The sequence below is a fragment of the Jiella sonneratiae genome (assembly GCF_017353515.1).
Classification (GTDB): domain Bacteria; phylum Pseudomonadota; class Alphaproteobacteria; order Rhizobiales; family Rhizobiaceae; genus Jiella; species Jiella sonneratiae.
In genome coordinates, this window is the sequence record NZ_JAFMPY010000030.1 from 1 (window position 1) to 57,336 (window position 57,336).

Annotated in this window: 50 protein-coding genes (1 of these 50 only partly in view); 35 read left to right on the top strand and 15 right to left on the bottom strand. The window is 68.4% G+C overall.

From position 1 onward, the window contains the following. Positions 1-377: 377 nt before the first annotated feature. Complete coding sequence (locus J1C47_RS20360) at positions 378-1,934, bottom strand: catalase (RefSeq protein WP_207352640.1); 1,557 nt, start codon at positions 1,932-1,934, stop codon at positions 378-380. Between the two features lie 138 nt (positions 1,935-2,072). Here J1C47_RS20360 and J1C47_RS20365 point away from each other — a divergent pair, with 138 nt between their 5' ends. From J1C47_RS20365 to J1C47_RS20380, 4 genes are all read left to right on the top strand, one after another. After that, positions 2,073-2,981 (top strand): hydrogen peroxide-inducible genes activator, encoded by a 909-nt coding sequence (locus tag J1C47_RS20365; RefSeq protein WP_207352641.1) that lies wholly within the window; start codon positions 2,073-2,075, stop codon positions 2,979-2,981. 109 nt (positions 2,982-3,090) lie between these two features. Then, complete coding sequence (locus J1C47_RS20370) at positions 3,091-4,875, top strand: adenylate/guanylate cyclase domain-containing protein (protein ID WP_207352642.1); 1,785 nt, start codon at positions 3,091-3,093, stop codon at positions 4,873-4,875. A 249-nt stretch (positions 4,876-5,124) separates the two neighbouring features. Further along, entirely contained in the window at positions 5,125-6,270 is a 1,146-nt protein-coding gene (locus J1C47_RS20375) for a PQQ-dependent sugar dehydrogenase (RefSeq protein ID WP_207352643.1), read from the top strand. Positions 6,271-6,474: 204 nt separating this feature from the next. Further along, positions 6,475-7,602 (top strand): Gfo/Idh/MocA family oxidoreductase, encoded by a 1,128-nt coding sequence (locus J1C47_RS20380; RefSeq protein WP_207352644.1) that lies wholly within the window; start codon positions 6,475-6,477, stop codon positions 7,600-7,602. Here the strand turns inward: J1C47_RS20380 and guaB are convergent. Then, on the bottom strand, positions 7,587-9,086 hold the full coding sequence (gene guaB, locus J1C47_RS20385) for an IMP dehydrogenase (protein WP_207352645.1): 1,500 nt from the start codon (positions 9,084-9,086) through the stop codon (positions 7,587-7,589). The genes J1C47_RS20380 and guaB overlap by 16 nt on opposite strands. Positions 9,087-9,342: 256 nt before the next feature. On the opposite strand from guaB, the gene purU reads away from it, so the two are divergent. Both purU and J1C47_RS20395 read left to right on the top strand, forming a co-directional pair. Further along, a complete protein-coding gene (gene purU, locus J1C47_RS20390; RefSeq protein ID WP_207352646.1) occupies positions 9,343-10,194 on the top strand; it encodes a formyltetrahydrofolate deformylase in 852 nt (283 codons plus the stop codon). Positions 10,195-10,524: 330 nt separating this feature from the next. Next, positions 10,525-10,878, top strand: coding sequence for a PilZ domain-containing protein (locus tag J1C47_RS20395; protein WP_207352647.1), 354 nt, complete (start codon positions 10,525-10,527; stop codon positions 10,876-10,878). Between the two features lie 161 nt (positions 10,879-11,039). Here J1C47_RS20395 and J1C47_RS20400 read toward each other — a convergent pair whose 3' ends face one another. After that, entirely contained in the window at positions 11,040-11,639 is a 600-nt protein-coding gene (locus J1C47_RS20400) for a Uma2 family endonuclease (protein WP_207352648.1), read from the bottom strand. Between the two features lie 146 nt (positions 11,640-11,785). On the opposite strand from J1C47_RS20400, the gene ruvC reads away from it, so the two are divergent. From ruvC to J1C47_RS20465, 13 genes are all read left to right on the top strand, one after another. After that, positions 11,786-12,304, top strand: a complete 519-nt coding sequence (gene ruvC, locus J1C47_RS20405; protein WP_207352649.1) for a crossover junction endodeoxyribonuclease RuvC — start codon at positions 11,786-11,788, stop codon at positions 12,302-12,304. 100 nt (positions 12,305-12,404) lie between these two features. Then, on the top strand, positions 12,405-14,216 hold the full coding sequence (gene lepA / locus J1C47_RS20410; RefSeq protein WP_207352685.1) for a translation elongation factor 4: 1,812 nt from the start codon (positions 12,405-12,407) through the stop codon (positions 14,214-14,216). A gap of 152 nt (positions 14,217-14,368) precedes the next feature. Next, positions 14,369-15,814, top strand: a complete 1,446-nt coding sequence (gene puuE / locus J1C47_RS20415) for an allantoinase PuuE (protein ID WP_207352650.1) — start codon at positions 14,369-14,371, stop codon at positions 15,812-15,814. Then, on the top strand, positions 15,811-16,830 hold the full coding sequence (gene alc, locus J1C47_RS20420) for an allantoicase (protein WP_207352651.1): 1,020 nt from the start codon (positions 15,811-15,813) through the stop codon (positions 16,828-16,830). The genes puuE and alc overlap by 4 nt, the downstream gene beginning before the upstream one ends. A 4-nt stretch (positions 16,831-16,834) precedes the next feature. After that, positions 16,835-17,320 carry an ureidoglycolate lyase gene (locus J1C47_RS20425; protein ID WP_207352652.1) on the top strand — a complete coding sequence of 162 codons (486 nt, stop codon included), beginning with the start codon at positions 16,835-16,837 and terminating at the stop codon, positions 17,318-17,320. A gap of 258 nt (positions 17,321-17,578) precedes the next feature. Then, complete coding sequence (locus tag J1C47_RS20430; RefSeq protein ID WP_207352653.1) at positions 17,579-17,818, top strand: hypothetical protein; 240 nt, start codon at positions 17,579-17,581, stop codon at positions 17,816-17,818. 352 nt (positions 17,819-18,170) lie between these two features. Continuing rightward, positions 18,171-18,404, top strand: coding sequence for a hypothetical protein (locus J1C47_RS20435; protein ID WP_207352654.1), 234 nt, complete (start codon positions 18,171-18,173; stop codon positions 18,402-18,404). 140 nt (positions 18,405-18,544) lie between these two features. Then, entirely contained in the window at positions 18,545-19,903 is a 1,359-nt protein-coding gene (locus tag J1C47_RS20440; RefSeq protein ID WP_207352655.1) for an NAD-dependent succinate-semialdehyde dehydrogenase, read from the top strand. 223 nt (positions 19,904-20,126) lie between these two features. After that, positions 20,127-21,785: a glucose-6-phosphate isomerase gene (gene pgi, locus J1C47_RS20445; protein ID WP_207352656.1), complete on the top strand. Its 1,659-nt coding sequence runs from the start codon at positions 20,127-20,129 to the stop codon at positions 21,783-21,785. Then, positions 21,785-24,268, top strand: a complete 2,484-nt coding sequence (locus J1C47_RS20450; RefSeq protein WP_207352657.1) for a glycogen/starch/alpha-glucan phosphorylase — start codon at positions 21,785-21,787, stop codon at positions 24,266-24,268. Before pgi ends, J1C47_RS20450 begins: the two co-directional genes overlap by 1 nt. Positions 24,269-24,591: 323 nt before the next feature. Continuing rightward, on the top strand, positions 24,592-25,863 hold the full coding sequence (gene glgC / locus J1C47_RS20455; protein ID WP_207352658.1) for a glucose-1-phosphate adenylyltransferase: 1,272 nt from the start codon (positions 24,592-24,594) through the stop codon (positions 25,861-25,863). 7 nt (positions 25,864-25,870) lie between these two features. Next, on the top strand, positions 25,871-27,316 hold the full coding sequence (glgA, locus tag J1C47_RS20460; RefSeq protein WP_207352659.1) for a glycogen synthase GlgA: 1,446 nt from the start codon (positions 25,871-25,873) through the stop codon (positions 27,314-27,316). A 3-nt stretch (positions 27,317-27,319) separates the two neighbouring features. Continuing rightward, positions 27,320-28,948, top strand: a complete 1,629-nt coding sequence (locus J1C47_RS20465; RefSeq protein WP_207352660.1) for an alpha-D-glucose phosphate-specific phosphoglucomutase — start codon at positions 27,320-27,322, stop codon at positions 28,946-28,948. Positions 28,949-29,064: 116 nt separating this feature from the next. Here J1C47_RS20465 and J1C47_RS20470 read toward each other — a convergent pair whose 3' ends face one another. After that, positions 29,065-29,709 (bottom strand): glycoside hydrolase family 25 protein, encoded by a 645-nt coding sequence (locus J1C47_RS20470; RefSeq protein ID WP_207352661.1) that lies wholly within the window; start codon positions 29,707-29,709, stop codon positions 29,065-29,067. Between the two features lie 256 nt (positions 29,710-29,965). Between J1C47_RS20470 and glgX the strand changes: the two genes are divergently transcribed. Beyond that, complete coding sequence (gene glgX / locus J1C47_RS20475; protein ID WP_207352662.1) at positions 29,966-32,017, top strand: glycogen debranching protein GlgX; 2,052 nt, start codon at positions 29,966-29,968, stop codon at positions 32,015-32,017. A 261-nt stretch (positions 32,018-32,278) separates the two neighbouring features. Further along, positions 32,279-33,244 carry an AEC family transporter gene (locus tag J1C47_RS20480; RefSeq protein WP_207352663.1) on the top strand — a complete coding sequence of 322 codons (966 nt, stop codon included), beginning with the start codon at positions 32,279-32,281 and terminating at the stop codon, positions 33,242-33,244. 84 nt (positions 33,245-33,328) lie between these two features. Here the strand turns inward: J1C47_RS20480 and gluQRS are convergent, their stop codons facing one another. Further along, complete coding sequence (gene gluQRS / locus J1C47_RS20485; RefSeq protein WP_207352664.1) at positions 33,329-34,255, bottom strand: tRNA glutamyl-Q(34) synthetase GluQRS; 927 nt, start codon at positions 34,253-34,255, stop codon at positions 33,329-33,331. Between the two features lie 185 nt (positions 34,256-34,440). On the opposite strand from gluQRS, the gene J1C47_RS20490 reads away from it, so the two are divergent. The 3 genes from J1C47_RS20490 to J1C47_RS20500 all read left to right on the top strand — a co-directional run bounded on the left by J1C47_RS20490 (position 34,441) and on the right by J1C47_RS20500 (position 36,917). Next, positions 34,441-35,172 carry a DNA-3-methyladenine glycosylase family protein gene (locus tag J1C47_RS20490; protein ID WP_245396707.1) on the top strand — a complete coding sequence of 244 codons (732 nt, stop codon included), beginning with the start codon at positions 34,441-34,443 and terminating at the stop codon, positions 35,170-35,172. A 93-nt stretch (positions 35,173-35,265) separates the two neighbouring features. After that, positions 35,266-35,826, top strand: coding sequence for an HNH endonuclease (locus tag J1C47_RS20495; protein ID WP_207352665.1), 561 nt, complete (start codon positions 35,266-35,268; stop codon positions 35,824-35,826). Between the two features lie 89 nt (positions 35,827-35,915). Further along, complete coding sequence (locus J1C47_RS20500; protein ID WP_207352666.1) at positions 35,916-36,917, top strand: heme-dependent oxidative N-demethylase family protein; 1,002 nt, start codon at positions 35,916-35,918, stop codon at positions 36,915-36,917. 12 nt (positions 36,918-36,929) lie between these two features. On the opposite strand, the gene J1C47_RS20505 is transcribed toward J1C47_RS20500, so the two are convergent. After that, the gene (locus tag J1C47_RS20505; RefSeq protein ID WP_207352667.1) at positions 36,930-37,622 is read right to left on the bottom strand and encodes a hypothetical protein; all 693 of its coding nucleotides are present in this window, start codon (positions 37,620-37,622) and stop codon (positions 36,930-36,932) included. A gap of 51 nt (positions 37,623-37,673) precedes the next feature. Further along, a complete protein-coding gene (locus J1C47_RS20510; RefSeq protein ID WP_207352668.1) occupies positions 37,674-38,624 on the bottom strand; it encodes a LysR family transcriptional regulator in 951 nt (316 codons plus the stop codon). A 114-nt stretch (positions 38,625-38,738) separates the two neighbouring features. On the opposite strand from J1C47_RS20510, the gene J1C47_RS20515 reads away from it, so the two are divergent. The 7 genes from J1C47_RS20515 to speB (J1C47_RS20545) are packed head-to-tail and all read left to right on the top strand — an operon-like array spanning position 38,739 to position 44,682. Next, positions 38,739-39,743: an ABC transporter substrate-binding protein gene (locus J1C47_RS20515; protein WP_207352669.1), complete on the top strand. Its 1,005-nt coding sequence runs from the start codon at positions 38,739-38,741 to the stop codon at positions 39,741-39,743. A gap of 46 nt (positions 39,744-39,789) precedes the next feature. Further along, on the top strand, positions 39,790-40,671 hold the full coding sequence (locus J1C47_RS20520) for an ABC transporter permease (protein WP_245396708.1): 882 nt from the start codon (positions 39,790-39,792) through the stop codon (positions 40,669-40,671). Positions 40,672-40,673: 2 nt separating this feature from the next. Next, entirely contained in the window at positions 40,674-41,453 is a 780-nt protein-coding gene (locus tag J1C47_RS20525) for an ABC transporter ATP-binding protein (protein ID WP_207352670.1), read from the top strand. Beyond that, positions 41,450-42,208, top strand: coding sequence for an SDR family NAD(P)-dependent oxidoreductase (locus J1C47_RS20530; protein WP_207352671.1), 759 nt, complete (start codon positions 41,450-41,452; stop codon positions 42,206-42,208). Before J1C47_RS20525 ends, J1C47_RS20530 begins: the two co-directional genes overlap by 4 nt. Further along, the gene (locus tag J1C47_RS20535; RefSeq protein WP_342592029.1) at positions 42,205-42,936 is read left to right on the top strand and encodes an SDR family NAD(P)-dependent oxidoreductase; all 732 of its coding nucleotides are present in this window, start codon (positions 42,205-42,207) and stop codon (positions 42,934-42,936) included. Before J1C47_RS20530 ends, J1C47_RS20535 begins: the two co-directional genes overlap by 4 nt. Positions 42,937-42,958: 22 nt before the next feature. After that, positions 42,959-43,732: a creatininase gene (locus J1C47_RS20540; protein ID WP_207352672.1), complete on the top strand. Its 774-nt coding sequence runs from the start codon at positions 42,959-42,961 to the stop codon at positions 43,730-43,732. Beyond that, the gene (gene speB / locus J1C47_RS20545; protein WP_342592030.1) at positions 43,729-44,682 is read left to right on the top strand and encodes an agmatinase; all 954 of its coding nucleotides are present in this window, start codon (positions 43,729-43,731) and stop codon (positions 44,680-44,682) included. Before J1C47_RS20540 ends, speB (J1C47_RS20545) begins: the two co-directional genes overlap by 4 nt. Before the next feature lie 43 nt (positions 44,683-44,725). Here the strand turns inward: speB (J1C47_RS20545) and speB (J1C47_RS20550) are convergent, their stop codons facing one another. The 6 genes from speB (J1C47_RS20550) to J1C47_RS20575 form a co-directional block, all read right to left on the bottom strand. After that, positions 44,726-45,685 carry an agmatinase gene (gene speB / locus J1C47_RS20550; RefSeq protein ID WP_207352673.1) on the bottom strand — a complete coding sequence of 320 codons (960 nt, stop codon included), beginning with the start codon at positions 45,683-45,685 and terminating at the stop codon, positions 44,726-44,728. Between the two features lie 221 nt (positions 45,686-45,906). Then, on the bottom strand, positions 45,907-47,214 hold the full coding sequence (locus tag J1C47_RS20555; RefSeq protein WP_207352674.1) for a TRAP transporter large permease: 1,308 nt from the start codon (positions 47,212-47,214) through the stop codon (positions 45,907-45,909). Continuing rightward, positions 47,211-47,717, bottom strand: a complete 507-nt coding sequence (locus J1C47_RS20560; protein WP_207352675.1) for a TRAP transporter small permease — start codon at positions 47,715-47,717, stop codon at positions 47,211-47,213. Before J1C47_RS20560 ends, J1C47_RS20555 begins: the two co-directional genes overlap by 4 nt. Before the next feature lie 4 nt (positions 47,718-47,721). After that, positions 47,722-48,711: a TRAP transporter substrate-binding protein gene (locus J1C47_RS20565; protein ID WP_207352676.1), complete on the bottom strand. Its 990-nt coding sequence runs from the start codon at positions 48,709-48,711 to the stop codon at positions 47,722-47,724. A 112-nt stretch (positions 48,712-48,823) separates the two neighbouring features. Next, the gene (locus J1C47_RS20570; RefSeq protein WP_207352677.1) at positions 48,824-49,990 is read right to left on the bottom strand and encodes a LysR family transcriptional regulator; all 1,167 of its coding nucleotides are present in this window, start codon (positions 49,988-49,990) and stop codon (positions 48,824-48,826) included. Then, entirely contained in the window at positions 49,990-50,886 is an 897-nt protein-coding gene (locus tag J1C47_RS20575; RefSeq protein ID WP_245396710.1) for an NAD(P)-dependent oxidoreductase, read from the bottom strand. The genes J1C47_RS20570 and J1C47_RS20575 overlap by 1 nt, the downstream gene beginning before the upstream one ends. Positions 50,887-51,101: 215 nt before the next feature. On the opposite strand from J1C47_RS20575, the gene J1C47_RS20580 reads away from it, so the two are divergent. The 4 genes from J1C47_RS20580 (at position 51,102) to J1C47_RS20595 (ending at position 54,770) form a co-directional block, all read left to right on the top strand. Further along, positions 51,102-51,836, top strand: a complete 735-nt coding sequence (locus J1C47_RS20580) for a PIG-L deacetylase family protein (protein WP_207352678.1) — start codon at positions 51,102-51,104, stop codon at positions 51,834-51,836. Positions 51,837-52,031: 195 nt separating this feature from the next. Further along, a complete protein-coding gene (locus J1C47_RS20585) occupies positions 52,032-52,973 on the top strand; it encodes a VOC family protein (protein WP_207352679.1) in 942 nt (313 codons plus the stop codon). 14 nt (positions 52,974-52,987) lie between these two features. After that, complete coding sequence (locus tag J1C47_RS20590; protein ID WP_207352680.1) at positions 52,988-53,695, top strand: 4-carboxy-4-hydroxy-2-oxoadipate aldolase/oxaloacetate decarboxylase; 708 nt, start codon at positions 52,988-52,990, stop codon at positions 53,693-53,695. Continuing rightward, positions 53,688-54,770, top strand: coding sequence for a 4-oxalomesaconate tautomerase (locus J1C47_RS20595; RefSeq protein WP_207352681.1), 1,083 nt, complete (start codon positions 53,688-53,690; stop codon positions 54,768-54,770). Before J1C47_RS20590 ends, J1C47_RS20595 begins: the two co-directional genes overlap by 8 nt. 131 nt (positions 54,771-54,901) lie before the next feature. On the opposite strand, the gene J1C47_RS20600 is transcribed toward J1C47_RS20595, so the two are convergent. Together J1C47_RS20600 and J1C47_RS20605 are read right to left on the bottom strand one after the other, a co-directional pair. After that, entirely contained in the window at positions 54,902-56,113 is a 1,212-nt protein-coding gene (locus J1C47_RS20600) for a DUF1501 domain-containing protein (protein WP_207352682.1), read from the bottom strand. A 4-nt stretch (positions 56,114-56,117) separates the two neighbouring features. Next, a protein-coding gene (locus tag J1C47_RS20605; protein WP_207352683.1) for a DUF1800 domain-containing protein crosses the window boundary here: on the bottom strand, positions 56,118-57,336 show its 3' portion. 221 nt of this gene lie beyond the right edge of the window; the window shows 1,219 of its 1,440 coding nt (coding positions 222-1,440); its start codon lies off the right edge, out of view; its stop codon occupies positions 56,118-56,120.

Below are 57,336 nucleotides of genomic sequence, written 5' to 3' on the forward strand. Positions count from 1 at the left end.
CATCGACCTGGACGATATCCGGAAACGCGTCGCCAAGCTCGCCCGCCGCCGAACCGTAGGCAAAGCAGCCTTCGCCAAGAGCCAGAATCGGATCAACTGATCGCCGCGGCCCAGGCCGGATGCTTACGCTGCGCCCGCGGCCGACACGAAGAAATGATCGCCCCGAAGGCCGGCTCGATCTGCGGCCGCAGGAAGACGGGAAAGTCGAAGACACGCCGGCGTCGCGCATCCGGGCGCCGAAGCCGGGCCGTCGCCGGGTCGTCGCGAACGAAAGGGGCCGGACGCGTGCCCGGCCCCTTCTGACATTTTTGGTTCGTCGTCCGATCCCCTCGTGGCACCCGCCCGGAAGCGGCGGGCGCGGTCGAGGGCTTGCCGTCCTACTCGGCAGCCTGGGCGCTGCCGTCCGCCGCGTCGCCGGAGGTCAGCTGCGGCGTGTCGTCGGTCACCGGATGCGAGTTCGGCATGTAGGCCGCCGTGGCGTTCGCCTCGTTCCAGGCGGCGCGCACGCCCGCCTCGTAATCCGGATGCACCTGCTTCAGATGGCCGAACCAGCGCTCGGCGATCGGCGCCGGAATGCCGGCCATGGCGCCGCCCATGTTCTTGTAGAGGCGCTGGCGCTGCGGCTCGTCCATCACCTTCATGACCAGCGCGCGCACCTGCGTGTAGTCGTCATAGATGCGATGGTCGTAGCGGTCGGCATTGCCGCTGATGCGCAGCGGCGGCTCCTGGGCCGAGCGGTCCTCGACCGCCGCCCCTTCCTCGGCAAAGGAGTTCGGCTCGTAATAGGCGTTCTCGTTGCCGGTGCGAACGCCGCCATAGACGTTCATCTCGCCGTCCTTGTGGTAGTTGTGCACCTCGACGCGCGGACGGTTGACCGGGATCGTCTCGTAATGGGTGCCGAGGCGGTAGCGATGCGCGTCGGCATAGGAGAAGACGCGGGCCTGCAGCATCTTGTCCGGCGACCAGGAAATCCCCGGAACGACGTTGGAGGGCGAGAAGGCGGCGTTCTCGATCTCGGCGAAGTAGTTGTCGGCGTTGCGGTTCAGCTGAAAATAGCCGACGTCGATCACCGGAAACTGGTCGTGCGGCCAGACCTTGGTGAGATCGAAGGGGTTGAAGTCGGTCTTGTCGGCGTCGAGCTCGGGCATCACCTGGATCTGGAACTTCCAGCGCGGGTACTGGCCGTCCTCGATCGCGTTGAACAGCCGCTCCTGGTAGCCCTCGCGGGTCTTGCCGATGATCTTCTCGGCCTCGTCGTTGGTGTAGAAGGCGTGGCCCTGCTCGGTCTTGAAGTGGAACTTCACCCAGTAGCGCTCGCCCGCGTCGTTCCACAGCGAGAAGGTGTGCGAGCCGTAGCCGTTCATCTGCATCGGCGACTGCGGCAGGCCGCGGTCCGACATCAGGATGGTGACCTGATGCAGGCTTTCCGGCGACAGGGACCAGAAGTCGAACATCGCCGTCGGCGAGCGCATGTTGGTCTTCGGATGGCGCTTCTGGGTGTGGATGAAGTCCGGGAACTTGTACGGATCGCGGACGAAGAAGACCGGCGTGTTGTTGCCGACCATGTCCCAGTTGCCGTCCTCGGTGTAGAATTTCAGCGCGAAGCCGCGCACGTCGCGCTCGTGGTCGGCCGCGCCCTGTTCGCCGGCGACGGTCGAGAAACGGGCGAGCATCGGCGTCTCTGCGCCCTTCATCAGGCACTTGGCCTTGGTGTAGCGCGAGATGTCCTCGGTGATCACCAGCTTGCCGTGGGCACCCCAGCCCTTGGCGTGCACGGTGCGCTCGGGAATGCGCTCGCGGTTCTGATGGGCGAGCTTCTCGATCAGCTGGTAGTCCTGCAGAAGCAGCGGCCCACGCTCGCCGGCCGAGAGCGAATCCTGGTTGTTCGGCCACGGCGCGCCGGCCGAGGTTCGAAGCGTGTTGCGATCAGCCATGAATGGCCTCCCTTTTCGATGCTGGTGGCGCCCGAATCCGTCGGGGCCTTGGAAACTTTCCAAGCTACTATGTAGACATCCTGCGATCGGCTCCAATCGTATTTACTCCGATCGGCGATCGGAATAACTTATCGGGCGATGTTCACGCTCCGCCAGATCCGCTATTTCCAGGCCCTCGCCGAGGTGCGTCATTTCGGGCGCGCGGCGAAACGGCTCAACATCAGCCAGCCGGCGCTTTCCGGCCAGATCGCCCAGATGGAGGCGGAAATGCGCAGCACGCTGTTCGAGCGCGGGCCGAACGGCGTGCAGCTGACCTCGGACGGCGAGCTCGTCGCCTCGCGCGTCCGCCGCATCCTCGCCGAGGTACGCGAACTCGAATGCCTCGCCGACCGCAGCGCCAGCCTCCTCGGCAGCCGGCTGCGGGTGGGCATGATCGCGACCGTCGCACCCTATATGCTGCCCGTCCTGCTTCCGGCGCTGGCCGAGGCGTTTCCGCGGCTCGAATGCCAGGTGCGGGAAAGCATCACCGGGCGGCTGATGGACGACCTGCGCAACGGCGAGATCGACTGCGCGGTGGTCGCCCTGCCCCTCGACCGGGACGACGTCGAGACGCTGCCGCTCTTCGAGGATCCGTTCCACCTCGCGGTGCCGGCACGCGAGGCGGCGACGCTGCCCGATCCGATCCCGGTGTCCGAACTTTCCCGACAGAAGATGATCCTGCTCGAGGAGGGCCACTGCCTGCGGGCGCAATCCCTCGACATCTGCCGCACCGCCGCCGACCCGGAACTGTCGAGCCTCGGCGCCACCAGCCTGACGACGGTCCTGCGCATGGTGGCCGGCGGCCTCGGCGCGACCCTCTTGCCGGAAATGGCCGTCGCCGACGAGGCGCGCAGCGACGACATCGCCGTCCTGGCGATCGGCGCGCCGGTGCCCTCGCGGCGGCTGGTCCTTGCCTTCAGGCCGAGTTCGGTCCGGCGGGCCGATTTCGAGGCGCTGGCCGCGATCATCTGCCAGTCGATGGACAAGTCATACGCCGCAAAGCCATAGAAGCGCCGCGACGATCAGGTCTTCGGCGCAGGATCCGCAGCCGCCCGAAGCGGCCCGGGCCCCGGCCGCATCGCCAACGGCCGGGGGCCGTCATCCCGAAAAGGTGCGCATGATGCAGTCTACGGGCGATCGCCTCTGGCGGAACGCCGGCACTCTCCGGCTGCTGCGGCGGAAGATTCCGCCGCGGCTGCGCGAACCGCTGCGCTGGCGCCAGGCGACCGGCATGGTGCTCTTCGCCTACGCGGCGACGCACCTCGCCAATCATGCGCTCGGCAATATCTCGAGCGAGGCGCTCGGCTTCGGCGCCTGGCTGAAGCGGCTGGTGTGGGACAATCCGGTCGGCACCCTGCTGCTCTACGGCGCGCTCGTCATCCACGTCGGCCTGGCGCTGCATTCGCTCGCCACGCGCCACAGCTGGCGGCTGCCGGCGACGCAGGTCGTCCAGATCGCCACCGGCCTGTCGATCCCGATCCTCCTCTTCCCGCACATCGTCAGCACGCGGGGAGCGGAGGTCCTGTTCGGCGAGACCGTCGGCTATTCCCGGCTGCTTCACGCGATCTGGCCGGCCGGCGCCCTGCTGCAGACCGTCTTCCTCTGCTTCGTCTGGGTTCACGGCTGCCTCGGCATGCGCCAGTGGCTGCAGAACCGATCCGATTACCAGCGGCTCGCGCCGACCTTCGCCATCCTCGCCACCGCCCTCCTCGTCTTCGCCTTCACCGGCTTCGTCACCGCCGGTCGGGTCGCCGCCCGCCGGACCGACATCGCCGCCATTCCGCCGGAGGTCGCCGCGGCGGCCCAGACCGTGCAGACGGTCGTGCTGGTCTCCCTCTCAGGCATCTTCGGCCTGATGCTGCTGTGGCCGTATCTCGGGGGCGGCCGGCGCATCGTCCTGCGCTATGACAACGGCGACGGGACGGCGCGGTCGGTGACGGCGCCGAAGGGCAGTTCGGTCCTCGAGGTCAGCCGCAGCGCCGACATCGCGCACGCCTCGGCCTGCAACGGCCGGGCACGCTGCTCGACATGCCGCGTCCTCGTCCTCAGGGGCCACGATCTTGTCGCCGACGCACCGAACGCGGCCGAGCGGCTTCTCCTGCAGAAGATCAAGGCGCCGCCCAACGTCCGGCTCGGCTGCCAGTACCGGCCGAGCCGCGACGTCACCCTGCGCCGCATGGTCGGCGCCGGCGAGATCTACGACGTCGCCGACCTCGCCGATCCCTACCGCTTCGGCGTCGAACGCGAGGTCGTCGCGCTGTTTGCGGATCTGCGCGGCTTCACCGGCATCTCCGAGCGGTGGCTGCCCTACGACGTCGTGCATCTTCTCAACGCCTATTTCGACCGGGTGGCGCGGCAGATCGAGGCCAATCGCGGCGAGATCGACAAGTTCATGGGCGACGGCGTGATGGCGCTGTTTCACCGCAAGAACGATCTCGCTTCCGCCGCCCGCGACGCGCTCACCGCGGCGCTGGAGATCCTGAGGACCGTCGAGGCGATGAACGAGGAGAACCGGGACAGCTGGCAGGTCCCGCTGCAGGTGGCGATCGGCATCCATGGCGGCTCGGCGATCCTCGGCCAGATCGGCGGCGGCGGCCAGGCGCGGCCCGCCCGGACCGCCCTCGGGCGGACGATCAACGCCGCCTCGCGGCTGCAGGACTTCGCCAAGACGCTCGATGTCGCGCTGGTGGTCTCCGACGACGTCGCGCGGCTGGCAGGGATCGGGGAAAGCGACGAGCTGATGCGGGTCGTCGCCGAACTGCGCGGATCGACGCGCTCGCTCGAAGTGACGGTGTTTTCCGACCTCGACGCGGTCGAGCGGGCGGTTTCGCAGGCCTGGGGCGAAGCCGACGACGTCCGGCCCGCCGCGCCGGGACTGGGCCGCCTCCTCACGCGAGGGTGAAACCGGAGTGACCGGCGGCGGGGATACCGAACCCGCAAGTGCCCCCATATCGGTCCGGACCGGGCCCGCGACATGCCGGCGAAGTGCTTGCCCCTGGAAGCGTTTTGCCGGCCAGCGAGGCGAGCCCTCGGAACGCCGGAAAGGCCGGGACAAAGGGCGCAAGCGGCTCCGCCGGCGCTCCGCCCCGCCTGGCGCCGCGCCTCGCTCGCCCGTCGCCACACCGGCCAAACACCAGTCGACGAGGAAACGATGTTCGCGACAAAAACACTGAAGCTCTTCGCCGGAGTGCCGCTCGCCGGCGCCCTCCTCCTCACCCAGCCCGCCATGGCGGCGACCACCGTGACCAGCGACCAGGGGACGAAGGTCGCCGTCGAGGCGGTTGCGAGCTTCGACGAGCCCTGGGCGATGACCTTCCTTCCGGACGGGTCGATGCTCGTGACCGAAAAGGCCGGAACCCTCCTCCACGTCTCGGCCGACGGCAAGGAGAAGACGCCGGTCGCCGGCGTTCCCGCCGTCGCCTATGGCGGCCAGGGCGGCCTCGCCGACGTGGTGCTGCATCCGAAATTCAGCGAGAACCACCTCGTCTACATCTCCTTCGCCGAAGAAGGCGACGGCGGCTATGGCGGGGCGCTCGCCCGCGGCAAGCTGGTCCTCGACGGCGACCGGCCGCGGCTCGAAGGGGTGAAGGTGATCTGGCGGCAGGAGCCGAAGGTTTCCGGCATGGGCCAATATGCGCTGCGGGTCGCCTTCGGCCCGGACGGCATGATGTTCGTCACCTCCGGCGAGCGCCAGAAAAAGACGCCGGCCGAGGAGATGGACACCAATCTCGGCAAGATCGTCCGCCTGCACGACGATGGCTCAGTGCCGAGCGACAATCCGTTCCAGGACAAGGGCGAGATCGCCAGGGAAATCTGGACGCTCGGCCACCGCAACCCCCTCGGCATCGCCTTCGACGCCGAGGGCCAGCTCTGGGAACACGAGATGGGACCGCGCGGCGGCGACGAGCTGAACCGTATCAGGGCCGGCGCGAACTACGGATGGCCGGTGGTCTCGAACGGCATCAACTACGACGGCAGCCCGATCCCGGACCATGACACCCGGCCCGAATTCCAGGCGCCGCAAATCTCCTGGACGCCGGTGATCGCCCCGGCAGGCTTCGTCATCTACGACGGCGAGGTGTTTCCCGACTGGCAGGGCGACGGCTTCATCGGCGGCCTGAGAAGCCAGGCGCTCGTCCACGTCTCGCTGGGCGCAAAGCCCAAGGAGATCGAGCGCTTCCCGATGGGCCACCGCATCCGCGAGGTCGAACAGGGGCCGGACGGCGCGCTCTTCCTGCTCGAGGACGGCTCCGGCGGCCGGCTGCTGAAGCTGACGCCGGCGGGCGCCGCGGGCTGAGCTTGCCCGCCGGGGCGGGCTTCCGGCACGGCGTCGACGCGGCTATCGTGGCCGAAGCATGATCCCGAGAAGTGGGAACCGCTTTCGGAACAGGTCATGCGCATAGGAGACGATGGAGCAGGATGACGGGCAATGCTCGTCTCGTGCTCCTCCCGAGGCGGAGGACCTTCCTCCGCCGTTCCGGCACGAAAGGGGGGCGAGAAGTTGACGCGCGCGCCGATCCGGTGGGGCGTGATCGGGACCGGCGGCATCGCCCGTCGCTTCGCCGGCGATCTCGCCTACTCCACCAGCGGCGTTCTCGCCGCCGTCGGCTCGCGGGACGGCACCCGCGCCTTCGCCTTCACCGCCGATTTCGGCGACGGCATCGTCGCCGACGAGACCGACCGGATTCTCGCCCGGCCGGACGTCGACGCGATCTATGTCGGGACGGTCAATCGCGCCCATGCCGGCATCGCCATCGCGGCGCTGGAGGCCGGCAAGCCGGTGCTCGTCGAAAAGCCGCTCGCCCCGACCTCGGTCGAGGCGGCGGAGATCCGCGACGTCGCGCGGCGGCGCGGCCTCCTCGCCATGGAAGCGATGTGGATGGTCTTCACGCCGGGGATCGTCCGGCTTCGGGCGCTGCTTGCGGCGGGCGCGATCGGCGAGGCGCGCAGCCTTTCGGCCAATCTCTCCTACGCCCGGGCCTATCGCCCTGACCAAGACATCTTCGATCCGCGGACCGGCGGCGCGCTGCTCGATCTCGGCGTCTATCCGATCGCCCTCGCCCACCACCTCTTCGGGGCCGCCGACGAGGTCGCCGCCGTCGTCGAGCGCAACGAGGCCGGCAGCCTGCGCCAGGCAGCGCTCGTTTCGCGGCACGGCAAGGTGCTGGCGAAACTCTCCTGCGGCTTCGAGACGGAAGGGCCGAACGGCGCGATGGTGTCGGGCGAACACGGCCGCATCGCCCTCGCCGGGCCGTTCTTCTGCCCGCCGGCGCTGACCCTGACCCGGCATCACGCCGGAACGGCGCTGGACCCGCGCGGCGGCGACATGCCGGCCGATGCCGCATCGGGAGCGGCGGTCGGGCACGGCAACGAAGGCGCCCCCTCCGAGACCGACGCCGCACTCGAAGCCTGGGCGCAGCGCCGGCCGGAGACGATCGCCACCCCTGTCGCCGGCAGCGGCCTGCAATATCAGGCCGACCACTTCGCCGACTGCCTCGCCAAGGGGCTGACCGAAAGCCCGCTGCACCCCTTGTCGGCGAGCCTTGCCGCAATCGCCGTCATCGAGCGCGCTACGACGCTTCGCCCGTCGAAGCGGGCGGGTCGCCGAGGCGGTCAGCTGCCGGGATAGTTCGGGCTTTCGCGGGTGATCGTCACGTCGTGCGGGTGGCTCTCGCGCAGGCCGGCATTGGAAATGCGGATGAAGCGCGCCTTCGTCCGCAGCTCCTCGAGATTGGCCGCGCCGACATAGCCCATCGCCGCCCTGAGGCCGCCGGCGAGCTGATGCAGCACCGTCGCCACCTGTCCCTTGTAGGCGACCTGGCCCTCGATGCCCTCCGGCACGAGTTTCAGCGTGTCGCGCACTTCCGCCTGGAAGTAGCGGTCGGCCGAACCGCGGGCCATCGCGCCGACCGATCCCATGCCGCGATAGGCTTTGTAGGAGCGGCCCTGGTGGAGATAGATCTCGCCCGGGCTCTCGTCGGTGCCGGCGAGCAGCGAACCGACCATCGCCGCCGCGGCGCCTGCCGCCAGCGCCTTGGCGACGTCGCCGGAAAACTTGATGCCGCCGTCGGCGATGATCGGGATGCCGGCCCGGTCCGCCGCCTCCGCGGCCGCCATGATCGCCGAGAGCTGCGGCATGCCGACGCCCGCGACGACGCGGGTGGTGCAGATCGAGCCGGGACCGATGCCGACCTTGACGCCGTCGGCGCCGGCGTCGATCAGCGCCCTGGTCCCCTCGGCGGTGGCGACGTTGCCGGCGATGATCTGGACGTTGTTGGAGATCCGGCGTGCCCGCGCGACGGCATCGAGGACGCGCTGGGAATGGCCGTGGGCGGTGTCGATGACGAGAAGGTCGACGCCGGCGTCGATCAGCCGTTCGGCCCGCTCGAAGCCGTCGTCGCCGACCGACGTCGCCGCCGCGGCGAGGAGGCGGCCCTGCACGTCCTTGGCGGCGTTGGGGTTGAGCTGGGACTTCTCGATGTCCTTGACGGTAATCAGGCCGATACAGTTTTCGTCGGCGTCGACGACGAGGAGCTTCTCGATCCGGTGCTGGTGGAGCAGGCGCTTGGCCTCTTCCTGATCGACCGATTCGCGCACGGTGACGAGGCCGCGCTTGGTCATCAGCTCGGCGATCGGCTGGGCGTCCTCGGTGGCGAAACGCACGTCGCGATTGGTCAGGACGCCGACGAGGCGCCCCCGCGTCTGGCCGCCCCTGCCGCCGTTCTGGACCACCGGGATGCCGGAGATGTTGTATTGCCGCATGAGCGCGCGGGCGTCGCCCAGCGTCGCCTCCGGCCCGATGGTCACCGGATTGACCACCATGCCGCTTTCGAACTTCTTGACCTGCTTGACTTCCTCGGCCTGCTCGGCCGGCGTCAGATTGCGGTGAATGACGCCGATGCCGCCCGCCTGCGCCATGGCGATCGCCAGCCGCGATTCGGTCACCGTGTCCATCGCCGCGGAAAGGATCGGCAGGTTCAGCTCGAGCGACCGGGTGATCCTGGTGCGGATGTTGGTCTGGCCCGGCATCACCTCGGAATGGCCGGGCTGCAGCAGCACGTCGTCGAAGGTCAGGGCCGTCGTGCCGGTGGGGGTCTCGATGATCTGGGCCATGCCATGCCTCCGCCAAAAGGCTCGCTCGCGCTGTTGCAGCGCGTCAATTGGGATGGCAAGGGCTGCTACCACGCGATCATGACAATGGGAAGCCGATCTCGCGCGATGGTCTCGGCCGCGACCGGTGGACGGTGCGTCGCGGACCCGCGTCCCGGCTGGCCTTCTGACGCGACTTTTGCCAATCACCGGCGCGAGCGGCGCCGGCGGCGGGATGCCTTCGCGGCCCCGGCGGCGGAAATGACGGAGACATCGACCGATGGCCACGCGCCACATCATCACCCTGTCCTGCGAGGACCGCCCCGGCATCGTCGCCGGACTGACCACGGAACTCTACGAGGCGGGCGGCAACATCGCCGAGAGCGCCCAGTTCTTCGACCGCCAATCGGGCCGGTTCTTCCTGCGCATCGCCGCCGATTTCGCCGACGGGGTCTCTTGCGAGAGCCTCGAACAGCGCCTGTCGCCGCTCGTCGAGCGCTTCGGCATGGGGCTGGCGGTGAGCGACGCCGCGCGGCGCCCGAAGATCGTCGTCATGGTCTCGGCCTTCGACCATGCGCTCCTCCACCTCCTCTACCAGATCAGGGTCGGCTGGCTGAACGCCGAGGTGGTCGCCATCGTCTCGAATCACGAGGCGAGCCGGCAGACGGCCGAGGCGGCGGGCGTCGCCTTCCATTACTGGCCGGTCACGAAGGCGACCAAGGCGGATCAGGAGCAGCGGCTGCTGGACCTCGTCGCCGAGACGGGCTGCGACCTCGTCGTCCTCGCCCGCTACATGCAGATCCTCTCCGACGACCTGTCGCGGAAGCTGTCGGGACGGGTGATCAACATCCACCATTCCTTCCTGCCGAGCTTCAAGGGTGCCAAGCCCTATCACCAGGCGCACCAGCGCGGCGTGAAGCTGATCGGCGCGACGGCGCATTACGTGACCGCCGATCTCGACGAAGGCCCGATCATCGAGCAGGAAACCGAGCGCGTGTCCCACGCCCTGTCGCCGGACGATCTCGTCGCCACCGGCCGCGACATCGAGGCGCGGGTGCTGGCGCGGGCGGTGAAGCTGCATCTCGAGGGCCGGGTGATGCTGAACGGCACGAGGACGGTGGTCTTCGGATAGTCCCGATGGCCTTGAGCATAGCCGGCTTGCGCCCGGGCATCGGCCGGCGCGGGCGTCGATCGGCTTTGCCTGTCCCAGTCCTCGACTGATGAAATCTGCGATTGTCGCCGCGGCGCAAGATCACGCCGGCGGCGATCCTTGCCGCCCGCCTCGCTCTCACGATGATCGGCGGCAAGGAGACCGGCGGTATTTTCGACAAATCTTTCGCAATTGCGAACTTCTCTTCGTTTATTTCTATAGCCTCCTAATGACGACGCAGCCGTTACATGTTCATTAAGGAGTGCAGACTGACTTTGGAGTTGACGGTCAGATTTGCGGAGGAACGATCGCATGAAGGACGAGGTGATTCCGGATCCGCAAAATCGGCGGCGCTGGCAGCGCCGCCGGACACGCCTGCGCCCGGCCAAGCTCCTGAACATCCAACTGGTCTTCCTGGAAGACGCGATGTGCGTCGACATTTCGGACGGCGGCATGCGCATCGCCCGGCCGTCGGAGCGCCAGCTTCCGAAGAGCCTCGTCGTCTTCGACGTCTCGGATCTCACCTTGCGGGCGGGCGCGGTTTGCTGGACGGCCGGCAAGCAGATCGGGCTGCGTTTCACCAGCCGCGCCGTCAAAGCCAATCCGGCACAGCTCAAGGCCCTGGGAATGCGCGACGTCTCGTCGAGCGTCTATATCCGCAAGTAGTTCCCGGCGCCCCCTGACCTGACCGGCGGCCTGCCGGCGGGGCGGCGCGGGACGGAGCGGCCGCGCTCCCGTTTCGTGCCAGTGTGTTTCCTGCGCGACTGTCGCGGGGGCTCTATTTTCCGGCCTGCCGCCTGGTCGGTCCCGCGCGCCGCGATCCGCCCCTAGCCGGCAGCCGGAGCGGCAGGCCCGACGAGGCCGGTGTCTTCATAGACTTCGGCAAGGGCGAGATCACAGCCGATTTCGGGAAGCGCGATCGTCGCATCGCGCCCCTCGACGATCTCCGAGCGCCAGACGCCCTCCCCGCCGCGACGCCAGACGATCACCTCGGCCGATTCCGAGGCGACGAGAAGGACCACGCGGACGCCGTCGTTGGTCTTGTATTCCTCGACCTTGCGAAAACGGTCGAAGGCCATGGTCGAGGGCGACAGTACCTCGACGAGGACGCGCGGCTCGCCGGTTTCCATGGACCGGTCCGGCCCGCCCCTGCAGTCGACGATGACGTCCGGCCGGCGGATGTTGCCGGCAGGGTTCTTCACCGTCATGTCGTCGGTATGCGGCCGGCAGGGCTTGCCGCGCAGCTGGTTGCCGAGAAGGAGAAGGATATTCACCGTGATGATATCATGCCGGCGGCTGGCCCCGGTCATCGCCTTCGCGGGCAGCACGGGAATGCCGTCTACAAGCTCGTAGTTCTGGTCCTGCTCCAGCTGCCAGGCGTAGAACTCTTCCGCCGTCATCCGCTTGATGGTCTTGGCCTCGCTCATCGCCACCGCCTCCGTTCGAGCCGAACATAGCGTGATGCTGGTCCCGGCGCGAGCGACGTTCTCCCCCCGGCCCGGCGCGTTTCATCTTTGTTCATGTTTCGTCTGTCCAATCGCCGGCGATTCGGATAGAGGAAGGTTTGAACAAAATGTTAACGGAGGCACCCATCCGCATCATCGGCATCGACCCGGGACTGCGGCGCACCGGCTGGGGCATCGTCGAGACGCTCGGCAACTCGCTGCGCTTCGTCGCCAGCGGCACCGTGACGTCCGATGCCAAATGCGATCTTGCCTCGCGGCTATGCCAGCTGCACGAGGGTCTTTCCGGCATCGTCCACGCCCACAGGCCGGACGAGGCGGCCGTCGAGCAGACCTTCGTCAACAAGGATGCCGTCGCCACCCTGAAGCTCGGCCAGGCCCGCGGCGTCGCGCTGCTGGTGCCGGCGCTCGCGGGCCTTCCCGTCGCCGAATACGCCCCGAACGCGGTGAAGAAGGCGGTGATCGGCGTCGGCCACGGCGAGAAGCGGCAGATCCACATGATGGTGAAGGTGCTGATGCCGAAGGCTTCCTTCGACACCGACGATGCGGCCGACGCGCTTGCCATCGCCATCTGCCACACCCACCACCGTCAGTCGGCGACGGCGCGGGCGGCGCTCGCCGGACGCTGAGGGCCAGAGCGGCGAAAGCTTCGGCAAATCTCTGCCGCAACGCGAAATCCGCCGCTTCCAAGACGCGTTAACTCTCTTTATATCGCGGGCAATGAGCACCATGCCCGCCGACACGCCGCTTTCGCGCATCCGCAACTTCTCGATCGTCGCCCATATCGACCACGGGAAGTCGACCCTCGCCGACCGCCTGATCCAGAACACCGGCGGGCTCGATACCCGCGAGATGAAGGAGCAGGTGCTCGATTCGATGGACATCGAGCGCGAGCGCGGCATCACCATCAAGGCGCAGACCGTGCGCCTGCACTATACGGCGAAGGACGGCGAGACCTACGTCCTCAACCTGATCGACACGCCGGGCCATGTCGACTTCGCCTACGAGGTGTCGCGCTCGCTGTCCGCCTGCGAGGGCGCGCTGCTCGTCGTCGACGCGGCGCAGGGCGTCGAGGCGCAGACCCTCGCCAACGTCTATCTCGCCCTCGACGCCGATCTCGATATCGTCCCCGTCCTCAACAAGATCGACCTGCCCGCCGCCGAGCCCGACAAGGTGAAGGAGCAGATCGAGGAAGTGATCGGCCTCGACGCCTCGGAGGCGGTTTTGATCTCGGCGAAGTCCGGCATCGGCATCGAGGACGTGCTGGAGGCGATCGTGCGGCGCCTGCCCGCCCCGAAGGAAGGCGACCGCAAGGCGCCCCTCAAGGCGCTTCTGGTCGATTCCTGGTACGACGCCTATCTCGGCGTCGTCGTCCTCGTCCGCATCATCGACGGCGAGCTGCGGAAGAACCAGACGATCCGCATGATGGGCACCGACGCCCGCTATTCGGTCGACCGAGTGGGCGTCTTCACCCCGAAGATGGTGCAGGTCGACGCGCTCGGGCCGGGCGAGCTCGGCTTCATCACCGCCTCGATCAAGGAAGTCGCCGACACCCGCGTCGGCGACACGATCACCGAGGACAAGCGGCCGACCGCGACGATGCTGCCGGGCTTCAAGCCGGCGCAGCCGGTGGTCTTCTGCGGCCTGTTTCCGGTCGACGCCGCCGATTTCGACGATCTCAGAGCCGCGATGGGCAAGCTCAGGCTCAACGACGCCAGCTTCTCCTTCGAGATGGAATCCTCGGCTGCCCTGGGTTTCGGCTTCCGCTGCGGCTTTCTCGGCCTGCTGCACCTCGAGATCATCCAGGAGCGGCTGTCGCGAGAATTCGATCTCGACCTGATCGCAACCGCCCCCTCGGTGGTCTACGACATCCAGATGACCGACGGGTCGACGCTGCAGCTCCACAACCCGGCCGACATGCCGGACGTCGTGCGGATCGACCACATCGAGGAGCCGTGGATCAAGGCGACGATCCTGACCCCCGACGACTATCTCGGCAACATCCTGCAGCTCTGCCAGGAGCGCCGCGGCGTCCAGACCGACCTCTCCTATGTCGGCAAGCGGGCGCTCGTCGCCTATGAGCTGCCGTTGAACGAGGTGGTGTTCGACTTCTACGATCGCCTGAAGTCGATCTCCAAGGGCTATGCCAGCTTCGACTACCAGATGACCGATTACCGCGAAGGCGACCTCGTGAAGATGTCGATCCTCGTCAATGCCGAGCCGGTCGACGCCCTGTCGATGCTGGTCCACCGCTCCCAGGCCGACCGGCGTGGCAGAGCCATGTGCGAGAAGCTGAAGGAGCTGATCCCGCAGCATCTCTTCAAGATCCCGATCCAGGCGGCGATCGGCGGCAAGGTGATCGCGCGCGAGACGATCTCGGCCCTCAGGAAGGACGTCACCGCCAAGTGCTACGGCGGCGACGCGACCCGCAAGCGCAAGCTCCTCGAAAAGCAGAAGGAGGGCAAGAAGCGCATGCGCCAGTTCGGCAAGGTCGAGATCCCGCAGGAAGCCTTCATCGCCGCGCTGAAGATGGACAGCTGAGCCGCAATCCGAACGCGCGTCGCCGCTTCGCGCCGGATCTGCCGGGCCTTCGCCGGCCTCGCGCCGGCTTCGCCGCGGGGCATGACGATTGATCCCCCGCCCGTCTGCGGCTACCGATGGGCGGGTCGACCACCGTCCTCGCAAGGCGACCCATGTCAGAGCGCTACCCCCGCGATCTCCTCGGCTACGGCCGCACGCCGCCCGATCCGAAATGGCCGAACCCGGCGGGCAGCGGCAATGCCCGGATCTGCGTCCAGTTCGTCATCAACTACGAGGAAGGCGGCGAGAACGCCGTCATCCACGGCGATGCGGCCTCCGAGGCGTTCCTGTCGGAGATCGTCGGCGCCGCGGCCTGGCCCGGCCAGCGCCACATGAACATGGAATCGATCTACGAATACGGCGCCCGCGCCGGGTTCTGGCGGCTGTGGCGGATGTTCACCGAGCGCTCCATGCCGGTGACCGTCTACGGCGTCGCGACCGCGCTCGAACGCAATCCGGAAGCCGTGGCGGCGATGCAGGAGGCCGAGTGGGAAATCGCCTCGCACGGGCTGAAGTGGATCGAATACAAGGATTTTTCCGCCGAGGACGAACGCGCCCACATGCGCGAGGCGATGGCGATCCACAAAGCGGTGACGGGCGAGCGCCCGCTCGGCTGGTATACCGGCCGCTCGTCGAGGCACACGCTGGAACTCGTCGCCGAGGAAGGCGGCTTTCTCTACGCCTCCGACGCCTATGCCGACGACCTGCCCTACTGGCAGGAGACGCGCACGAACCCGCTGCTCGTCATCCCCTATACGCTCGACACCAACGACATGCGCTTTGCGACCCCGCAGGGCTTCAATTCCGGCGAGCAGTTCTTCGCCTTCCTGAAGGACGCCTTCGACACGCTCTATGCCGAGGGCGAGGCGGGCCATGCGAAGATGCTGAATGTCGGGCTGCACTGCCGCCTCGTCGGACGCCCGGCGAGAGCCGCCGCCCTCGCCCGCTTCCTCGACTACGTGCAGTCGAAGCCGGACGTCTGGGTGGCGCGGCGGATCGACGTCGCGCGCCACTGGCGCGAGCACTTTCCCCATGCGCCGCGCTTCCGGCCGAGCCGGATGAGCGCGGGCGAGTTCCTCTCGTCCTTCGGCGCGGTCTTCGAACACTCGCCTTTCCTCGCCGATCGCGCCCATGCCGCGGGGCTCCACGACGCGCATGATTCGCCGCAAGGCCTCGCCGGGGCGATGAACCGGGCGTTCCGCGAGGCGAGCGATGCGGAAAGGCTCGGCGTCTTGAAGGCGCATCCGGACCTTGCGGGCCGGCTCGCACTTTCCGGCGAACTCACCGACCAGTCGAAGGCCGAGCAGGCCGGCGCCGGGCTCGACAGGCTGACGTCCGACGAACTCGACCGGTTCACGGAGCTGAACCGCCGCTATGTCGAGCGCTTCGGCTTTCCCTTCATCGTCGCGGTGAAGGGCCTCGACAAGGCCGCCATCCTTTCCGCCTTCAAGGCCCGTCTCGACAACGACCGCGACTTGGAATTCGCCACCGCCTGCCGGGAGGTCGAGAAGATCGCCCGGCTCCGCATAAAGTCCATCTTCGACGAGAAGGCCGCATGAGCTCCGAGCGCTTCATCACTGCCAGACCCCTGCCGGAAGCGGCGGAGCTGACCCGCCGCAGCATCGATCTCGCCCAGCCGCGGCTCGGCACGGCGGTCACCTTCGCGACCGACGACTTCTTCGCAGACAAGTCGCGGATGATCGATCCTGCGCCGCCGGTCTTCTATCCGGACCGCTTCGACGACCACGGCAAGTGGATGGACGGCTGGGAATCGCGCCGCAAGCGCACGCCCGGCCACGACCACGCGATCGTCCGGCTCGGCCAGCGCGGCCGCATCGCGGCGATCGACGTCGAGACCTCCTTCTTCACCGGCAACTTTCCGCCCGAGGCGATGGTCGAGGCGGCCGACACCGCCGACGAGCCCGGAGAGGCGGACTGGTTCACGCTGGTCCCCCGCGCCGCGCTGACGGGCGACGGCCACAATCTCTTTTCCGTCGACGCGGACCGGCCGGTCCGCTGGCTGAAGCTCCACATCTTCCCGGACGGCGGCGTCGCCCGGCTTCGGGTCTTCGGCTCCATCGAAAAGGACTGGAGCCTCGTCGCCGCAGACGAGACGATCGATCTCGCGGCGATGGAGAACGGCGGCACCGCCGTCGCCTGGAACGACGCCCATTACGGCCATCCCGCCAACATGCTGGCGCCGGGCCGGGCGCCCGTCATGGCCGACGGCTGGGAGACCGCACGCCGCCGCGTGCCGGGGAACGACTGGTGCGTCCTGAAGCTCGGCACCGCCGGCCGGATCGAGCGCATCGCCATCGACACGAAGCACTTCAAGGGCAACTACCCCGACCTCTTCACGCTCCGCGCCGGGCGGCTCGGCGGGGAAACAGCACCGGAGGCAATCGAGGCGACGAGCCGCAACTGGCCGCTCATCGTCGGCGAATCGAAGCTTCGGGCCGACGCGATCGAAAAATTCGCGACGACGCCGCTCGCCGAGCCGGTCACCCACGTCAGGCTCGACATCTTCCCGGACGGCGGGGTCTCGCGGCTGCGGCTCTACGGCAAGAAGGCCTGAACCGATGCAGATCATCCGCCCGGCGCCGCTCACCCGGGCCGCCTTCGCGCCCTTCGGCGACGTCATCGACACGGACGGCGCCGATGCCTTCCCGATCAATGCGGGGATGACCACGCGCTTCCACGACCTCGCCACGGTCGACGTCGCCGCCGGGGCGGGCCGGCCGGCGATCGCGATCTTCCGCTCGACGCCGGTGTCGCTGCCCTTCGACATCGCACTGATGGAGCGCCACCCGCTGGCCAGCCAGGCCTTCTTTCCGCTCGCGCCGCGCCCCTGGCTGGTCGTCGTCGCGGACGACGAGGCCGGCCGGCCCGGAACACCGCTCGCCTTCCTCGCCACCGGTGCGCAGGGCGTGAACTACGGCCGCAACGTCTGGCATCACCCGCTCCTCGCCCTCGAGAGCGTCACGGATTTTCTGATCGTCGACCGCGGCGGCGCCGACAATCTCGAGGAGTTCAGCCTCGAGGCGCCGGTCCGGATCGAAGGCTGAAGCGGAATGCGACGAGCTTGGCTCGTCATCCAGTTCCCTTCTCCCGTATGCCCGTGATCCGTTCCGAAGTCCGGTCCTGACCTTTCGGGATAATGCTCCGAGCCCTGCGTGGCGCGGAGCCGGCCGCCGCGCCGCGCCGGGCGAAACAATCCCCATCCCCGTCCGTTAGCCATCCGACAGGGCGGCGGCGGCGACACCGGCCTTCGCGGCCGGCGTCGCACGCTCCGTTCAAAAACGAACGATGAAGGGAGACGGATCATGGTGACCGAGCCGATGAAGCACGCGCACTTCGATCATCCGAAACACGGAAGCTATCGCAGCCCCGAGGATGTGCTCGGCGACGACCGCCTGTCGGCAACCCAGAAGCAGACGGTTCTCGACGAGTGGCGGTCGTCTCTGCAGCACGTCCTGCACGACGAGCCCGAAGCCTCGAACGTGCGTTCGACCAGCGATTCCCTCGACGCTGCCGCGGAGAGGCTCGCCGCCGGGAAGATCTGACCGGCCGACATGCGGACGGCCTGCACGCTGTGTGGGCCTTCTCCGGCATACCGCCCGGCGCCGGAAAAGGCCGTCCGCGTCTCGTGCGGAAGGGACAAGGCGCCTTTGCCGCCCACGGGGTCGCGAACATGCGTCACCGGCCCTTTCGGCCGCAATCCGCACCCGTGAACGAGTCATTGAACCGGCATACGGACCCAGCTTCTGGGTGCGACATCGTGGCGCATCGTCCTCACAGACCTTCTGCAGAATGTATAACTCTTGGTGGTGATGGGCGTTTCACCGCGCAGGTCGGCGGAGATCGCAGCAGATCGGAGCCGTTGCCTGCCGTAGCGAAGTAGATCGAACGATGACGATGAACTTTCCAACTGTCGCACAATTTCAACATCCGCGGCTCGGCAACTACGGGTCGCCGCAAGAACTGCTCGAGGACGGACGGCTGTCGGAGACCGAAAAGCAGATGGCGATCGATGCTTGGCGCCGGCAGCTCGATCACGGTGCCTACGACACCGACGATGCGCCGCTGATCCGCCATGCCATCCGGTCCCTCGATGCCGCGGCCGAGCGCCTCGCCGCCGGACACCACTGAGGCGCACCGCCCCGACGAGGGGCGGTCGGCCTTGAACCTCGAAGGCCGCGCCGCGCGTCTTTCACCGCCGCGATCGTACCCTAGCTTGCCGACTGCGCGGCAGCCGCTGCCGCGACCGGAACGCCATAGGACAATCGATCATGCCGAAAAGCATCAATCCGGCGACCGGCGACGTCATCGAAGACTTCGCCGAGCACGGCGACGAGGCGATCGAACGGGCCCTCGAAAATGCCGCCATCGCCTACCGGGACTGGCGCAGAACGTCCTTCGGACGACGGTCGGACCTCCTCGTCCGCACCGCGGACGTCCTCGAACGGCGCAAGGAGGAACTCGGGCGGATCGCGACGCTCGAAATGGGCAAGCGCCTCAAGGAGGCGGTTGCCGAGGTCGAGAAATGCGCGACGGCCTGCCGCTTCTACGCCGAACACGGCGAAGCGATGATCGCCGACGAGGAACGCCCCGGACCCGCGGCGAGGAACTACGTCGCCTATCTGCCGATCGGCCCCGTCCTCGCCGTCATGCCGTGGAACTTCCCCTACTGGCAGTGTTTCCGGTTCATCGCACCGGCGCTGATGGCCGGCAATGTCGGGCTGCTCAAGCACGCCTCGAACGTCAGCCAGTGTGCGCTGGAGATCGAGAAGGTGCTGATCGAGGCCGATGCGCCGCAGGGCGTGTTCCAGACGCTCCTGATCTCGTCGAAGAAGGTCGAGCCGATCCTGCGCGACCGCAGGATCCGCGCCGCGACGCTGACCGGCAGCGAGGGCGCCGGATCGGCCGTCGCGGCGACCGCGGGGTCTGAGATCAAGACGACGGTGCTGGAACTCGGCGGCTCTGATCCGTTCATCGTGATGCCCTCCGCCGACCTCGCCAAGGCGGTGGAAGTGGGCGTCACCGCCCGCATGCAGAACAACGGCCAGAGCTGCATCGCCGCCAAGCGCTTCATCGTGCACGAGGCCGTCTACGACGAATACACCGCGCGCTATCGCGAAAAGCTCGACGCTATGCAGGTCGGCGACCCGATGGACCCGGCCACCGATCTCGGCCCGGTGGCGATGAAGTCCGGCGTCGACGATCTGACCGACCAGATCGACCGTTCGGTCGCGGCAGGCGCGCGGCTGACGACCGGCGGCGCGATGGACGGCAAGGGCTTCTACTTCCGGCCCTCGATGCTCGAAGACGTCGGCGAGGCGGCGCCTGCCTATCGCGAGGAGCTGTTCGGCCCCTGCGCGATCTTCTTCAAGGCGGCCGACATCGACGCGGCGATCGACCTTGCCAACGATTCCGACTTCGGTCTCGGCGGATCGGTCTGGACGAACGAAAAGAGCGAGATCGAGCGCTTCGTCCGCGAGCTCGACACCGGGGGTACCCATGTGAACCGCATGACGGCGTCCGATCCGCGGCTTCCCTTCGGCGGCGTCAAGCGCTCCGGCTACGGCCGGGAGCTGTCGCGGGAGGGCATCCACGCCTTCATGAACGCCAAGACGGTGACGGTCGACTGACCGTGGGGCGACTTGACGCCGCGTCCCGTTCGGCGGAACAGCCGGGGCGGCGAGGCGCCGGACGGCCTGGCAGTCCCGGCGACGCGCCGCGGCATTCGACTGTTTTGGCGGCAGGGTTGCCCGCTGCCTAACCCTAAGGCATAAACCGAAGATCGGTTCTTTCCCGCACCCGGCGAAACCAGCCCCCGGAGCGGGACGACCGACGAGCGAATGGACACGGCGAATGAGCACGACCCGACCGCATGATCCTGCGGGAACAGCCTCAGAGACGGCCCTCGACCGGAGAGCCGAGACCGCAAGGGCCACCGGGATCCGAAAGCTGTTTTCGGCCGATCCGGCAAGATTCGAATCGTTCTCGGCGTCCGCGGCCGGCCTGCTCCTCGACTATTCGAAAACCGCCATCGACGCCGAGACGCGCAGCGCGCTCTTCGAATTCGCCCGCAGCCGGGACGTCGAAGCCAGGCGCGACGCCATGTTCGCCGGCGAGCGGATCAACACCACGGAAAACCGCTCCGTCCTCCACGTTGCGCTGCGCGCCGAGCCGGCCGACGGCTTCCGCGCCGACGGCGACCCGGTCAGCGCCGAGGTGATGGACGTCCTCACGGCGATGGCGAATTTCGCGACGAAGGTCCGCAACGGCGAGATCCTCGGCGCGCGCGACGACCTGATCACCGACGTCGTCAACATCGGCATCGGCGGTTCCGACCTCGGGCCGGTGATGGCGAGCCTTGCCCTCGCCCCCTATCACGACGGCCCGCGCACGCATTTCGTCTCGAATGTCGACGGCGCGCACATGGCCGACACGCTGAAGCATCTCGAGCCGGCGACGACGCTGTTCATCGTCGCCTCCAAGACCTTCACCACCATCGAGACGATGACCAACGCCGCGACGGCCCGCAGCTGGATCGTCGCCGGCCTCGGCGAGGCCGCGGTGGGCGCGCATTTCGCCGCCGTCTCGACCGCCCTCGACAAGGTCGAGGCGTTCGGCATCTCCAAGGACCGGACCTTCGGCTTCTGGGAATGGGTCGGCGGCCGCTACTCGATCTGGTCGGCGATCGGCCTGCCGCTGATGCTGGCGATCGGGCCGGAAGCCTTCCGGGAGTTCCTCGCCGGCGCACGCGCGATCGACCGGCACTTCAAGACCGCCCCGCTGGAGGAGAACCTTCCCGTCCTCCTCGGCCTCGTCGGCTATTTCCACCGCGCCCTCATGCACTATCCGACCCGCGCGATCATCCCTTACGACCAGCGGCTGGCGCGGTTTCCCGCCTATCTCCAGCAGCTCGACATGGAATCGAACGGCAAGGGCGTCGACCTCGACGGAAACGAGGTCGCGATCAGCGGGCCGGTGGTCTGGGGCGAGCCGGGCACCAACGGCCAGCACGCCTTCTTCCAGCTGATCCACCAGGGCACCGACGTCATCCCGGTGGAGTTCCTGGTCGGAGCCAACGCCCATGAGGGCACCGACATGGCGGTGCATCAGGACCTGCTGCTCGCCAACTGCCTCGCCCAGAGCGAGGCGCTGATGAAGGGCCGCAGCCTCGAGGAGGCGCGCCGGCAGCTCGTCGCGGCCGGACGCTCCGACGAGGACGCCGCGCGGATCGCCCCGCACCGGGTCTTCACCGGCGACCGCCCGTCGCTCACGATCCTCTACGACACCCTCGATCCGGCGACCCTCGGCGCCCTGATCGCGCTCTACGAACACCGGGTGTTCGTCGAGGCGCAGCTCTACGGGATCAACGCCTTCGACCAATGGGGCGTCGAGCTCGGCAAGGAGCTCGCGAGCAATCTCGTCCCCGTCGTCACCGGCGACGCGCCGGCCGAGGGCCGCGACTCCTCGACCCGGGGTCTCGTTGCCGCCATTCACTCGATGAGGAATCACTGATGTCAGCCACGCCGAAGATCGAGCCGATGGGCGCGAAGGTTCCGGAGCCGCGCCAGAACGATCCGGACACGCTCGCCCGCCAGATCGTCGAGAAGATGACCTACTCGATCTGCAAGCACCCGGAGCAGGCGCGCAAATACGACTGGCTGCGGGCGGTGACCCTCGTTGTGCGCGACCGCATCATCGACCGGTGGTTCGCCTCGACCGACCGGATCCGCCAGTCCAAGGACAAGCGGGTCTACTATCTGTCGATGGAGTTCCTGATCGGGCGCCTGCTCCGCGACGCGATCAACAACCTGCAGCTCACCGGCGCGATCCGTGAGGCGCTGAAGCGCTACAATGTCGAGCTCGACATGGTCGAACTGCTCGAGCCGGACGCGGCGCTCGGCAATGGCGGCCTCGGCCGTCTGGCCGCCTGCTTCATGGAATCCATGGCCTCCACCGGCGTTCCCGGCGTCGGCTACGGCATCCGCTACGTCCACGGCTTCTTCCGGCAGGAGATCGCCGAGGGCGCCCAGGTCGAACTGCCCGAGACCTGGCTCGTCCACGGCAATCCGTGGGAATTCGAGCGGCGCGATTCGACCTACGAAATCGGCTTCGGCGGCAAGGTGCTGACCCAGCAGGAGCCCGGCAAGCCGCCCCGGCACGTCTGGCGGCCGGCCGAGCGGGTGCTCGCCGTCGCCTACGACACGCCGATCGTCGGCTGGCGCGGCGAACAGGTCAACACGCTGCGGCTGTGGAGCGCCCAGGCGGTCGATCCGATCCTCCTCGACGCCTTCAATTCCGGCGATCACATCGGCGCGCTGGTCGAATCCAACAAGGCCGAAGCGATCACCCGCGTGCTCTATCCGGCCGACTCCCACCAGGCCGGCCAGGAACTGCGGCTGCGGCAGGAATATTTCTTCTCCGCCGCCTCGCTGCAGGACATCATCCGTCGGCATCTCGGCGAGAACGACAGCCTCGACAACCTCGCCGACAAGGTCGCGATCCAGCTCAACGACACCCATCCGGCGGTGTCGGTGGCCGAACTGATGCGGCTTCTGGTCGACGTCCACGGCTACGAATGGGGCAAGGCCTGGGAGATCACCCGGGCGACCTTCGGCTACACCAACCACACGCTGTTGCCCGAAGCGCTCGAGCACTGGCCGATCAACCTCTTCGAGCGGCTGCTGCCGCGGCAGATGCAGATCATCTACCAGATCAACGCCGACGTCATCCGCGAGGCCTCGCAGAAGGGCTTCGACGGCAGCCAGATCTCGGCGATCTCGCTGATCGACGAAGGCCACGGCCGGCGCGTCAGGATGGGCCAGCTCGCCTTCGTCGGCAGCCACGCGGTGAACGGCGTCTCGGCGCTGCATACCGAGCTGATGAAGGAGACGGTGTTCCGCAACCTTCACGACCTCTATCGCGACCGCATCCAGAACAAGACCAACGGCGTCACCCCGCGGCGCTGGCTGATGGAGTCCAATCCCGGACTGACCGGCCTCTTGACCGAGGCGATCGGCCCCGGCTTCCTCGACGACGTGGAGAAGCTGCGCGACGCCGACCCGCTCGCCGGCGACGCCGGCTTCCGCGACCGCTTCGCCGCGGTCAAGCGGGCGAACAAGGCACGGCTCGCCGACGTCATCTCCGACCGGCTGGCGATCACCCTCGACCCGGACGCGATCTTCGACATCCAGGTCAAGCGCATCCACGAATACAAGCGCCAGTTCCTCAACATCATCGAGGCGATCGCCCTCTACAACCAGATCCGCGCCCATCCGGAGAAGGACTGGACGCCGCGGGTGAAGATCTTCGCCGGCAAGGCCGCCCCGAGCTACGTCCAGGCGAAGGAGATCATCCACCTTGCCAACGACGTCGCCCGGGTCATCAATTCCGACCCGTCGGTGCGGGATCTCCTGAAGGTGGTCTTCATCCCGAACTACAATGTCAGCCTCGCCGAGATCATCATGCCGGCAGCGGATCTCTCCGAGCAGATCTCGACGGCGGGCCTCGAAGCCTCCGGCACCGGCAACATGAAGTTCGCGCTCAACGGGGCGCTCACCATCGGCACGCTCGACGGGGCGAATGTCGAGATGCTCGAGCATGTCGGCGAGGACAACATCTTCATCTTCGGCCTGAAGGCCGACGAGGTGGCGCAGCGCCGGCGCGAGACCCACAGCGGCCGCTCGATCATCGAGCGCACGCCGCTGCTGAGGGAGGCGGTGAACGCCATCTCCACCGGCGTCTTCTGTCCGGAGAGCCCGGCCCGCTACCACACCCTCGTCTCCAGCCTCTACAACAACGACTGGTGGATGATCTGCGCCGACTTCGAGGCCTATTGGGAGACCCAGCGCCATCTCGACGAACTGTTCCTCCGGCAGGACGAATGGCAGGCGAAGGCGATCCGCAACACCGCCCGCATGGGCTGGTTCTCCTCGGACCGCTCGATCCGGGAATATGCCACCGACATCTGGCACGCCGGGCCCGGCAAACGGGCCTGAACCGCCCTTTCCGGCGGCTGGCACGAGAACCAGACGAACGGCGCCGGCAGCGGCCGGCGCCCGCTTTCCCGCGCCCGGCCTACTCCGCGATGCCGATTCTCCACGCGTCCGATCGCGCCTCGCCGCAACGCCCCTCGCCGTCCGGCCTCGGGCTGGATCCGCATCCGTCGACGCCGCCGGCGCGCGATCCATCTTGACTCCTGCCGCCCTATCTTCACTCTCTGCGCTGACGAGGCGACGATCCGGCGCGGGCAGCATCTTGGGCCGGGCCGGAAAACGAGGCGATGAAGACGCCCGCATGCGCCGCCGCCATGGGAGGGACTATGCCTGATTCAAGACCGTTTGCACCACTGGCGCGCGATGCCATGGCCTATGTCCTTGCCGGCGGCCGGGGCAGCCGGCTGCTGGAGCTGACCGACAACCGCGCCAAACCGGCGGTGTATTTCGGCGGCAAGACCCGGATCATCGACTTCGCGCTGTCGAACGCCATCAATTCCGGCATCCGCCGCATCGGCGTCGCGACGCAGTACAAGGCCCACAGCCTGATCCGCCATCTGCAGAACGGCTGGAATTTCCTGCGGCCGGGCCGCAACGAGAGTTTCGACATCCTTCCTGCCAGCCAGCGCGTCTCCGAGGACCAGTGGTATGCGGGCACCGCCGACGCGGTCTACCAGAACATCGACATCATCGAGGACTACGCGCCCCGGCACATCGTCATTCTCGCCGGCGACCACATCTACAAGATGGACTACGAGATCATGCTGCAGCAGCATGTCGACTCGGGGGCCGACGTGACGGTGGGGTGTCTCGAAGTGCCGCGCATGGAAGCGACGGGCTTCGGCGTCATGCATGTCGACGAGGCCTTCACCATCACCGATTTCGTCGAAAAACCGAAGGATCCGCCGTCGATCCCCGGCCGTCCCGACGTCGCCCTCGCCTCGATGGGCATCTACGTCTTCGAGACCAACTTCCTGATGGACCAGCTGCGGCGCGACGCCTCCGACCCGAACTCGCAGCGCGATTTCGGCAAGGACATCATCCCGCACATCGTGCGCCACGGAAAGGCGGTGGCGCACCGCTTCAACCGCTCCGTCGTCCGTTCGGCGATGGAGCCCGACACCGAGGCCTACTGGCGCGACGTCGGCACCGTCGACGCCTACTGGCAGGCCAACATCGATCTCACCGACGTGGTGCCGCCCCTCGACATCTACGACCGCAACTGGCCGATCTGGACCTATGCCGAGATCAACCCGCCGGCGAAGTTCGTCCATGACGAGGACGGGCGTCGCGGTACGGCGATCTCCTCGCTCGTCTCCGGCGACTGCATCATCTCCGGCGGCGCGGTGAACCGCTCGCTGCTGTTCACCGGCGTGCGCGTCCATTCCTATTCCAATCTCGACCATGCCGTCGTGCTGCCGCAGAGTCACATCGGCCGCAGCGCCCGCATCCGCAACGCCGTCATCGACCGCGGCGTCGTCATCCCCGACGGGCTGGTGATCGGCGAGGATCCGGAACTCGACGCCCGGCGGTTCCGCCGCACCAATTCCGGCATCTGCCTCGTGACCAAGTCGATGATCGAGCGCTTGAGCTACTGACCGGGCAATGCGCGTTCTCTCGATTGCTTCGGAAGTCTTCCCGCTGATCAAGACCGGCGGGCTCGCCGACGTCGCCGGCGCCCTGCCCTCGGCGCTCGCCGAGCATGGCTGCGACGTGGTGACCATGCTGCCGGGCTATCCGGTCGTCCTGCGGGCGATCGAGAAGGCCGGGGCGAAGCCGGAGGTGCTGCCGCTCGACCCCGTCCTCGGCAACGACGCACGCATCTTCGCCGTCGCGCTCGACGGGCTGAAGCTCTTCGTCCTCGACTGTCCGGCGCTCTACGACCGGCTCGGCGGCCCCTATACCGACGCCGGCGGCCACGACTTTCCCGACAACTGGATGCGCTTCGCCGCGCTCTCCAAGGCCGGGGCGCGCGTCGCGCAAGGGGCGATCGACGGCTTCCGGCCCGACATCGTCCACGCCCACGACTGGCAGGCGGCGCTGACGCCCGTCTACCTCGCCGCCTCGAACCGGCCGCGGCCGCGCACCGTGCTGACCATCCACAACCTCGCCTTCCAGGGAAACTATCCCTCGCAGGTCTTCCCCGACCTCGATCTGCCGGCCGCCACCTGGTCGATCGAGGGAGTCGAATATTACGGCAATGTCGGCTTCCTGAAGGGCGGGCTGCACGCCTGCGATCTCGTCACCACGGTCAGCCCGACCTATGCCAAGGAAATCGTCACCGACGGCGGCGGCATGGGCCTCGACGGATTGCTGCGCGGCCGCGGCACGCGGCTCGTCGGCATCGTCAACGGCATCGACACCGGCGTCTGGAACCCCGAGGCCGATCCGGCGATCGCCGCCCACTATTCGGCCGGCAACCTGCGGGCGCGGGCACACAACAAGCGGGCGATCGAGGGCGAGTTCGGCCTGAGACGCGAGGACGGGCCGATCTTCGCCGTCGTCAGCCGGCTGACCTGGCAGAAGGGCCTCGACCTCGTCGCCGGCGCCTGCAACGCGCTGCTCGAACGCGGCATCCGGCTCGTCGTCGTCGGCTCGGGCGAGGCGATGATCGAGGGCGCGTTCCAGGCCGCCCATTCCCGGCAGCCGGACCGCGTCGGCGTCAGAATCGGCTACGACGAGACGCTGTCGCACCGGGTGCAGGCCGGGGCCGACGCCATCCTCATCCCCTCGCGCTTCGAACCCTGCGGCCTGACGCAGCTCTACGGCCTGCGCTACGGCTGCATCCCGATCGTCGCGCAGGTCGGCGGCCTCGCCGACACGGTCGTCGACGCCAACTATGCGGCGGTCAGCGCCGGGGCCGCGACCGGCGTCATCTTCTCGCCGCCCGACGAGGCGACGCTCGTCGCCGCCGTCGACCGCGCGCTGGGGCTGTACGAACAGCCCGCCGTCTGGCGAAAGATGCAGGTCGCGGCTATGAAGTCGGACGTTTCCTGGATCAAGAGCGCGCGGCTCTATGCGGCCCTCTACCGCGATCTGCTGAAAGAGTGAACGATGATCGAGACGATCGCCACCACGCCCTACGACGATCAGAAGCCCGGCACCTCGGGCCTGCGCAAGAAGGTGCCGCATTTTCAGCAGCCGAACTACGCGGCGAACTTCATCCAGTCGATCTTCGACGCGCTGCCGCTCGACGGCGGCGAAACGCTGGTGATCGGCGGCGACGGGCGGTTCTACAATCGCGAGGTCGTCCTGATGGCGATCCGCATGGCCGCGGGCAACGGCTACGGCCGGGTGATCGTCGGGCAGAACGGCATCCTCTCGACCCCGGCCGCCTCGAACCTCATCCGCCAGCGCGGCGCCTCCGGCGGCATCATCCTGTCGGCGAGCCACAATCCCGGCGGCCCCGACGGCGACTTTGGCATCAAGTACAACGTCGCTAATGGCGGGCCGGCGCCCGAGCGCATCACCGCGGCGATCTTCGAGAAGTCGAAGACGATCAGCCGCTACAGGGTCTGGACCTCGACGGCGCCGGACATTTCGAAGCTCGGCGAGACCAAGCTCGGCGATCTGACGGTCGAGGTGGTCGATCCGGTCGCCGACTATGCGGCGCTGATGGAGAGCCTGTTCGACTTCGAGAAGATCCGCTCGCTGGTCGCCTCGGGCTTTCGCATCCGCTTCGACGCCATGCACGCCGTCACCGGCCCCTATGCGACGGAGATCCTCGTCAACCGCCTCGGCGCCCCCGCCGACAGCGTCGTCAACGCGGTGCCGAAGGAGGATTTCGGCGGCGGCCATCCCGATCCGAACGCCGTCCACGCGGCGGATCTGATCGCCCATCTCATGGCCGCGGACGGACCGGACTTCGGCGCCGCCTCGGACGGCGACGGCGACCGCAACCTCATCGTCGGCAAGGGCATCGTCGTCTCGCCGTCCGACTCGCTCGCCGTCCTTTCCGCCAACGCCCATCTCGCCCCCGGCTATGCGCGCGGGATCGCCGGCATCGCCCGCTCCATGCCGACCAGCCAGGCGGCCGACCGTGTCGCTGAGAAGCGCGGGATCGGCATCTATGAGACGCCGACCGGCTGGAAGTTCTTCGGCAACCTCCTCGATGCCGGCAAGGTGACGATCTGCGGCGAGGAATCGGCCGGCACCGGCTCCGACCACGTGCGCGAGAAGGACGGCGTCTGGGCGGTCTTGCTCTGGCTCAACATTCTCGCCGAGCGGCGCGAGAGCGTCCGCGCGATCATGGAGAAGCACTGGGCGGAGTTCGGCCGCAACTTCTACCAGCGGCACGACTACGAAGAGATCGACGCCAGGGCCGCGAACGGCCTGATGGAGTCTCTCAGGGACCGCCTCGCCTCGATGGCCGGCCAGCGTTTCGGCACCCTCGTCGTCTCCGAGGCCGACGACTTTTCCTACAAGGACCCGATCGACGGCTCGGTGGCGGCCGGCCAGGGCGTGCGCATCGTCTTTTCCGGCGGCTCGCGCATCGTCTACCGGCTGTCGGGCACCGGCACCAAGGGGGCGACGCTGCGCGTCTACATCGAGCGCTTCGAGCCGGATCCCGCCAAGCATTCGCTCGCCCCGGAAGAGGCTCTGAAGGAACTGATCGACACGGCCGACGTGATCGGCGAGATCAAGAAGCGCACCGGCCGCAGCGAGCCCGACGTGGTGACGTGAGGAGGCCGCGGCTGTCGGGCGACGGTCGCGCTTTTCCATGCGGGAACGTGGCTCGCGGGAGAGGATGCAGCTCGACCGCGACCCCCGCCATTAACGAACCGCTTGCCGGCGCCGGCTCAGACCCGATGCGTCAGCGGCCAGGCTTCCACCAGACGCTCGAGCGGACCGTTGAACGTGTCCCGATCGCAGCGGCCGACACCCTCGACGCTGTAGGGCGATTGTCCCGCATTGCCGTCGGTGTATTGCCAGAGCGTCCAGATCCGCCACGGATCCGGCAGTCCGATCGGCGACGGGCTGTAGCGCGCGAACCAGAGCGGGCACCGGGTTAGGACCGGATCGCCGGATCTTCCGCGCGTCGTCTCGCGCAGCAGCGAACCGCCGTAAATCACGGGATAGCGACCGAGTTCGGCGACGCAGAGGCCGACGAACTCCAATAGCCCTTCATAGCTCATGTTCACGCCGCTGAACGACGGCTCGAAATCCAGACAGATGAGTTCGTCGTCCGTCGGCTTGGCAAAGTTGACGTAGTTTTCGAATTGTATGGTCGCGTTGCTTCCACTGGAAAAATGATAGGAACCCCATCGCAACCCTGCCGCTTTCGCCTTGTCGCGACGCTCCGAATAGGTTCGGTTCTTGTAGTTCGATCCCTCCGTCGCCTTATGGACGACGGCGACGATGCCGTCTTCCTTGATACGCTGGAAGTTTACACTGTTCTGGTGATGGGAAAGATCGATCACTGCATTCGCACCCGGAACACTCATGTGCCGACTCCGACAGCTTGACCTAGAGGAATTTACCTTAATTCGAAATATCATATATTTTCAATCAGAAGTAACGGGAAATTTTTTGCGATTTTCATCGTAAAATGCTTGGCGCTTTCCCGCTCGACACGCTTCGGAGCCGACCGGCACGCCGACCTGGCTCGCTCTTTATCGATCGCGACTGCGGCGACGCGGCGCTTGCGCCGCAAAGCTTTTGGATGGCGCTTTGAGCCACCGGGCTGCTATCAGCCCTTCCATGACCTTCCAGATTACCCCAGAGCGCGGGCTGCCGAAGCGGCTGGGCGCCAAGCCGAAAAAGGGCGGCGTCGAGTTCGCGGTGGCGTCGGTGAATGCCGACCGCATCGATCTCTGCCTGTTCGACGAGACCGGGACGCATGAGGTGCAGCGCCTCCCCCTCCCGGGCGCCGCGGACGGCGTGCGCTTCGGCTTCGTGCCGGGTCTGAAGGCCGGCGCGCGCTACGGCCTGCGCGCCGACGGGCCGTTCGATCCCGCGGCGGGCCATCGCTTCGATCCGTCGAAGCTCCTCGTCGATCCTTATGCCGTGCGGCTCGACCGGCCCTTCGTCTATCATCCCTGGCTCGCGGCGCCGCGCCGGCTCGGGCTCGACAGCGCGCCCTTCGTGCCGCGGGCGCTCGTCACCAGGCTCGACAGCAAGGCCGAGGCGCTTGCCTTCAAGACGCCCGGCTTCGTCTACGAACTGCATGTGCGGGGCTTCTCGCAGCGCCATCCTGCCGTTCCCGCGCCGCTGCGCGGAACGCTCGCCGCGCTCTGCGAGCCCGCGCTCCTCGATCACGTCGCAGGTCTCGGCGTCGACACCGTCGAGCTGATGCCCTGCGCCGCCTGGATCGACGAGAAGCACCTGACGGAACTCGGCCTCACCAACGCCTGGGGCTACAATCCGGTCACCCACATGGCGCCGGATCCACGCCTCGCGCCAGGCGGCATCGCCGATCTGCGCCGCGCCGTGGAGGCGTTTCACGCACACGGCATCAGGGTCTTGCTCGACGTCGTCCTCAACCACTCCGGGGAAGGACCCGCCGAAGGCCCGACCGTCTCTTATCGCGGCCTCGACAACGCGCTCTACTATCGCCATGCCGAGGACGGCTCGCTGGTCAACGACACCGGCACCGGCAACACCTTCGCCTGCGACCGCGCCCCGGTCGTGCGGCTGTTCGTCGACACGCTGCGCCACTTCGTCGAAAGCTGCGGCGTCGACGGCTTCCGCTACGACCTCGCGCCGGTCCTCGGCCGCAGCGCGGAGGGGTTTTCGCCCGAGGCGCCGCTGCTGAAGGCGATCGCCGCGGATCCGCTGCTGCGAGGCCGCATCCATGTCGCCGAATCCTGGGACATCGGCCCCGGCGGCTATCAGGTCGGCAGGTTCCCGCCGCCTTTCTTCGAATGGCAGGACCGGTTTCGCGACGACGTGCGGCGGTACTGGCGCGGCGACCGGGACGCCGTGCGCAGCCTCGCGACGCGGCTCGCCGGCTCCGAGGACATCTTCGGCGGCAACGGCCGCCGCCCGTCTGCCGGCGTCAACATGATCGCGCCGCATGACGGCTTCGCGCTCGCCGACCTGACCGCCCATGTCGACAAGCACAATCTCGCCAACGGCGAGGGCAACCGCGACGGCCACGGCGAGAACTTCGGCTGGAACAACGGCGTCGAGGGAAAGAGCGACGATCCCGCGGTGATCGCGGCCCGCCGCAGCGACGTCCGGGCGCTCCTCGCGACGCTCTTCGTCGCACGCGGCAGCCTGATGATCGTCGCCGGCGACGAGATCGGCCGCAGCCAGAACGGCAACAACAACGCCTACTGCCAGGACAACGACACGCTCTGGCTCGACTGGCAGAATGCCGATGCGGGCCTTGCCGCCTTCGTCGCGCGTCTGGCGCGGCTGCGCCGCGACCATCCGGCTCTGTCGGCCGACAGGTTCCTGACCGGCGGCGCCGTCGACGGCGGGGCTCTCGCCGACGTCGCCTGGCTGAGCGAGGCCGGCGAGCCGATGGGCGAGGCGGAGTGGCACGATCCCGCCCGCCACCTCCTCGCCATGGCGCTCTATGCGCCGCGCCGGGCGGAGGACGAGGAGAGCGAACGGGCGATCGTCTATCTGAATGCCGGCCGAAGCGACGTCGCCGCGACGCCGCCGCCGCCGCGCCCCGGCCATCGCTTCCGGCTCGAACTGCGCTCCGACGACCCGCAGGCACCGCCGTCGAAACTTCCGCGCAGTGGCGCCTTCACCGTCCCGGCGCGCTCGGTCTGCGTCCTGTTCGAGGAGACCGGCGGCTGACGGTCTCGGCGCGCCGGCGCTCGACTCGGCGTGTGGCGGTGCTTGCCTGCCGGGCGGGCGCATCGTAGCAGGAAGGGAGAGCACCCGCCCCGGCCGGACGCTGCAGGAATTTTCCAGCGGACCGGCCGCGCCAACCCGCCCCATCCGGATCGGCTGCCGCCCGACCGGTCATCCCGCGACATCCATCCGACGGGGCAACCGTTTTCCGCCCGGTCCCCTGCCCGCCCGAGCCCCTGCCCGACCGCCCGGTTCCATCCCATCATGCAGACCGTCCTCGCCATCATCGTCCCGATCTTCAGCCTGATCGCCCTCGGCTATGCCGCGGCGCGGGTCGGCCTGCTGTCGGAGACGGTCGGCGACGGCCTCGCCCACTTCGTCTTCGTCGTCGCCGTTCCGGTGCTTCTGTTCCGCACGCTGGCGACGATGAGCTTCGGCGACGCCAGCCCGGCGCTGCTGTGGCTGTGCTATTTCGCCGCCGTCGCCGTCACCTGGCCGATCGGCACCTTCCTCGTCCGCAGATTCGCCGCCGCCGACCACCGCACCGGCGTCATCGCGGGGATCTCGTCGAGCTTCGCCAACACCGTCTTCGTGGCGATCCCGACGCTGCAGCGCGCCTATGGCGACCCGGGTCTCGAACCGCTTCTGATTATCGTCTCGATCCACCTTCCGGTGATGATGATCGTCTCGACGCTCTTGATCGAGCGTGCCGCCGGTCTCGACGCCGCCGGCGAGGGCGATCTCGCGCGCGAGGCGGTGCCGCTGTCGCGCATGATGAAGCGCATGCTGTTCAATCTCGCCACCAACCCGATCGTCGTCGGCATCGTCGTCGGCCTCGCGTGGCGGGCGCTGGCCCTGCCCCTCGAAGGGGTGATCGACGAGGTGACGAAGCTGCTCGGCGGGACCGCCGGCGGGCTCGCGCTGTTCTCGCTCGGCATGTCGCTGACCCGCTACGGGCTGCGCGGCGACCTCGTCGCCTCCTCGCTGATCACGGTGCTGTCGCTGGTCGTCATGCCGGCGGTCGTCTGGCTGTTTGCCCGCGAGATCGGCCTGCCGCCGCTCTGGGTCAAGGGAGCCGTGCTGACGGCGGCGGCCCCCGCCGGCATCAACGCCTATCTCTTCGCCACCTATTTCAAGGCCGGCGAAAAGCTGGCCGCAACGACGATCCTCGTCTCGACCGTCGCCTCGGTGGTGACCCTCAGCGCCTGGCTGAAGATCCTCGGCGTCTGACGACGGCCCGCAGCAGGCGGCGACCATGCCCTTCGCGATCCGGCGCATGAGGCAGGATCCGGCGGGCCTTTGCGCCGCGATGCCCTATGCCGGCCCGTTCTGGTCCGGCCCGTTCTGGTCCGGCCGGCCCGGCAGGCCGACCATGCGGCGGATGTCCTCGGCCTTCAGCCCCGCCTCGCGCAGCGCCCGGATCGCCGTGTCGCCGGCGCTCTTCGACAGCTTGCGCCCGTCGGGTCCGAGGATCAGCGGATGATGCAGATAGCGCGGCGCCGCAAGGCCGAGCAGCGCCTGCAGGAGCCGGTGGATGCTGGTGGCGTAGAAGAGGTCTCGCCCCCGGACGACGTCGGTGACGCCCTGGATGGCGTCGTCGACGACCACGGAGAGGTGGTAGCTCGTCGGAACGTCCATGCGTCCGAGGACGACGTCGCCCCATTCGAGCGGCCGCGCGACGATCGTCCCGCTCTCCCCGACGGGCGAGGCGCCCTTTTCGTCCCAGGTGAGCGCCGGCACCATCTCGATCGCCCGCTCGACGTCGAGCCGCCAGGCGAAGCGTTCGCCGGCGCTCATCCGCCTTTCCCGCTCCGCCGTCGTCGCATGTCGGTCGAGGCCGGGATAGAGCGGCGCCCCGTCGGGATCGCGCGGCCAGGACCGGCCCTCCGCTTCCTCGAAATTCTCGACGAAGGCCTTCACCTCGCCGCGCGTCATGAAGGCGGGATAGACGAGATCCTCGGCGGCGAGGGCCTCGAGCGCCGCGGCATAGTCGTGCATGTGGGCCGACTGCCGGCGCGGGGCCTCGTCCCAGGCGATGCCCAGAAAGGCGAGGTCCTCTTCCACCTGCCGTTCGAAGGCGGGCGTGCAGCGGACGGTGTCGATGTCCTCGTGGCGCAGCAGGAAGCGCCCCCCGGCGCTCCGGGCGAGGCCGTGATTGACGAGCGCCGAATAGGCATGGCCGAGATGCAGTTCGCCGTTCGGGCTGGGCGCGAAGCGGAAGACCGGGTCACTTGATAACATGGTCGGCGATTCTCTCCGGTGGACGGCGGACAGCCGGCGCTGCCGCATCTCGTCGGTCCATGATGCCGGGGCTTTTCACGAGGGTTCGGGCGGAAGGGCAGACCATGCGACGGCTCGTCACGATGTCCGGCGGCGTCCGTGCTATTGTCGGAATGCGAGAGGAAAATGACGAAGACCCGAATGGCATGATCCGCACCGAGGCCGACATCGCCGAAGCGCTTGCCGCGCTGACGCTCGCCGATGCCCGGCTCGCCCGGATCGTCGAGGCGGCCGGCAGCGTGCCGCTGCGCCGCAGCCGCACGGGGCTCGAAGGCCTTCTCGCCATCGTCGTCGCGCAGCAGGTGTCGAGGGCCAGCGCCGACGCGATCTTCGGCCGGCTCGCCGCGGCCGTCGACCTGACCGACCCCGCCGCCCTGCTCGCGGTGGGCGACGAGACGCTGCGGAGCGCCGGTCTGTCGCGCCCGAAGCAGCAGACCGTCCGCGCCGTCGCCGCGGCGCTCGCCGAGGGCCGGCTCGACCTTTCCCGCTGCGCCTCGGCCCCGGCCGAGGCGGCGATCGCCGAAATGGTCGCCGTCAGGGGCATCGGCGTCTGGACGGCCGAATGCTGGCTGCTCTTCTGCGCCGGCCATCGCGACGTCTTTCCCGCCGGCGACCTCGCGCTCCAGGCCGCCGTCGCCCACGCGCTCGACCACGACAGCCGGCCGACGGCCAGGCGACTCACCGAGATCGCCGAGGCCTGGAAGCCGCATCGTTCCGTCGCGGCGCGGCTGTTCTGGGCATACTATGCGACTATCCACAGGCGCGAGATCGTGCCGGCGGCGGAAAGCCCCGGCCCCGCCACCCCGCCCGAATCAACGGCAAAGAGCCGCAAGCCCGCCTCACGGCCGCGACGGGGCAGCTCCAAGCCCCTGTCATGACTGGCCTCAGCCTTCACAAAGGCGACATGATGGAGCACGATAGTCCGCGCCGACCAAGGCAACGTTCGAAGGCGTCAGCCTAAGGAGAATGCAGTGACGATTGCGGTAAGTCCGGACTTATCCCCAGCCCTCGTCCTGAACGCCGATTTCCGGCCGTTGAGCTACTATCCGCTTTCGCTCTGGTCCTGGCAGGACGCGATCAAGGCGGTGTTCCTCGACCGGGTCACCATCCTCGCGGAATACGAAAGGGCGGTCCGAAGTCCCACCTTCTCGATGCGTCTTCCTTCCGTCGTCTGCCTCAAGACCTACGTCAAGCCCGCCCGCAACCCGGCCTTCACCCGCTTCAACGTCTTCCTCCGCGACAAATTCCAGTGCCAGTATTGCGGCTCGCCGCACGAACTGACCTTCGACCACGTCGTCCCCCGCTCCAAGGGCGGGCTCACCACCTGGGAGAACGTCGTCGCCGCCTGCTCGCCCTGCAACCTGAAGAAGGGCGGGCTGATGCCGCGGGAAGCGGGCATGATCCCGCATCAGACGCCCTTCCAGCCGACCGTCCACGACCTCCACAACAACGGCCGGCTGTTTCCCCCGAACTATCTGCACCAGAGCTGGCTCGACTATCTCTACTGGGATTCCGAACTCGATCCGGAGTGACCGGCAGCCTCGCCGCCGCCGGGACCGCCGGACCCCGTCGGCGACGCCGCGGCCGACCTCGCACGGGTCGCGCCGGAAAGAAAGCCGAGATGAGCAGCGATCCCATCCAATCCCCGTCTTTCGAAGGCGCCCCGGGCGGCGACGGCCCCGACGCGGCGACACGCAGCGACGAGCCCGGCCCGCCCCGCTATGCGCCCTATGACGGCAGCGCCACGCCCTTTACCATCGGCCTGAAGCCGCTCGATGCGGCGAACTGGATCGAGCCGGATGCGGCACTCGCCCGCGACCTTGCCGAAAAGCGCGCGCTGCTTTACGACCGCTTCGACGTCGTCTTTCGGGAGACGCCGGAATCCCGCGACGCCCAGGCCGAACTCCTCGACCTCCTCGCCGATCACCTGACCGGCCACCATGCCCCGCTCTGGCGCCGGGACGGATCGAGGCTGCGAAACGGCGACGTCTGCGTCGATCTTACCGACGCGCGCTGGCCGGTGCTGGTGCGGGCCGGTCTCCTCGTTTCGGACGACCTCGTCATCCTGCAGCGGGCCGAGGACGGATGGCGGCTGACGGCGGCGCACCTCTCCTTTCCCTCGGCCTGGTCGCTCGCCGAAAAGTTCGACCAGCCGATGGACCGGATCCATGCCGACGTGCCGGGCTTTGCGGCCGGCAGCCGCAATGCCGCGCTGATCGACCGCATGTTCGACAATCTACGCCCGGAGCGGCCGGTCTGGCGCCTCAACTGGTCGATCCATCCGAGCGGCGACCTGCACCGCCCGAAGGCGAAGCGCGAGCGCTCGCCGTGGCCGCCGCAGGTGCGTCACGAGAGCGTCCACGTGCGCGTCGAGCGCCAGACACTGCGCAGGTTGCCCCGGACCGGCGCCCTCGCCTTCACCATCCGCGTCTACAGCGATCCGCTGGCGGCGCTCATGCGCCACCGCGACGCGATCGCCAACCTGACGGGGCTGGCAGAGCAGCTCACCGCCCTCAACGCGGCCGAGATCGCCTACAAGGGCCTCGCCGCGGTCCGACCCGGCCTGCTCGACTGGCTCCGCGCCAGGGCGGCGGAGAGCGGACCTTCCGGTGATCGCCCGTGAAAAGGCGTCCCCTTAAGCGGCTGCGGGAAGCGGCAGCGAGGCAAGCGTCACCCCGCGCTTCTGCAGGAGGAGCCGGTAGAAGGGCCGGGCCCGCTCGTAGTCGGGGACGGCGCGCAGCAGCTTCTGGAGAACGAGAAGCGCGGCGTCGTATTCGCGCTTCTTGATGTCGAAGACCGCGAGGGCGAGGCAGAACTCGGCGCTTTCCGCGTCGATCTCGACCTGGCCGCCGGGCCCGCCCAGCACGGTGATCGCCGCTTCGAGGCGGGCCGCGAAGGGCTGCTCGCCGTCGACGAGGTCGATCAGCGGCAGGGACACGGTGCCGGTCGAAAATTTCCAGCAGTGGTCGAAGCGCCTTTCGACGAAGGCGGCGCGGCTCGGAAGGTTGCGCGACGGCACGCCGACCGTCACGTAGTGCCGATAGGGCTGCGAGGCGTCGGCGTCCTTGAGATAGGTCTCTGCGTAGAAATCCTCCTCGAAGACCAGCCCCTCGCGGAACGGCAGCCGGCGCTCCAGGCCGACTTCCATGAAATGCTGGAGCGAGCGTTCGAGGAGCTTCTCGCGCGAGGCGTTCGCCGTCTTGCGTTCGTCGAGATGGGCGCGGCCGTAGAAGCGCTCGTCGAATTCCGCCAGGAAGACCAGCGACAGATCCGGATGGCGGCGCTGCTGGTCTCGCCTCGCCTCGTTCATGGATTGCGTGTCGCTCATCGGCGGGGCCTCGCGTGGGGTGGTGCGTCTCGGCGGCTCTCGACCGATTTCCTAGCCCGGCCGCTCGCCGGCGTCCACTGGCCGGGCAGCGTCCTGCCGGCCCGCCGGTCCGGCCTGCCGCCGCACTTCCCTGACGAAGGCGGCGATTGGCGGGTGCTCGCGATCGCTGCTGCGCACCGCGATGAAATGCTGCGAGGCGAAGCTGTAGCGCGACGCCTTGAGGACGCGCATCTCGCCGCGGGCGACGTAGCTGTCGCCGATGTGGCGCGGCAGGAAGCCGACATAGGCGCCCGACAGGATCATCATCGCCTGGCCTTCCATCTGCATCACGGTGCCGTCGGGCTTCGGGTGATGGGCGCGATAGATGTCGTCGAAATGCAGATAGCCCCGCACGCTGAAGGAAGCCGCCTCGATGTCGGCCGCCGTGATCTCGGCGTCGGACCGTGCGAACAGCCGGTGCCCCTGCCCGCAATACAGCCCGTGCGGCTCGCGGTAGACCGGCTTGTAGGTGATGCCGGAGATCTTCTGCGACATCGGCCCGACGACGACGTCGCGCCGCCCGTCGGCGAGGGCGCGTTCGAGTTCGTGCGGCGGCGCCAGCCACAGGTCGACGAAGACGTCCGGCGCATAGGCGTGGTAGCGCCCGAGCGCCGTCTGCAGCCCGAGTTCCGGCGAGGTGACGACGCCGTCGACAATGCCGACGCGCAGGCGGCCGGTCAGCCGCCCGCTCTCCTTGCCGATCCGCGCATGGAAAGTGTCGATGTCGGCAAAGAGCAGCTTGGCGGCGGCATAGGTCGCCTTGCCGAATTCGGTCAGCCTGAAGCCGCCGCGCCCGCGTTCGCAGAGCCGGTTTCCGAGCTTCTTCTCCAGCGAGGCGATGTGGGTGGAAAGCGTCGACTGGCTGAGATTGAGGGCGATCTGGGCGGGACCGAAACCGCCGGCGTCGGCGAGTTCGACGAAGACGCGGATGAGGCGCAGATCGATGTTGTCGAGGCGGCGCAAGAGGTCTCCCACATCGAGGTTTTTCGATCCGTCCTTCGATGAAATCTGATTTCCTTCGATGTGACAATTGCCGACATTCGACGCATGCTTCCTCTGTCGAGAAAGGTTCGCCCGATGTCCTTCCGCAGCCTCGTCGCAGCCGCCCTGGCCCTCGCCGCCGCAACCTCCGCCGGCACCGCCCGCGCCGACGAGACGGTGCGCGTGATGGCCCCGACCTGGCCGGGCTTCGCGCCGGTCTTCGTCGCCATGGACAAGGGCTACTTCAAGGATCTCGGCCTCGACGTCGAATTCACCTTCGAGGACGACCGGTCGAACGTCCTCGCGGCGATGGCCCGCGGCGACATCGACGTCGACATGCGCACCGTCGGCGAACATCAGGGCCGGCCGCGCAAGCCGGAGACCCCGGGCAAGATCATCGGCACGATCGACAAGTCGGTCGGCGGCGACGGCGTCATCGCCGCCGGCTCGATCGGCAACGTCGCCGATCTCAAGGGCAAGAAGGTCGCGGCCGAGCCGAACATTCCGGCCCGCCTCCTCCTGCAGCTCGCGCTGAAGAAGGTCGGCATGACCCTCGACGACCTGTCGATCGTCGAGATCGCCACCGCCGACACGGTCGCCGTCTTCGCCGACGATTCGATCGCCGCCGTCGCGACCTACGAGCCGTTCATGTCGCAGGCGGTGAAGGCGCTGCCGAACCGCGAGCCGAAGATCCTGGTCTCGTCGAAGGACAGCGACATCATCATCGACGTGATCACCGCCCGCGACGCCGACCTCGATGCCGATCCGGACAAATACGCCAAGTTCCTCGCCGGCATCTACAAGGCCGTCGAGCTCTACAAGGCCAAGCCGGACGAGTTCATCTCGCTCGCCGCGCCGCACTACAATCTCTCCGACGCCGAAGTGAAGGACATCCTCGACACCTCGCTCGCCTATACCGACCTCGCCGAATCCCGGACGCTGATCGGCAAGACGGGCGAGCCCGGCACGCTCACCGGCATCTTCGACACGGTCATGCAGCTCAACCTCGAAAACGGCGCCGCCGACGTGAAGCTCGACCCGGCCGAGGAGATCGACGCCAAGCCGATGTCGATGGTGACCGACGCGATGTTGAAGGAGTGAGGCGGCGGCCGGTGGACTTTTCCCGCCAGTTTCGGGGAGACAGTCGATGAGCGATGCTCCGGGCGCCCTCGCCGACGGCACGCGCGGCGAAGGCAAGGCGGTGATGGCGGAGGGCGCCGTCGCCGTCGGCTCGCGCCCGGCCCGCCGTCGGCCGTCACGCTTCGGCTTCCGCAAGCCGCTGCCGCGCGGGCTGGAACTCTCCATCGCGCTCGGCGCCAGCCTCGGCCTTCTCCTTCTATGGGAGGCGGTGGCGCGCTTCGGCTACGTCAACACGCTGTTCTTTCCCGCCCCGAGCGACGTCGCGGCGGCGATGGTCCACATGTTCCGCGACCAGGATCTCGCCTGGCACGCCGCCGTCTCGACCGCGCGGGTCTGGTCGGCCTTCCTCATCGCCGCCGTCATGGCGATCCCGATGGGCATCCTGATGTCGAGCTACCGGGTGATCGGTGCAGCATCCGAGCCGGTGATCGATTTCATCCGCTATCTCCCGGTGCCGGCGCTGGTGCCGCTCGCCATCATCTGGTTCGGCGTCGGCGAGGAGACCAAGATCTTCCTGCTCTGGCTCGGCACCTTCTTTCAGCTGGTGCTGCTCGTCGCCGACGACATGCGCCGCGTGCCGCAGGAATATGTCGAGATCACCCAGACGCTGGGCGCCAGCCATTATCAGATCCTGCGCGACGTCGCCTTCCGGGCGATGCTGCCGAGCCTCGTCGACAATCTCCGCGTCACGCTCGGCTGGTGCTGGACCTATCTGATCATCGCCGAGATCGTCGCCGCCTCCAGTGGTATCGGCTTCGTCATCTGGGCGGCGCGGCGCTACATGAAGACGCCGGAAGTGATGGCCGGCGTCGTCCTCATCGGCATCATCGGGCTCGCCTCGGACCAGATCCTGCGCGCCGTCCACCGCCGCATGTTCCGGTATCTCTAGCTATGACCGCGCCCTATCTCGTCTTCGACGGCGTCACCAAGCATTTCGGCCCGATCGCGGTGGTCGACGTCCCCTTCGACTATCGGATCGAGAAAAACCAATTCGTCGTCTTCCTCGGTCCCTCCGGCTGCGGCAAGACCACCTTGATGCGGATGATCGGCGGCCTCGACGAACCGTCGGGCGGCGAGATCCGCCTCGAAGGCGCCCCCGTGGGGCCGCCCGACCGGCGGCGCGGCATGGTCTTCCAGTCCTATTCGTCCTTCCCCTGGCTGACGGTCGCCGAGAACGTCGCCTTCGGCATGAAGTATCGCAGCGACATCGGCGAGGAGGAAAAGCTCGCCCGCCGCGACCGCTATCTCGATCTCGTCGGCCTCTACGAGTTTTCCGACGCCTATCCCGCCCGGGTTTCCGGCGGCATGCGCCAGCGCATCGCCATCGCCCGGACCCTCGCCGCCGGCTCCGACGTGCTTTTGATGGACGAGCCCTTCGGCGCCCTCGACGCACAGCGGCGCGAGGGGCTGCAGGTGCAGCTCCGCAGGATCCAGAAGCGCGACGCCAAGACCATCGTCTTCGTCACCCACGACGTCGAGGAGGCGGTGTTCCTCGCCGACAAGGTGGTCGTCTTCACCAAGCGCCCGGCGCGCATCGCCGCGGAGGTCGACGTCGCCGAGAGGCTCGGAGCGGACCGGACGCTGGAACTCAGGGAAAGCCCGGAATTCTTCGCGCTCCGCAACGAGCTCCTGCATCTCCTGCGGGAAGCCGCCGGGGATGACGAGCGATGACCGGCCTCGACCTTTCCGGCCGCAGCGTCCTCATCACCGGCGCCAGCCGCGGCATCGGCCACGGCATCGCGCAGGGCTTCGCCGCGGCGGGCGCCCGGCTTCACGTCTGCGCCGAGACCGATGCGATCGCCGAGGCGGCCGACGCGATCGGCGCGACGCCGCATCTCTGCGACGTTTCCGACGATGCGGCGGTCAGGGCGATGATCGCCGCCGTCGGACACCTCGACGTCCTCGTCAACAATGCCGGGCTGGAACTGATCACGCCGCTCGACGATGAGAGCCCCGAGACCGAGGCGGCGGTGCGCCGCATCCTCGAGATCAACGTCGTCGGCACCTTCCTCGTCACTCGGGCGGCCGTGCCGGCGATGTCGCCGGGCGCCGCCATCGTCAACACCGCCTCGGTCTGGGGCCGCGTCGCCGAGCCGTGCTTCGGCGCCTATGTCGCCTCCAAGCACGCGGTGATCGGCCTGACCAAGACCTTCGCCAGGGAGCTCGGGCCGAAGGGCATCAGGGTCAACGCCGTCTGTCCCGGCTGGGTGCGGACCGAGGCGTCGATGCGCTCGCTCGGCAGGATGGCGGAGCGCGCCGGCACCGAGCCGGACGCGCTGCTTGCCGGGATCGTCGGCGCCCAGGCGCTTCCCGGCCTGATGGAGCCGCGCGACATGATCGGCGCCTATCTGTTCCTCGCCTCCGACCTCGCCGCCAACATCACCGGCCAGAGCCTCGGGGCGGACCGCGGCGAGGTGCCGTGGTGACCGTGGAGCCCCCCATCCACCACGACGCGCATGCCGGGCGCCGTGTCCTCGTCACCGGCGCGGCGTCGGGCATCGGCCGCGCCACGTTCGACGCCTTCCGGGCGGCGGGGGCAAGGGCGTTCGGGCTCGACGTCCGGCCGGCGCCCCCCGGCATTTCCGACTGGGCGGTCGCCGACCTTTGCGAGGAAGATGCGATCGTCGCGGCGGTCGCCGCCGCCTTGGGGTCGCTCGGCGGCCTCGACGTCCTCGTCAATTGCGCCGGCATCGAGATCGACGCGCCGATCCGCACGATCGAGATGGCCGCCGTCGACCGCATGATCGCCGTCAACCTGCGCGCGCCGATGCTGGTGACGCGCGAGGCCCTGAAGGGAATGGGTCGCGGCGGACGCATCGTCAACGTCGCCTCGGAACTCGCCTATCTCGGCCGGGCGGGCGCTTCCGGCTATTGCGCGACCAAGGCCGGCATCCTCTCGCTCACCCGCTCCTGGGCCCGCGAGCTGGCGCCCGACATTCTGGTCAACGCCGTGGCGCCCGGCCCCGTCGACACGCCGCTGCTCGGCTTCTCCGGCATGAGCGAGGCGCAGAAGGCGCTGGAGACGGCGAACCCGATGGGCCGCATCGGCACGCCCGACGAGGTGGCGCGGGCCGTGCTCTTCCTGGCGTCCCCTGCGACGAGCTTCACCACCGGCCAGTGCCTCAGCGTCGACGGCGGCGCCGCCATGCACTGAGCCGCGACGAACGAGGATGACGATGAACGACAGCGTGATGATGGCCGAACTGACCTGGCCGGAATTCAAGGCCCGCGTCGACGAGGGGGCGGTGGTGTTCCTGCCCCTCGGCGCCACCGAGCAGCACGGGCCGCACATGGCGCTCAACGTCGACGTCGTGCTGCCGACCGGTGTCTGCGAGCGGGTCGCCCGCAATGTCGGCGGCCTCGTCGCGCCCTGCGTCCCCTATGGCTACAAGTCGCAGCCGCGCTCGGGCGGCGGCGAGGCGTTTCCCGGCACGATCAGTCTCGACGCCAACACCTTCTCCCTCGTCGTGCGCGACGTGGTGCGCGGCCTCGGCCACAAGGGCGTCAGGAAGCTCGTCCTCGTCATCGGCCATTTCGAGAATGCCTGGCCGGCGGTCGAAGGGCTCGATCTCGGCCTGCGCGAGCTGCGCCGCGACGGCATATCCGACGTTCAGGCGATGCGGCTCGAATACTGGGACTTCGTCCGCCGGGCGACGCTCGACAGGCTGTTTCCGGACGGCTTTCCCGGCACCGAGCTCGAACATGCGAGCCTGCTCGAGACTTCGCTGATGCTGCTGCTGCGGCCCGACCTCGTCGACATGGCGAAGGTGCCGGACGACGGGCCGGCGAAATTCCCGACCTTCGACCGCTGGCCCGTCCCGGAGGGCTTCGTGCCCGCTTCGGGCGTCCTCGCCCGCGCCGAAAAGGCCACCGCCGAAAAGGGCGAATGGCTGATGGCCGACCACGTCGCCCTGATCACCGAAGCCGTCAAGGCAGAGTTCAAGCTGTGACCGATCTTTCCCGCTTCCAGCCGCTCGATTCCGGCGCCGTCCCGCGCTTCGCCGGCCCGGCGACCTTCATGCGCCTGCCCGTCGCCGAGCCGGCCGAGGTCGACGTCGCGCTTCTCGGCATCCCCTTCGACGGCGGCACCACCAACCGCACCGGCGCCCGCCACGGCCCGCGCGAGATCCGCAACCAGTCGAGCCTCGTCCGGCGCGTGCATCATGCGACCCTCGCCTCGCCCTTCGATCGCCTGCGCGTCGCTGATTGCGGCGATGCCCCGGTCAATCCGGTCGATCCGGCGGAGAGCATCGAGCTGATCGCCGGCTTCTACGCAAGCGTCCGCGACGCCGGCGCCGTGCCGCTCACCGCCGGCGGCGACCACCTCGTCACCCTGCCGATCCTGCGCGGACTTCACCGCGGCCGGCCGCGCGGCCTCATTCACTTCGACGCCCATTCCGACACCTATGACGAGTTCTTCGGCAACCGCTACAATCACGGAACGCCGTTCCGGCGGGCGATCGAGGAAGGCCTGCTCGATCCGAAGCGCATGGTGCAGATCGGCCTCAGGGGTGCGATCTCGGACGCTGCGAACTACGACTTCGCCAAGGGTGTCGGCCTCCGGCAGATCTTCATCGAGGAGCTGATGGCCCGCGGCGTCGCCGACGTCATGGCCGAGGCCCGCGACATCGTCGGCGCCGAGGAGACCTACGTCTCCTTCGACATCGACGTCATCGATCCCGCCTTCGCGCCCGGCACCGGAACGCCGGAGATCGGCGGCGTCTCGACATTCCAGGCGCAGGCGCTGGTCCGGGAACTCGCCGGCGTCGCGATCGTCGGCGCCGACCTCGTCGAGGTCTCGCCGCCGCTCGATCCGACCGGCATCACCGCGCTGACCGGCGCGACGATGATGTTCGAGCTCCTGTGCGTCATGGCCGAGGCGGTCGCCGGGCCGCTCTGAGCGACGCGCCCGGTCGGCCGGCCCCGCGCCGGCCGTCCCGCCGTCAGCCGCGGGGCGTCCTTGCGGCGAAGATCCGGCCGATCGCATTGAGCAGGATCTGCGCCGCGAGGATCGACGTCACCTCGCCGGGATCGTAGGGCGGAGCGACCTCGACGAGGTCGATGCCGACGATGTCGCCGCGTTGCGCCAGGCCCGCTACCAGCTCCAGCACCTCGTAATAGAGAAAGCCGCCGTGGCTCGGCGTGCCGGTGCCCGGCGCGATCGACGGATCGAAGCCGTCGATGTCCAGCGTCAGATAATAGCGCCGTCCCGCCGGGATCCGCTGCAGCACGGCGTCGACGCCGAGCCGGCGGACCTGCCGGACCGACAGGATGTCCGATCCCATCTCACGCGCCGCCACGTAGCCCTCGCGGGCGGTGGAGGAAACGTTGCGGATACCGATCTGCGTCAGGCCGGTGACGTAGGGCTTTTCGGCCGCCCGGCGCATCGGGTTGCCGTGGCCGTAGCGCACGCCGTGCCGTTCGTCGACGAAATCGAGATGGGCGTCGATCTGGACGAGATGGATCGGCTCCTCTTCGGAGAAGGCGCCGATGCAGGGGATGTTGATCGAGTGGTCGCCGCCGAGCACCACCGGCAGCGCCCCGGCCGCAAGGATCTTGCGCACCCCCGCTTCGATGTTGGCGTGGCTGGTCGAGGTGTCGGTGTGGACGATGTCGGCATCGCCGAGATCGACGATCCGCACCCCATCGAGGTAGGTGACGTCGTCCTCGTGGTCGTAGGCGCCGGCATGGCCGAAGGAGAACAGCGTCGAGGCCTCGCGGATGCCGCGCGGGCCGAACCGCGCCCCCGAGCGCCATTGCGTCCCCATGTCGAAAGGGGCGCCGAGGACGGCGACGTCGGCATCGATCGCGTCCCAGTCGCCGACATAGGGGCTCTTGGCGAAGGTCGAGATACCGACGAAGGGAAGGTTCAAGCGACCGGTCGCGTAGCCGTGATCTGCCATGGGCCTCGTCTTCCTTCGGTTTTTCGCCGGCGCGCTCCGGCGTCCGGCGGCCGCTGCCTCGCCGGCCTGCGGCTCGCACAGGGGGGCGGGACACCCCGCGCACCGGGAGATTCGGCCCGGGGCCGCGGCGAGTCCAGCCGTTTCCGGCACCGTTCGGAAAAAAGTCGGCGCGGCGGACGGCGGGTCTTCGGGGCGGCCGGCGTTCCGGTGGATCGCGCCGCTCAGGACCCGAACATCGAGTTCGGGATCAGCAGCGCGATCTGCGGGAACAGGATGATCATCAGGAGGCACAGGATCATCGCCGCCAGGAACGGCATGACGCCCTTGAAGATCGTCGCCATCGGGACGTCGCCGGCCACCGCGCGGATGACGAAGACGTTGAGGCCGACGGGCGGGGTGATCATGCCCATCTCGATGACGATCACCGCGACGACGCCGAACCAGATCGGGTTGAAGCCGAAGCCGGTGATGACCGGATAGAAGATCGGCAAGGTGATCACCAGCATCGCCAGGCCGTCGAGGAACATGCCGAGCAGCACGTAGGCGAGGATGATCATCGCCAGCGAGCCGTAGGCGCCGAGCCCGAGCGAGGTCATCAGCTCGCCGAAGGCGTCGGGGATGTGGGTGACCGCCAGGAACGGGTTGAGGACGTTGGCGCCGATGACGATCGCATAGAGCATCGCCGTCGTCTGCACGGTCTCGAGAATGGCGTTCCGGAAGCCGGCGAGGCCCATGCCGCGCTTGAAGGCCGCGAAGATCATCACCAGCCCGGCGCCGACGGCCGAGGATTCCACCGGCGTGAAGGCGCCGATGTAGATGCCGCCGATCGAGATGACCATGACGGCGATCAGCGGCGCGGCACCGGCGAGAAAGCGCAGACGCTCGCGGAAGGAGAGTTCCGGCCCGCGCCGTCCCGCCTCCGGGTTGCGCAGCACGGTGAGCCAGACGGCGACGATGAAGAGGCCGCACATCAGGATGCCGGGCAGGATGCCGGCCATGAACAGCCGGCCGATCGACTGCTCGGTGAGGATGGCGTAGATGACGAAGCCGGTCGACGGCGGAATGAGGAAGCCGAGCGTCCCGCCGGCGGCGACCGAGCCGGTGGACAGGCCGTCGGCATAGCCGAGGCGGCGCATTTCCGGCAGCGCCACCTTGCCGATGGTGACGGCGGTGGCCACCGAGGAGCCGCTGACCGCCGAGAAGGCGGCACAGCCCAGCACCGAGGCGGAGGCGAGCCCGCCGCGGAAGCGGCCGACCCAGGCATTCGCCGCGTCGTAGAGGCCGCGGCTGAACCCGGCCTCGGAGGCGACGTTGCCGAGTAGGACGAACATCGGCACGACGAGCAGCGAATAGTTGGTGACGGCGGAATAGGTTTCGGTGACGAGCGTCGCGCCGGCAAACCGCATGCCGCCGGTCGCCAGCATGCCGAAGAAGCCGACGATCAGCATGGAGAAGGCGACGGGCGTCCGCAGGACCATCAGCACGAACAGGCAGACGAACCCCAGGACGCCGATGGCGACGTCGCTCATTCGAATTCCTTACCACTCACGAGAACGAGGACGATCTGTATCGCGAAGATCGCGACGGTCAGGGCGAGGCCGAGGGCCATCAACCCGTAGAAGGGCCAGATCGGCAGCGCCAGCATGTTGGTGGCGTCGCCGAATTCCCGGGCGTCGAGCATCTTGTCCCAGGACCGCATGACCAGCACCGAGAGGACGAAGATCGAGATCGCCCGCGACATCACGTCGCCGCCGAGCCGGCCCCAATGGCCGATGAAGGGATCGAAGACGTCGGCCCTGACATGGGCGTTGCGTTCGGTACACCAGGGCATCGCCATCATCACCATGGCGACGCCGCCGAGTTGGACGATCTCGTTGACGCCGAGGATCGGCGCGTTGGCGAAATAGCGCAGCAGCACCGCCACGCAGACGAGCACCACGGTGCCGACGAGGCAGAGGCCCGCCACCGCCGCGAGTGCAAGGGTCGCCCGGTCGAGGATCAGCGACCGGGCCTTTTTCGTGACGACGTCCATCGGATCAGTTGGAAGACAGCGCGCCGACGACCTTCTTGGCGGGGAGACCGTTCTGCTCGGCCTCGGCGACCACCTTGTCGGTGACGTTCTTCGACAGGTCGTCGAACGCCTTCTTCTCTTCGTCGGTGAGGTGGATCACCTCGTGGTCGGGCATCTCGCCGAAGGCATCGATCCCCTTGTGGGCGGCACCCAGCTGGGTCTCGTTGGCCATGAAGGAGATTTCCTTGCCGACCGCGTCGACCGCCTTCTGCTCGGCCTCGTCGAGCGACTGGTAGCTGTCGCGGTTCATCAGGATGAAGAAGGGCGAGATCGTCGTGTTCATGCCGACGGTGACGTATTTCGACACTTCGCCGAGCTTGAAGGCCTTGGTGCCGGTGCCGTCGATCATCGCCGCGTCGATGACGCCGGTCTGCAGCGAATTGTAGATTTCCGAGACCGGCATCGACACCGGCGTCGCGCCCCAGCTCTCGACGAGGAGGCCGGTGTTGCGCGAGGGAACGCGGATCTTCATGCCCTTCACGTCGTCGGGCGTGCGGATCGGCTTGTCGCGGCTGTAGAGCACGTTCTCGGCGTTCGACCACAGGCTGACGAGATGCACCCGGCGGTATTCCGGCTGGAACAGGTCGATGTTGTCCCACATCGTCTTCGTCCCGGTGTCCTCGTGGATGACGCCGGGCAGCTCCGCCAGAAGGGTGATCGGGAAGTTCGAGGCCGTGTAGCCCGGCAGGCTGACGACGAAGTCCGCGACGCCGTCGACGGCACGCGAATACTGCTCGACCGGGCCGGCACCGAGCTCGCCGCCCGAGAACACCTCGACGGTCACCTTGCCGTCCGTGGCGTCCTTCAGCTTTTGGGCGAAGGGCTGGAACGCGCCCTTCTCGTAAGGGTTGGTCGGCGGCATGAAGTTCGCGAACTTCAGCTCCTCGGCGCGGGCGACGCCCGCCGTGAGCGACAGCGCGAGCGCGGCCGCGGCCATTTTCGTCAGCAAGGTCATGGTTCGTCCTCCCTGGATCTGGGGAGAAGCCTCCCCTTCGTCGACGGCCGACCATGCCCGCAAGCATCCGGCCAACGCCATTCACTTATTGATGCCGCCGCATAATTTTTTGCTATACCGATGCTGCCCGGCGAAACTCGGACAGGAGCTCCGCCTGGCTGCGCGTCGGATGCCAGCCGCGCCGCGTCGTCAGGCCGATGACGCGTTCCGTCTCCGGCAGACGCAACGGCAGGATGTGGACGCCGCCATGGCGCGTCTCGGCCTCGGCCTGGCGGCGCGAGACGCAGCCGAGATGCTCGGAATGCGACATGATCTCGCGCATGAAGATCGTCGAGCCGGTCTCGACGAGGCCCGGCCGCCACGGCGCGCCGTCGGCAATCAGCCGGTCGAAATGCCGCCGCGTCGGCGTTTCCTTGACGGCGACGACGAAGGGAAAGGGCCGAATGTCGTCGGGGCTGACGGTCGAGCGCCCCGCCAGCGGATGGGCGGCGCCGCAGACGACGACGAGGTCGTCGCTGAACAGCGCCTCCTGTTCGACATAGGGGCTCGGCAGCGGGTCCCGGAGCGCCCCGACCAGAAAGTCCAGCACGCCGGCTTCCAGGCCGTCGAGAAGCTCGGCATAGGGGCCGTCGACGATCCGCACGGTCATCGAGGGGCGCCGGGCGCGAAACCGCGCCACCGCCACGGGAAGCGCGAAGGCCCGCGATAGCGGCATCGCGCCGACCGCGATCGCGCCGACGTCCTTCTCCTCGGTCTCGCCCACCTCCATGCGCGCCTGTTCCATCTCGGCATAGGCCAGCCGGACGGCCCGGGCGAGGATGCTGCCGAGCCGGGTCGGCACGAGGCCGCGGGAGGTCCGCTCGAAAAGCGGCCGCGTCGCCTCCTTCTGAATGGCGGCGGCGGCGCGATGCAGGGTCGGCTGGGCGATGCCGAGCGAGCGGGCGGCATCCGTGGAGCGGCCGGCCTTCACCAGCGCGACGAAGGCCGAAAGCTGCGCCGTCGTCGCGGTGCGGGAAAGACGCGGCCCGGCGAGCGCGGCAGCCTCGTCGAACAGAGCGAGGGCGCGGGCGGAGCGCGCGGCGAAGACGGCGCCGGCGGCGGTCGGCAGCGCCTGGCGATGCGCCCGGTCGAGGAGCGCCGTGCCCACCTGCGCCTCCAGCCGGCCGATCGCCTGGGTGACGGCCGGCTGCGACAGGCCGATCCTGCCGGCCGCCTGGGTGATCGAGCCGGTCGAGACGACGTCGGCGAAGATCCGCAGATGGCGGAGATTGAAGTCCATCACCCGCTTTTCGAGCCGAGCCCGGCATTCAGCCGGTCGGCGCGTTCGGCAAGGTCGGCGGCGCCGCCCTCCAGCGCCAGCGAGCCGACCTGCCGCTGCCAGGCGGCGATCGCCGCACTCATGCGCGGCGGCAGGCCGAGGGCTGCGACGGTCTTGCCGACCTCCTCCATCTCGGCGGCGCGGCGCACCCCGTGCACCATCATGCGTTCGAGATTGTAGGCCGAGCGGGCCCGCCAGTCGGTGCCGGGGTCGGAGGCCTGGAGCGAGGCGAGGACCGCATCCTCGACGCCGGCCCGGCGCGCCGCGAGCAGGCATTCCGCCGTCAGCGCCTCGAACCCCTTGACCATCACCGAGCGCAGCATCTTGATCGCCGAGGCCTGTCCGACCTCGGGCCCGGCGAGGGTCGCGTCCATGTCGAGCGCCGTCAGCACGGCGAGCGCATCCTCGGCATGGGGGCCGGCGAGGAGCACCGGCACCCGGTGGCCCTTCGGATGGACCGGCGCCATGATCGCCATGTCGACGTAGCGGCCGCCGGCAGCCTCGACGAGGCGGGCGGCTTCGCTCTTGCTGGCCGGGCTGCAGCTGTTGCCGTCGATGAAGAGCGCGCCCGGCGTCAGATGCGGGGCGCCGGCGCCGGCCGCCTCGACGGCGCGGTCGGCCGTGACCAGGCTGAGGACGAGGCGGGCGGCGCCGATGGCCTCTGCGATCTCGCCGCAGCCGGCGATGCCGGCCGCCTCGTAGCGCGCCCACATTGCCTCCGCCGTCACGGGCTCGCGGGTCTTCACGTCATAGGCCCGAAACGCCTTGCGGGGGAGCGGCCAGCCCCCGGTGATCGCAGCGGCGGCTTCGCCGTAGCCGATGAGCGCAATCGCTTCGCCGTCGACCGCCATGGGCATTCCTCCCCTCTCCTCGCCGGAGCCGCAGGCTCCGCATCATGCCTTCGCGGGGCCCGCAAAGGCCGTCAAGGCCTATGCCATGTCCCGCCGGACTTTAAGCGATTATAGCTTGAAATTATGCGCGGGGACGCATTTCCGATTGGAGCCGGAGGACCCTGCGGTTCATCTATCGACCAGACGGGACCGCACGCCGTCACAAGAGCCAGAGGACTGCAATGGCCGAGAACAAGACCGCCCTCGTCATCTCCGCCCATGCCGCCGATTTCGTCTGGCGCTGCGGCGGCGCGATCGCCCTGCATGCCGCCAAAGGCTACGCGGTGACCGTCGTCTGCCTGTCCTTCGGCGAACGGGGCGAGAGCGCCAAGCTTTGGAAGCTCGAGGGCATGACCCTCGACCGCGTCAAGGATGCGCGGCGCGCGGAGGCGGAAAAGGCCGCCGAGGCGCTCGGCGTCCACGACCTCGTCTGCATGGATCTCGGCGACTACCCTCTGGAACTCCAGCGCGCCGACAAGGACGCGCTGGTCGGTGTGATCCGCCGCGTGCAGCCGGCCTTCATGCTCTCCCATTCGCAATACGATCCCTACAACACCGACCACGCCTATGCGACGCAGGTCGCCCTCGAATGCCGGATGATCGCCCAGGCCTGGGGCCACAATCCCGGCGAGAAGGTGCTCGGCGCGCCGCAGCTCTATCTCTTCGAGCCGCACCAGACAGAGCAGATGGGCTGGAAGCCGGACACCTTCCTCGACATCACCCCGGTCTGGGACAGGAAGCGCGCGGCAATCGAGTGCATGGAGGGCCAGGAGCATCTGTGGGAGTATTACACCCGCGTCGCCATCAACCGTGCCAACCACTTCAAGCGCAATTCCGGCGGCCAGTCGGGCGGGCGCGACTGCAAATATGCCGAGGGCTTCCAGTCGATCTTCCCGCGTACCGTCGACGAACTCTGAGGCGGTGAGCCGGGCACAAGACCGGCGCCCGGCAGCCCGCCCCCTGCCCTGTCGCGGCGCGATGCGCAGAGGAACCGGCTGACGGCCAGCGGCAGTTCGACGGCCGCCCCGAAAAACGGCGCGGCGCCGGATCGGAACGAAGAAGCGCAGCCGAACGTCGGTTGCGTGCAGCCATATCTGCGGAGGAGGACCGCCATGACGGACATCGCCCATCTCGCCCATGTCGAGATGCTGACCGACAGGTTCGAGGAGAGCCTCGACTTCTTCACCCGCATCTACGGCCTGAAGCTCTCGGGCCGCAACGAGACGTCGGCCTATCTGCGGGCCTGGGACGACTACGAGTACGCCTCCCTGAAGCTCACCCGCGCCGAAACGACCGGCGTCGGCCACATCGCCTACCGGGCGGCCTCGCAGGAGGCGCTCGAACGCCGCGTCGCGGCGATCGAAGCCTCCGGCTTCAAGACCCATGGCTGGATCGACGGCGACGAGAGCCACGGCCGCGCCTTCCGCTTCGAGGATCCGTTCGGCCACGTCTTCGAGATCTACTACGACACGGTCTGGTACGAGGCGAAGGATGCCGCCGAGAAGGCGGCGCTGAAGAACACCGCCTCGGCCTTCACCGGCGCCGCCCCGCGGCGTCTCGACCATCTCAACCTCCTCGCCGAGGACGTCACCGAATTCCGCCGCTTCATGGAGACCTGCCTCGGCAGCCGGGTCACGGAGCTGATCCAGCTCGACAACGGCCGGATCGGCGGCTGCTGGTTCACCGTCAACAACAAGACCTACGACCTCGCCTGCACCGAGGAGCACGGCAAGGGCCATGGCCGGCTGCATCACGTGACCTATGCGACCGACCAGCGCGAGGACATCCTGCGGGCTGCCGATCTCTTCCTGCAGAACGGCGTCCACATCGAGACCGGCCCGCACAAGCACGCCATCCAGGGCACCTTCTTCCTCTATGTCTGGGAACCGGCGGGCAACCGCGTCGAACTCGCCAATTCCGGCGCGCGGCTGATCCTCGCCCCGGACTGGCAGCCGGTGATCTGGACGGAGGCCGACCGCCGCAAGGGCCAGGCCTGGGGGCTGAAGACCATCGAGACCTTCCACACCCACGGCACGCCGCCGGTCGAAGCTTGAGAAAGGCGAACGCCATGACTTTCGACATCCGTTCCATCGCGCCCAACACGCCGGGCTATGTCGTCGAGACCGTCGACCGCGCCGATCCTCAGGTCATCGCCCGGCTCGGCGAGGCCGGCACGGCCACCGTCCACGAGGCGCAGGGGCGCATCGGCTTTCTCGGATCGGGCCTCACGCCCATCCAGTCGGGCACCCGCATCGCCGGATCGGCGGTGACGATCTCCTCGCCTCCCGGCGACAACTGGATGCTGCACGTCGCGATCGAGCAGTTGAAGGAGGGCGACATCCTGGTGCTCGCTCCGACCAGCCCCTGCGACGACGGCTATTTCGGCGATCTTCTGGCAACCTCGGCGATGGCCCGCGGCTGCCGGGGCCTGGTGATCGAGGCCGGCGTGCGCGACGTCGCGGACCTGAGAACGATGGGCTTTCCGGTCTGGTCGAAGGCGGTCTCCTCGCAGGGTACCGTCAAGGAGACGCTCGGCTCGGTCAACATCGCGATCACCTGCGGCGGGCAGCTGATCGAGGCCGGCGACGTGATCGTCGCCGACGACGACGGGGTCTGCGTCGTCAGGCGCAGCGACGCCGCGTCGGTTGCGGAAAAGGCGGAGAAGCGCGTCGCCGCCGAGGAGGCCAAGCGAAGCCGCCTCGCCGCCGGCGAACTCGGGCTCGACATCTACGGCATGCGCGCCCGGCTCGCCGAAAAGGGCCTGAAATATGTCTGATCCGGCCGCGGGCGGCATACGCTGCCTCTGGATGCGCGGCGGCACCTCGAAGGGCGCCTATTTCCTGGCGGACGACCTGCCCGCCGACACGGCGCGCCGCGACGCGCTGCTGCTTGCGATCATGGGCTCGCCCGACAAGGCGCAGATCGACGGCATCGGCGGCGCCGATCCGCTGACCTCGAAGGTCGCGGTGCTCGGCCCATCGAGCCGCGACGACGCCGACGTCGACTACCTGTTCCTGCAGGTCTATGTCGACGAGGCGCTGGTCTCGGACGCGCAGGGCTGCGGCAACATCCTCGCCGGCGTCGGGCCTGCGGCGATCGAACGCGGCCTCGTTGCGGTCGCGGGCGACGAGACGCCGGTGCGCATCCACATGGTCAACACCGGCGAGGTCGCGACCGCGCGGGTGAAGACGCCGGACGGGCGGGTCTCCTACGAGGGCGATGCCGCGATCGACGGCGTTCCCGGCAGCCACGCCCCGGTGCCGCTGATGTTCCAGGACATCGCCGGCTCGATGAGCGGCGCGCTGCTTCCCACCGGCAACGCGGTCGACGTGATCGGCGGCGTCGAGGCGACGCTGATCGACAACGGCATGCCGATCGTCGTCATGCGCGCGGCGGATCTCGGCATCACGGGCGAGGAAAGCCGCGAGACCCTGGACCAGGACGAGCGGCTCAAGGCGCGGCTGGAAAAGATCCGGCTCGAGGCCGGGCCGATGATGAATCTCGGCGACGTCCGGGAAAAGTCGGTGCCAAAGATGACGCTGGTCTCGGCGCCGCGGGCCGGCGGCACGATCGCGACCCGCAGCTTCATTCCGCATCGCTGCCACGCCACCATCGGCGTCTTCGCCGCGGTGTCGGTGGCGACCGCCTGTACGCTTAAAGGAACGCCGGCGGGCGAACTCGCCAGCCTGCCGGAGGACGGGCGCTTCCTCGTCGAGCATCCGACGGGCGCTGCCGAGGTGCTGATCGAGCGCGACGAGACCGGTGCCGTCACCGCCGCCGGAACGCTGCGCACCGCGCGCAAGCTCTTCGACGGAGAGGTGTTTCCGGGCCCCCTGCCCCGGCCTTCGTGACACGCGCCCACCCGTTACGGGCGCCGGCGGGCGGGCGGCCGGCGCCGTCCGCCGCTCTCATCGTCGTTTCGTCCGCCGCGGCTCCTTGCGCCCGATCCGCGCCGCCCCGGCATCGCAGCGTCGGCTGGCCGCTATGCGACGAGACCCTGGAGAGGCCTGGCGTTCTGGCTGTCGGGAAACACCGTCGTCGCGAGCACCGTCTCGGAAAGGCCGAGATGGTCCTTGAGGACGCCCTTGAGCACCGCACGCAGGTCGGTCGTCGGCTTCAGATCGCGGCCGTCCTGGAGGTTGGCCTTGGCAAGGCCCGGCCAGTCGGCGATCACCCGCCCGCCCCTCACCGCGCCGCCGAGCAGGAAGGCCGTCGTGCCGGTGCCGTGATCGGTGCCGCCGCCGCCATTTCCCCAGGCCGTGCGGCCGAATTCGGTGACCACCGCGACGACGGTGTCGCGCCAGGCCGGTCCGAGCCCCTGCGCCAGATCGTCGAGCGACAGGTCGAGGGCCGAGAGGTTGCGGGCGAGGCGGCCGTGATCGGCGCCTTCCTGAACGTGGGTGTCCCAGCCCTCGTAGCTGATCGCCGCCAGCCGCGGCCCGTCCTCCTTGGCGAGCAGCCGGGCGGCGCCGCTCGCCAGCGTGCGGAACGCCCGCGCCGGCCCCTTTTCGAGGTCGAACGAGGTGTTCGCCATCATCCGGTCGGTCTCAAGCCCCTCGGTCAGCAGCCGGGCGAGTTCGTGGTCGCTTTCACCGTAGAGCGAGGCGAGACGCAGCGCCGTGTCCTCGCCCGCCGGGCGGAAGGTCTGCGGCGACCAGGTCAGCGTCCCCGCCGGGCCCGCGAGGATCAGCGGCACGGTCGGGCCGATGGCAAGGCCCGGCTCGGCGCCGACGCGCTCGCCCGCCGGCAGGGCGCCGGCGACGCGGTTGAGCCAGCCGCTCTGTGTCCCGGACGGGCCGGCGAGGCCGCTTTCGAGGACGTTCTGCCCGTCGAAATGCGAGCGATCGCGATAGGGCGTCGCCGCCGCATGGACCACCAGCGCCTGGCCCCGGTCGTAAAAGGCCTTGAATTTCGGCATCGCGTCGTTGAGGGCGAAGAAGCCGTCGCCGAGCGGCAGCACGTCGCGGCCGCCCTCGCCCAGCGCCAGGGCGCCGCGCAGCGGCCGGTAGGCGGGGTCGCCGACCGGCGCGACCGCCGCGAGGCCGTCGAGCGCCCCGCGCAGGATGACGACGACGAAGCGCGGGTCGCGCGTGCCGGCAAAGCCGGTCCGGGGCATCGTCGCCCAGGCGGCGAGGACGCCGCCGCCGACGAGCAGTCGCCGACGGCTGATGGTGGGGTAGAGGCAGCGTTCCATCACGTCATCTCCGCTGGAACTCGGGGCTCATCAGGAGCAGCGCATAGGCCTGGGCGGGGCTTTCGGCCCGGCCGATCGCCTCGCGCGTCGAGCCGGTCAGGAGATCGCCGAGCACCCTGTCGGCGATCGCCATCGGGTCTTCCGGCTTGGCGCGGGCGGCCATGTACTGCGCGACGTCGAGGCGGTTGGTCATTGCGTCCGGCGCCAGCCAGTTGCGCGAATCGCCGGGATATCCGGCCGGCGAGAGCGGCTGCCAGTACATCTGGCCGAGGGTGACGAGGCTGCGGGTGATCTCGGCAGGCTTCAGGGTGAGGCCGAGGGCACGGGTCGAGGCGATGACGAATTCCTGCGGGCTGCGCAGCTTGGCGCGCGGCGCCTGCCAGCTCTCGGGCGCCGTCACCAGGGCCTTGGCCACCGCCATCAGGTCGCCGTCGGTCTTGAGGAAGACGTCCGCGAGCTTGGCGACCAGTTCCGGCGGCGGCTCGTCGGCGACGAAGGCCTGGACGAGCTTTCGCGACACGTGCCGCGCGGTGGCCGGATGGCGGGCGAGATCCGCGATGATCGCGGCGGCCTGTGCCTCGCCCTTCTGGGGATAGGTCTTGCCCATCACGGTCACAGGGCCCGGCTCGTGCCGCTGCGCCTGGAACACGAATTTTCCGACAGTTTCGGGACGCTGCAAGCCGAAGTCGATGGTCCAGCCTGTCAACGCATTGGCCAGCGCGCGCACATCCGCCTGATCGTAGCCGCCGTCGACGCCGAGCGTGTGGAGTTCCATGAGTTCGCGACCGAAATTTTCGTTGAGACCGCGCCCGGGCCGTCGCTTCGCCGCGCGGCTGTTCACGCCGACGGAAACCCAGTTGTCGAGGTAATTGAGCATCGCCGGATGGCGGGCGACGGCCGAGAGCATGATTTCGAACCGGCCGAGGACGTTCGGGCGGATCGCCTCCCGCTCGTACGAACCGACGGTTGCTCGGGTCATGCCCGACCTGCGGGCGTCGACCGCGAAATGGTTGGCCCAAAAATCGACGAGGCGCTCGAAAAACCCGAATGGAGCAGCCTGCAGGCGGGCGTATTTGGCGGTCAATTCTTTCTGATATGCGACGTTCTGCGGAGGCCGCTCCATTTCCGGAGACATCGATTGCGCCGGCACAGTCTCAGACTGCATCACCGCCTCAGCGCCAAGCTTGCCAGTTGGGGGAGTGCCGGTAAGCTGCGCCAAGCGC

Bases quoted from the DNA above. Each gene is read 5' to 3' on its own strand.
- guaB (WP_207352645.1), bottom strand. From the start codon at position 9,086: ATGGCCCAGATCATCGAGACCCCCACCGGCACGACGGCCCTGACCTTC.
- pgi (WP_207352656.1), top strand. From the start codon at position 20,127: ATGAGCACGACCCGACCGCATGATCCTGCGGGAACAGCCTCAGAGACG.
- J1C47_RS20480 (WP_207352663.1), top strand. From the start codon at position 32,279: ATGCAGACCGTCCTCGCCATCATCGTCCCGATCTTCAGCCTGATCGCC.
- J1C47_RS20430 (WP_207352653.1), top strand. From the start codon at position 17,579: ATGGTGACCGAGCCGATGAAGCACGCGCACTTCGATCATCCGAAACAC.
- J1C47_RS20360 (WP_207352640.1), bottom strand. From the start codon at position 1,934: ATGGCTGATCGCAACACGCTTCGAACCTCGGCCGGCGCGCCGTGGCCG.
- J1C47_RS20365 (WP_207352641.1), top strand. From the start codon at position 2,073: ATGTTCACGCTCCGCCAGATCCGCTATTTCCAGGCCCTCGCCGAGGTG.
- J1C47_RS20375 (WP_207352643.1), top strand. From the start codon at position 5,125: ATGTTCGCGACAAAAACACTGAAGCTCTTCGCCGGAGTGCCGCTCGCC.
- J1C47_RS20530 (WP_207352671.1), top strand. From the start codon at position 41,450: ATGACCGGCCTCGACCTTTCCGGCCGCAGCGTCCTCATCACCGGCGCC.
- J1C47_RS20370 (WP_207352642.1), top strand. From the start codon at position 3,091: ATGATGCAGTCTACGGGCGATCGCCTCTGGCGGAACGCCGGCACTCTC.
- J1C47_RS20540 (WP_207352672.1), top strand. From the start codon at position 42,959: ATGAACGACAGCGTGATGATGGCCGAACTGACCTGGCCGGAATTCAAG.
- J1C47_RS20520 (WP_245396708.1), top strand. From the start codon at position 39,790: ATGAGCGATGCTCCGGGCGCCCTCGCCGACGGCACGCGCGGCGAAGGC.
- J1C47_RS20505 (WP_207352667.1), bottom strand. From the start codon at position 37,622: ATGAGCGACACGCAATCCATGAACGAGGCGAGGCGAGACCAGCAGCGC.
- purU (WP_207352646.1), top strand. From the start codon at position 9,343: ATGGCCACGCGCCACATCATCACCCTGTCCTGCGAGGACCGCCCCGGC.
- J1C47_RS20565 (WP_207352676.1), bottom strand. From the start codon at position 48,711: ATGACCTTGCTGACGAAAATGGCCGCGGCCGCGCTCGCGCTGTCGCTC.
- gluQRS (WP_207352664.1), bottom strand. From the start codon at position 34,255: ATGTTATCAAGTGACCCGGTCTTCCGCTTCGCGCCCAGCCCGAACGGC.
- J1C47_RS20555 (WP_207352674.1), bottom strand. From the start codon at position 47,214: ATGAGCGACGTCGCCATCGGCGTCCTGGGGTTCGTCTGCCTGTTCGTG.
- J1C47_RS20590 (WP_207352680.1), top strand. From the start codon at position 52,988: ATGACTTTCGACATCCGTTCCATCGCGCCCAACACGCCGGGCTATGTC.
- J1C47_RS20440 (WP_207352655.1), top strand. From the start codon at position 18,545: ATGCCGAAAAGCATCAATCCGGCGACCGGCGACGTCATCGAAGACTTC.
- J1C47_RS20570 (WP_207352677.1), bottom strand. From the start codon at position 49,990: ATGGACTTCAATCTCCGCCATCTGCGGATCTTCGCCGACGTCGTCTCG.
- J1C47_RS20470 (WP_207352661.1), bottom strand. From the start codon at position 29,709: ATGAGTGTTCCGGGTGCGAATGCAGTGATCGATCTTTCCCATCACCAG.
- speB (WP_207352673.1), bottom strand. From the start codon at position 45,685: ATGGCAGATCACGGCTACGCGACCGGTCGCTTGAACCTTCCCTTCGTC.
- J1C47_RS20425 (WP_207352652.1), top strand. From the start codon at position 16,835: ATGCAGATCATCCGCCCGGCGCCGCTCACCCGGGCCGCCTTCGCGCCC.
- J1C47_RS20435 (WP_207352654.1), top strand. From the start codon at position 18,171: ATGAACTTTCCAACTGTCGCACAATTTCAACATCCGCGGCTCGGCAAC.
- glgX (WP_207352662.1), top strand. From the start codon at position 29,966: ATGACCTTCCAGATTACCCCAGAGCGCGGGCTGCCGAAGCGGCTGGGC.
- J1C47_RS20580 (WP_207352678.1), top strand. From the start codon at position 51,102: ATGGCCGAGAACAAGACCGCCCTCGTCATCTCCGCCCATGCCGCCGAT.
- ruvC (WP_207352649.1), top strand. From the start codon at position 11,786: ATGTTAACGGAGGCACCCATCCGCATCATCGGCATCGACCCGGGACTG.
- alc (WP_207352651.1), top strand. From the start codon at position 15,811: ATGAGCTCCGAGCGCTTCATCACTGCCAGACCCCTGCCGGAAGCGGCG.
- J1C47_RS20600 (WP_207352682.1), bottom strand. From the start codon at position 56,113: ATGGAACGCTGCCTCTACCCCACCATCAGCCGTCGGCGACTGCTCGTC.
- J1C47_RS20560 (WP_207352675.1), bottom strand. From the start codon at position 47,717: ATGGACGTCGTCACGAAAAAGGCCCGGTCGCTGATCCTCGACCGGGCG.
- lepA (WP_207352685.1), top strand. From the start codon at position 12,405: ATGCCCGCCGACACGCCGCTTTCGCGCATCCGCAACTTCTCGATCGTC.
- J1C47_RS20395 (WP_207352647.1), top strand. From the start codon at position 10,525: ATGAAGGACGAGGTGATTCCGGATCCGCAAAATCGGCGGCGCTGGCAG.
- J1C47_RS20490 (WP_245396707.1), top strand. From the start codon at position 34,441: ATGATCCGCACCGAGGCCGACATCGCCGAAGCGCTTGCCGCGCTGACG.
- J1C47_RS20585 (WP_207352679.1), top strand. From the start codon at position 52,032: ATGACGGACATCGCCCATCTCGCCCATGTCGAGATGCTGACCGACAGG.
- J1C47_RS20450 (WP_207352657.1), top strand. From the start codon at position 21,785: ATGTCAGCCACGCCGAAGATCGAGCCGATGGGCGCGAAGGTTCCGGAG.
- glgC (WP_207352658.1), top strand. From the start codon at position 24,592: ATGCCTGATTCAAGACCGTTTGCACCACTGGCGCGCGATGCCATGGCC.
- J1C47_RS20575 (WP_245396710.1), bottom strand. From the start codon at position 50,886: ATGCCCATGGCGGTCGACGGCGAAGCGATTGCGCTCATCGGCTACGGC.
- J1C47_RS20525 (WP_207352670.1), top strand. From the start codon at position 40,674: ATGACCGCGCCCTATCTCGTCTTCGACGGCGTCACCAAGCATTTCGGC.
- J1C47_RS20400 (WP_207352648.1), bottom strand. From the start codon at position 11,639: ATGAGCGAGGCCAAGACCATCAAGCGGATGACGGCGGAAGAGTTCTAC.
- J1C47_RS20500 (WP_207352666.1), top strand. From the start codon at position 35,916: ATGAGCAGCGATCCCATCCAATCCCCGTCTTTCGAAGGCGCCCCGGGC.
- J1C47_RS20465 (WP_207352660.1), top strand. From the start codon at position 27,320: ATGATCGAGACGATCGCCACCACGCCCTACGACGATCAGAAGCCCGGC.
- glgA (WP_207352659.1), top strand. From the start codon at position 25,871: ATGCGCGTTCTCTCGATTGCTTCGGAAGTCTTCCCGCTGATCAAGACC.
- puuE (WP_207352650.1), top strand. From the start codon at position 14,369: ATGTCAGAGCGCTACCCCCGCGATCTCCTCGGCTACGGCCGCACGCCG.
- J1C47_RS20515 (WP_207352669.1), top strand. From the start codon at position 38,739: ATGTCCTTCCGCAGCCTCGTCGCAGCCGCCCTGGCCCTCGCCGCCGCA.
- J1C47_RS20595 (WP_207352681.1), top strand. From the start codon at position 53,688: ATGTCTGATCCGGCCGCGGGCGGCATACGCTGCCTCTGGATGCGCGGC.